Raw genomic sequence first — 57,671 nt, forward strand, 5'->3', positions numbered from 1 at the left:
GGTGTGGCCCGCCGTGCCCGGCGCAGGGATCAAGCCTGACCGCCCGGAGCCGGGCACGGCGGGCCACACCCCCACCACGACGCACCGCACCAGCCGACGCACCTCAACCGCTCCACGCCTCAACCGCTCCACGCCTCAACCACCCAACGTCTCAACCACTCAAGGCTTCGATCACCCAAGGCCCCGACCATCCACGGGTCGAACCCTGCTCCCCAACCATCCCCCGAGCGCCATGCAGCACCCGGAAAGAGGACACGAGTGACCGCCGCCACATAAGATACGAACCGGTTCCGTATCGATAACCACCCGCCTACGCTGACACCGCCGAATTACGAGTCTGGCCCGTATCGAAACGGGGTCCGGGGGGAGAACCGAAGATGCCACCGCACGAGCACACGGGACACCCGAGGAGGTGGGCGATCCTCGGGGTGCTGGTGATCAGCCTGCTCGTGGTCGTCCTGGACAACACGATCCTCAACGTCGCGCTGCGGACCCTCGCCGACCCGGTGCACGGCCTCGGGGCGAGCCAGGGTGAGCTGGAGTGGTCGATCAACTCCTACACGCTGGTCTTCGCCGGCCTGCTGTTCACCTTCGGCGTGCTCGGGGACCGCGCCGGGCGTAAGCGCTTCCTGCTGATCGGCCTGGTGCTCTTCGGGTTGGCGTCGCTGCTGTCGGCGTACGCGCAGAGCCCCGCGCAGCTCGTCGCGGCCCGTGCGCTGATGGGCGTGGGTGGCGCGGCCATCATGCCGGTCACGCTCTCGATCATCTCCAACGTCTTCGATCCCCGCGAGCGGGGCCGGGCCATCGGCGTCTGGGCCGGCGCGGTCGGCCTGGCCGTGGCCATCGGCCCGATCCTCGGCGGCGCGTTGCTGGAGCACTACTGGTGGGGCTCGGTCTTCCTGATCAACGTGCCGGTGGTGGTGCTCGGCGTGGTGCTGGTGGCGCTGCTCGTGCCGGAGTCGCGGGACCCGGAGCCGGGCCGCGTCGACGTCGCCGGCGTGCTGCTGTCGGTGGTGGGGCTCGTCGCGTTGACCTACGGCATCATCGACGGCGGCGAGCACGGCTTCGGCCGCCCGCTGGTCTGGGTCGCGATCCTCGGCGGCCTGGCGGTGCTGGCCTGGTTCGTCGCGTACGAGCGGCGCAGCGACCACCCGTCGCTGGACGTGCGGCTGTTCCGGGTGCCGCGCTTCGCCGCGCCGGTGGCCATCGTCGGGCTGATCTTCTTCGCCGCGATGGGCGTCATGTTCTTCACCTCGTTCTACCTGCAACTGGTGCGCGGCTACAGCCCGCTGGAGACCGGCCTGCTCTTCCTGCCCTTCGCGGCGGCCCAGCTCGTCTTCGCCCCGGCCAGCGCGGCGATGGTCCGCCGGTACGGCGGCAGGGCCGTCGCGGCGGTCGGGCTGACGCTGACCGTGGTCGCACTCGGCGCGTTCGCGTTCGTCGACGCGACCACCCCGATCTGGGTGGTGCTGGTCGTCTTCTTCCTCCAGGGCACCGGGATGGCCAACATCATGCCGCCGGCCACGGAGTCCATCATGTCCGCGCTGCCCCGGGAGAAGGCCGGCGTCGGCTCGGCGGTCAGCAACACGGTCCGGCAGGTGGCCGGCGCGCTCGGCGTGGCGGTGCTCGGGTCGGTGCTCTCCGCGGTCTACCGTGCCGACGTCGACCCCGCCCTGCGGGACCTGCCCGCCGGGGCGCGCGAGGCGGCCGGCGAGTCCATCTCCGGTGCGTACGCCGCGGCGGGTCAGCTCGGGCCGGCGGCGCCGCAGCTGATCGCGGTCGCCGACGACGCCTTCCTGGCCGCGATGCACTGGGCGGCGGGCCTCGCGGCCGCGATCGCCGCGCTCGGCATCCTCGTGGTGCTGCGCTGGATGCCCGGCCGCTCCGCCGACGCGGCGGAGAGGCCGGTGCCGGTGGGGGAACCCGAGTTGGCCGGGACCGCCTAGCTTCGGGAACAATGTCCGACATGACTTCCACCGCCGACGCTCCCCGGCCGCCCGGGCGGCCGAGGAGCGTCCGCGCGGACGAGGCGATCGTCGAGGCCGCCCTCGACCTGCTCGCCGACGGCAGCACGATCGAGGCGATCTCGATCGAGGCGATCGCCGCCCGTGCCGGCGTCGGCAAGGCCACCATCTACCGCCGCTGGCCGGGCAAGGACGCGCTGCTGCGCGACGCCCTGCGTACGCTCAAGGGCAGCCCGCCCGAGCCCGCCGGCCACTCGGTCCGCGACGACCTGATCCTGCTGGTCGGCGCGGTCGGTAACCACATCGACCCGCGGGCGGCGCGGATCATGCCCTGCCTGGTGCCGGAGGTCAACCGCAGCCCCGAGCAGTACCAGCTCTACCAGAACATCATCGAGCCCCGGCGGGAGATGATGCGCGAGGTGCTGCGGCGCGGGATGCGCTCCGGCGAACTGCGCGCGGATCTCGACGTCGAGGTGGTCATGGCGATGCTGGCCGGCCCGATGCTGGTGCAGCGCGTCATGCGCTGGCACCCCGAACTCGACGAGGCCACCCTGCCGCAGCGCATCGTCGACGGCGTCCTGGACGGCATCCGCGCCCGCTGACGGCCCCGCCTCGCCGGGCGGCGGCCCCGGCGGTCGGACGCCTGTCGGTCGCGCTGCGGCCAGGTCCGTCGGCGCCCAGGTGCGCGGGCCGTCAGGCGGCGGGCGTACGCAGGCGGTGCAGGCGCAGGGCCAGCTGCACCTCCAGTGCCCGCTCCGGCTTCTGCCAGTCCGCGCCGAGCAGCTGCCCGACCCGCTCCAGCCGCTGGGTGACCGTGTTGACGTGCACGTGCAGCAGCTCGGCGGCCCGGGCGAGGCTGCCGCCCACCCCGAAGTACGCCTCCAGGGTCCGCACCAGCGCGGTGCCCCGCCGGGCGTCGTAGTCGACGACCGGCCCGACGGTGGCGGTCAGGAACCGGTTGACGTCCTTGTCGCCCCCGTCGCCGACCGCGCCCAGCAGCAGCCCGACGAAGCCCAGCTCGGCCGTGCTCGCCCCCTGCCCCGAGCGGCCCAGCGCGCCCAGCGCGGTCAGGCACCGCTCCGCCTCGGCGAACGTCGCGGCCAGCGACGCCGGCCCCGTCGACGGGCCGCTCGACCCGGCGGTCACCGGCCGGCCGGTCACCCGGGACAGGTCCCGGGCCACCGCCCGGGCGCTGCCGCCCGCGTCCTGCCCGGGCAGCATCAGCACCACCCGCCCGTCGCGGGCCGCGGCCAGCCCGCCCCGGGTCGAGGCGTACGTGGTGGCCCAGGAGAGCACCCGCTGCCGGGCCGAGCCGGTGGCGGCGATGGCGTCGTCGCCGACCGCCACGAGCACGTGCGGGGCGTCCAGGTCCACCCCGAGCCGGCGGGCCCGGCTGCGCAGCGCGTCCGTGTCCCGCAGCGGCCGGGCGATCAGGTCGTCGAGCAGCTCGCCCCGGACCCGCCCCTCCGCCTCGGCGACGGTACGCCGGAACAGCAGCAGCAGCGCCGTCACCAGCGACGCCCGCTCCAGGATCCGCTGGTCGGCGTCGACCAGCTCGTCGTCGGGGCGCAGCACCAGCGCGCCCATGTTCTCCGCCCCGGCCACCACGGCGGCGTACCAGAGCCGGCCCCGGCGCACGCTGCGGCCCTCCGTACGCGAAGCGGCCACCGCCTCCACCATGTCCGCCCGGTCCGGCTCCTCGATCTCGCCGACCCGGGCCAGCAGCCGGCCCTCCGCGTCGAGTGCCAGCAGTGCCCCGCCGAGCACGTCGGTGACCGCCGCGGCGACGTCCTCCACGCCGCCCCCGCGCAGCACCAGCGCGGTCATCCGGTCGTGCGCCGCCGCGGCCCGCTCCACGGAGCTGCTGTGCGCCCGGATGGTGGTGTTGGCCGCCGACAGCTCCTCCAGCGCCGCCTGCGTCTCCGCGAGCAGCCGCGCGGTGTCGATCGCCACCGCCGCGTGCGCGGCGAGGGAGACCAGGAGCGCCACCTCCTCGCGGACGAACGGCCGGGCCGAGCGGTTGGCCGCGTAGAGCACCCCGATCGAGGTCGAGCCGAGCCGCAGCGGCACCCCGAGGATGGCCACCAGGCCCTCCTCGCCCACGCCGGCGTCGATCTCGCCGGTGTGGTGGAATCGGTCGTCCTCCGGGTAGTTCGCGGTGACGTACGGGGCGCCGGACTGGGCCACCAGGCCGCCGAGGCCCGCGCCCATCGGCAGCCGCAGCTGCTGGAAGCGGGCGGAGACCGAACCGTCGGTGACCCGCATGTACGTGTCGCCGCGCTCCTCGTCGTCGAGGGTCATGTAGGCCACGTCCGCGCCGAGCAGGTTGCGCGCCCGGTGCACGATCGCGCGCAGCACGTCGTCCAGGTCGCGCAACCCGGCCAGGTCGCTGACCGTGTCGTACAACCCGGAGAGCTCGACCTCCCGGCGGCGGCGGCGTTCCAGCAGCGCGCGGACCCGCAGCGCGACCGTCTTGGCCTGCTCCAGCTCGGCGAGCCGCGCGGGCGGCAGCCCGGCGGCGCGCGCGGCGACGAGCGGCCCCTCGAACTCCACCGCGGCGGCCTCGCGGGCGAGCAGCTCCAGGAACTCCACCGGTGACGACATGACCGACATTGTGCGGCTTGCCACTAGTTCGCCGTCCAGCCCCCGTCGAGCGCGATGGACGCGCCCGTGATGAACGCCGCCGGCGGCGAGCAGAGGTACGCCACGAGTTCGGACACCTCCTCCGGCTCGATCAGCCGCTTGATCGCCGCCCGCGCCAACATGATCTTCTCGACCACCTCGCTCTCGGGGATGCCGTGGCTGGCGGCCTGGTCGGCGATCTGGCTCTCCACCAGCGCCGTGCGCACGTACGCCGGGTTGATGCAGTTGGCGGTCACGCCGTGCGGGGCGCCCTCCAGCGCGACCACCTTCGACAGCCCTTCCAGCCCGTGCTTGGCGGAGACGTACGCCGACTTGTACGGCGAGGCGCGCAGCCCGTGCACCGAGGAGATGTTCACGATCCGCCCCCAGCCCCTGGCGTACATGTGCGGCAGCGCCCGACGGATGATCAGGAACGGCGCCTCCACCATCACCCGGTGCAGGTGGGCGAAGCGCTCCGCGGAGAACTCCTGCACCGGCGCCACGTGCTGCAGGCCCGCGTTGTTCACCACGATGTCCACGTCGGCGTCGAGGCGGTCCACCGCGTCCGGGTCGGCCAGGTCCACGCCCTCGGCCCGCCCGCCGGCCTCCGCCGCCACCGCCTTGGCCGCCTCGATGTTGCGGTCCACCACCAGGACCTTGGCGCCGGCGGCGCCCAGCCGCAGGGCGCAGGCCCGGCCGATGCCGCTCCCGCCCCCGGTCACCAGGGCGGTACGACCAGCGAGGTCGACGTGTACGACGTGGGGGACCGCCACGGGTTCTGCCGTCATGGCGCATGAAGTTACGAGCTGTGTGTCCGGGCGCACATGGGCCGGCGACACATACTCACTGTCCGGCATGTGTGGCCGCCGCGCGCCCCGCACGGCGTGTCGGCGCGCCCGGCGTGTCCCCGGCGGCGGGGTGTCGCCCGGCTCGGTAGGGTGTCGAACACACGTACTGCTGGCGGCTGGGGTCTCGCCGGCGGCTGGGGGAGGAGGCGGCGTGCGCGTGCTGGGCGTCGACCCGGGGCTGACCCGGTGCGGGGTCGGCGTGGTCGAGGGTGTGCCGGGGCGGCCCTGCACGCTGATCGCCTACTACGTCGTCCACACCGATCCGGACGACGACCTGGCGCTGCGCCTGCTGCACCTGGACCGTTCGCTCACCGACCTGGTCGCCGAGCACCGGCCCGACAGCGTCGCCGTCGAGCGGGTCTTCAGCCAGCACAACGTCCGCACCGTGATGGGCACCGCCCAGGCCAGCGGGATCGCCGTGCTCGCCGGCGCCCGCGCCGGGCTGCCCGTGCAGACCTACACGCCCAGCGAGGTGAAGGCGGCCGTGACCGGTTCCGGCCAGGCCGACAAGGCGCAGATGACCGCCATGGTCACCCGGCTGCTGCGGCTGGCCGAGCCGCCGAGGCCGGCGGACGCCGCCGACGCCCTGGCCCTGGCCATCTGTCACGTGTGGCGCGGCGGAACGCGTTCCAAGCTGGCCGCCGCGGCCGACCGGGTACGACGAGGAGGAGCCAGATGATCGCCAGCGTGCGCGGGGTGGTGACCGCGACCGGTCCGGACCACGCCGTGGTGGAGGTCGGCGGGGTGGGCCTGGCGGTGCAGTGCGCTCCGGGCACCCTCGCCGACCTGCGCATCGGCCAGCCCGCCCGGCTGGCCACCAGCCTGGTCGTCCGGGAGGATTCGCTCACCCTCTACGGCTTCGCCGACGACGACGCCAAGCAGCTGTTCGAGCTGCTCCAGACCGCCAGCGGCGTCGGCCCCCGGCTGGCCCAGGCCGTACTCGCCGTGCACACCCCCGACGCGGTGCGCAAGGCGATCGCCAACGCCGACACCGCCGCGTTGACCCGGGTGCCCGGCATCGGCAAGAAGGGCGCGGAGCGCCTGGTCCTGGAGCTGCGCGACCGTGTCGGCCCGGTGCCGGTCGGCGCCGACGGCGCGGCCGGGGTCACCGGCGGGGCCTGGCCCGAGCAGGTCCGCCAGGCGCTGGTCGGGCTCGGCTGGACGGCCGGGCAGGCCGACCAGGCGGTGGCCGCGGTGGCGGAGACGATCGACGGTGCCGTGCCGCCGGTGCCGGTCCTGCTCAAGCAGGCCATCCGGCTGCTGGGCCGCACCCGGTGACGGGGGCCGACGGAGGGCTCGTCTCCGCCTACGTGCACGACGCCGACCTCGACGCGGAGGCCACGGTCCGGCCGAAGCGGCTGGAGGAGTTCATCGCCCAGCACCGGGTCCGCGACCAGCTCGACCTGCTGCTCCAGGGCGCGATGCGGCGCGGCTCCCCGCCCGACCACATCCTCCTGTCGGGCCCGCCCGGCCTTGGTAAGACGACCCTGGCCAACATCGTCGCCGCCGAGCTGGGCTCGGGCATCCGGGTGACCAGCGGCCCGGCGATCGAGCGCTCGGGCGACCTGGCGGCGATCCTGACCAGCCTCGCCGAGGGCGACGTGCTCTTCATCGACGAGATCCACCGGATCGCCAAGCCGGCGGAGGAGCTGCTCTACAGCGCGATGGAGGACTTCCGGGTCGACGTGATCGTCGGCAAGGGGCCGGGCGCGACGGCGATTCCGCTGGACGTCGAGCCGTTCACCCTGGTCGGCGCGACCACCCGGTCCGGCCTGCTCACCGGGCCGATGCGCGACCGGTTCGGCTTCGTCGCGCACCTCGACTTCTACTCGCCGGCCGACCTTGAGGTGCTGCTGCGCCGCTCGGCCCGGATCCTCGGCGTGCCGATCACGGACGACGGCGCCGCCGAGGTCGCCGGCCGCTCCCGGGGCACGCCCCGCATCGCGAACCGCCTGCTGCGCCGGGTCCGCGACTTCGCCGAGGTCCGGGCCGACGGGGTGGTCACCCTGGAGACCGCCCGGGCCGCCCTGAAGGTGTACGACGTCGACGCACTGGGCCTGGACCGGCTCGACCGGGCGGTGCTGACCGCGCTGGTCGACTCGTTCCGGGGCGGCCCGGTCGGCCTGTCCACGCTGGCCGTGGCGGTGGGTGAGCAACCGGACACGGTGGAGGAGGTCTGCGAGCCTTTCCTGGTCCGGGCCGGTTTGCTGGCCCGTACGCCGCGCGGCCGGGTCGCCACGGAGGCCGCCTGGCGGCATCTGGGCCGTACGCCGCCGAATGGTACATTTGGCGCTAATGCTCCTGCGGTGCCCGATCTGTTCTCGACGGATGCCGATCAGCCGTGATGTGAACGTGATCTGTGCCGCATTCGGCGTTCCCAGGTGCAGGGATTAGACTCGCGCCGGTCTGTACAGGACGTGAGAATCCGCTTCCGCTCCGGCGCGCCCGCGCCGGGCCGGGGGCCAATGGGAAGGTCTTTCACCGTGCTTTACGCAGCAGAGGGCGGCGGGGGTGCCGGCAGCCTGACGCCGATCCTCATGATCGCTCTGCTCTTCGGCGTCATGTACTTCATGATGATCCGCCCCCAGCAGAAGCGCCGCCGTGAGGCGGAGTCGATGCAGTCCGCCCTCGCCCCCGGCGACGAGGTGGTCACCATCGGTGGCCTCTACGGCACGGTCACCGGCGTGGACGACGACACTGTCCTGCTCGAGGTCGCGCCCGGTGTGCAGACCCGCTACGCCCGTCCGGCCATCGCCCGGGTCGTCAGCCAGGCGGAGCGCCCCGCCGACGAGCCGGTCGTCGAGGACGCGGACGTCGTCAAGGAATGACGGTCGCTCCCGCCCCGCGCGGGATGGTGGTCGCCGGACTCCGGTGACGACTTTCCCCGACGGGGCAGCGGAGTCGACGTGAAAACTGGATAGTTGGGCCCGACGCCGGAAGCCGGCTCGTCCCGTTCCGCCCGGCGCCCCCGCGCCGAGCCCCGGAGCCGGATGCCGGCCTCCGACGCCGGCCCGTCGGACCCGCCGGCCGGACCGGCCGACACCCGCCGCACCAGCGGCGCGACCGTACAGGGAGACAGGACAGCCGTGGCACCACCTCAGGGACAGATGCGGCCCGGACGGCAACTGGCCGTGCTCGGGCTCATCTTCGTCGTCCTCTATCTTTTGGTGTTCTTCGCGGGCGGCGCCAGCGGCGGCCTGAAGGACAGGCTCGAGCCCAAGCTCGGCCTGGACCTCGTCGGCGGCACGCGGCTGACGCTGGAGGCGACCAACAGCGTCGACGGCCGGCCCCCCACGGCGGAGAACCTCGAAGAGGCCCGCCAGATCATCGAGAGCCGCGTCAACGCCTTCGGCGTCGCCGAGGCCGAGGTGGTCACCGAGGGCAACCGCAACATCGTGATCTCCCTGCCCGGCGAGAACCGCGACCTGACCGAGGTGGGCGACGCCGCCGAGCTGCGCTTCCGCAAGGTGCTCAAGGCCGCCGACGGCAGCGGCGCGGCCACCGCCCCGCCGCCCGCCGCCACCCCGGCCCCGTCCGGCAGCGCGGCCCCGGCCCCGTCGGGCAGCGCGAAGCCCTCGGGCAGCGCCGCCCCGTCGGGCAGCGCCGCCCCGAAGGCGACCGCGTCGCCGAGCGGCGGTCAGGGCGGTATGGCCCCGGCCCCGAGCGCCAGCGCGTCGGCCGCACCGAGCGCCACCCCCTCGGCCGCCGCCCCGGCGCCGAGCGCCAGCGGCGAGCCGGTGCCGCAGAGCATCGAGGAGCAGCGCAAGGCCGTCGAGCAGAAGGTCGGCGCCGCCGCCTGGGCGGCCGCGAGCGGTCTCCAGGCTCCGGCCGACCTGACCGCCGACCCGTCGCTGGCGGAGAAGCTCAAGCCGTTCGCGGCTCTCGACCCGCGCCAGGTCGCGGTGCTGCCGCCGACGATGCAGTTCAACGTGCCGCAGATCAGCTGCGCCCAGCTCGACAAGCGCCCGCCGGCGTCGATCTCGGCTGCCGACCAGCAGGCGGTGGCCTGCGAGGACGGCGTGGCGAAGTACCTGCTCGACCAGGCGAAGGTGCTGGGCACCGACGTCAAGGGCGCCAGCGCGGTGCTGGACCAGACCAGCCAGTGGGTGGTGAGCCTCGACTTCACGGGCGACGGCCAGACCAAGTGGACCAACCTGACCCGCGAGGCGTTCAACAACGAGGGACAGGCCTGCGACGCCACCGCCCTCGGCCAGGACGGCAAGTGCCGCGTCGCCGTCGTGCTGGACAACGAGATCGTCTCCTCGCCCGAGATCCAGGGCGTGCTGACGGGCAACTCGCAGATCACCGGCAACTTCACCCAGAAGGACGCCAGCGCCCTGGCCGGCCAGCTGCGCTACGGCGCGCTGCCGGTGACCTTCGAGGCGCAGGAGCAGCAGAACGTCACCGCCACCCTGGGTGCCAGCCACCTGCGGGCGGGTCTGCTCGCGGCGGGCATCGGCATGCTGCTGGTCATCGTCTACTCGTTCTTCTACTACCGCCTGCTCGGCTCGGTCATCTTCCTGAGCCTGGTCCTCTCGGCGCTGCTGGTCTTCGGCGCGCTGGTGGTGCTCGGCCGGCAGATCGGCTTCACCCTCACCCTCGCCGGCATCGCCGGCATGATCGTGTCACTAGGTGTGGCGGCGGACTCGTTCGTCATCTACTTTGAACGGCTCAAGGACGAGATCCGCGAGGGGCGCAGCCCGCGCAGCGCGGTGCCGCGCGCCTGGATCCGGGCCCGCCGCACGATCATCTCGGCCAACGCGATCACGCTGATGTCGGCGGTGGTGCTCTACGTGGTCTCGGTCGGCACGGTGAAGGGCTTCGCCTTCGCCCTCGGCCTGGCCACAGTCCTGGACCTCGTCGTGGTCTTCCTCTTCCGGCACCCGATCATGACGATGTTCGCCCGCACCTCCGCGTTCCTGTCCCCGCGGGTCAGCGGTCTCGGCCGGGCGCTCCCGCCCCGGACGGCCGAGCCGGCCAAGCCCCGCAACCCGCGCGTCAAGGAGGCCTGAGATGGCAAAGAGTGGTCTCGCGAGCCGCCTCTACCGCGGCGAGGCCGGCCTCGACGTCATCGGCCGGCGCAAGGTCTGGTTCGGCGTGGCGCTCGCGCTGGTCCTGCTGTCGGCGCTCAGCTTCGGGCTGCGCGGCTTCAGCCTCGGCATCGAGTTCGCCGGTGGCAACTCGTTCCAGATCCCGGCCAGCGTCGGCACGCTGGAGCAGACCGAGGTGAAGGTCAAGGACGCCCTGGCCGTGGCTGGCGACGACGCCAAGGTCGTCACCACCCAGAAGGTCGGCGGCACCGGCGGCGACTTCTACGAGGTGCGCACCACCCAGCTCGACACCGAGCAGTCCAACGCCGTCAAGACCGAGATCGCCGAGGAGTTCGGCATCGACGCCGCCACCATCAGCGGCAACCAGGTCAGCGAGGCGTGGGGCAGCCAGGTCACCTCCCGGGCGCTGCTCGGTCTGGTCATCTTCATCGCGGTGGTGATGATCTACCTGATCCTGCGCTTCGAGTGGCGGATGGCGGTCGCCGCGGTCACCTCGCTGATCATGAACCTGATCCTCACCGCCGGCATCTACTCGCTGGTCGGCTTCGAGGTCACCCCGTCGACGGTCATCGGCTTCCTCACGATCCTGGGCTTCGCGCTCTACGACGTGGTGGTGGTCTTCGACAAGGTGCAGGAGAACACGCGCGGCATCACCGCCAACAACAACCAGACGTACGGCGAGGCGGCCAACCTGGCGATCAACCAGAGCCTCATGCGGTCGCTCAACACCTCGGTGGTCGCGCTGCTGCCGGTCGGTGGTCTGCTCTTCATCGGTGCCGGCCTGCTCGGCGCGGGCACCCTGAAGGACCTCGGCCTGGTGCTCTTCGTCGGTATGGCGGTGGCGTTCCTGACCTCGATCCTGCTGGCCACCCCGCTGCTGGTGGTGCTCAAGAACTACGACCCGCGCATCCAGGCGCACAACAAGCGGGTGATGGCCCGCCGGGGCGCGATCGCCCGGGGCGAGGTCACCGGCAAGGGCACCGCCCCGCGTACCGACGAGTCCGACGACGAGCCGGTCGACCCGGAGTCGGCCGCGCTGGCCGGCGCGGCGCCGCGGGTCGGCGCCCGACCGGCTGGGAAGCGCCCGACCGGCGCGCGGAGCGGCCGGCCCGCCGGCGGCGGCGGCAACCGGCCGGGTGGCGGCAAGCGGCGCTGAGCCGAGCCGGGCAGACCCGGTAGGAACCGATCCGACGGCGTCCTTCATGCTGTGCGAGCAGCATGCAGGACGCCGTCGTCGTGAAGGGGAGCGGAACTGCCGTGACGGAGACCCACAGCACCGGGGTACGGGGAGACAGCGGCCCGGCCACCGCCGCGCTGGTCGCCAGCCGGGTGCTCGACGTGCCCGACTTCCCGAAGCCCGGCGTCATGTTCAAGGACCTGATGCCGCTGTTCGCCGACGGCGACACGTTCCGTCAGGTGATCGACGGGATCGTCGCGTACCACGGGCGGGAGTCGTTCGACGCCGTCGTCGGCATCGAGGCGCGCGGGTTCGTGGTCGCTGCCGCCATCGCGTACGCGACCGGGGTCGGCGTCGTGCCGGTGCGCAAGGCCGGCAAGCTGCCCCGACCGGCCTACTCGGCCTCCTACGCCCTGGAGTACGGCGAGGCCACGCTGGAGGTGCACGAGGACGCCTTCACGGCCGGGCACCGGGTGCTGGTGGTCGACGACGTGCTGGCCACCGGCGGCACCGCCGAGGCGACGCTGGACCTGGTGGAGCGGGCCGGAGGGACCGTGGCCGGCTTCACCGTCCTGCTGGAGCTCGCCTTCCTCGGCGGCCGGGATCGGCTGGCCCCGCGCCCCGTGCATGCCCTGTTGACCGTTTGACCCCACCGGCCGTCGGGCGGACCCGGTGCGGACCGTCCGGCGGAGCGGCGGGGCACCGTGCGTGCGGGTAGCATTGCCCTTTGCTGACCGGGCGGGACCCGTCCGGGCGGCGCGAGACCAGGCCGGCCGGCGCACGGTCGGTGACTTCCCGGCGAGCGGTGAGGAGGCCGGTGTCCCACGATGTCGCCCCTCCGGTGGAGGGCACGGTGTACCCGACAGGCGACGCGGACGGCTCGGCGACCGCACCCAACGGTGACGCGCAGGCTCCGGAGGCGGGCCCCGGCGTGACCGTCCCGGCCGAGCCCGTACGCCCCGACACGCCGACGGCCACGGCCGACGGCGCGGGCGCGGCGACCGAGGGGGTCCTGCTTCCGTTCCCCGCCGACGTCGTCGGCGACCACATGCCGAGCGCCGGTTTCGCGCTCTCCACCGCGCCCACCGGCCGCAGGGTCCGGGCGCGGCTGGCGCGGTTCAACGCGCCGTGGCAGTCCTCGCAGGTCAGCGAGGTGCTGGAGCCGCTGATCTCGACCCACCGGGACGCCCACCCCAAGGCGGACGCGCGGCTGCTCCAGCGCGCCTTCGACACAGCGGCCCGCTGGCACTCCGGGCAGTACCGCAAGTCCGGCGACCCCTACATCACCCACCCGCTCGCGGTCGCCACGATCCTGGCCAACCTGGGCATGGACACCACCACCCTGGTCGCCGCGCTCCTGCATGACACGATCGAGGACACGGAATACACCCTCGACCAGATGCGGGCCGACTTCGGTGGCGAGGTGGCGCTGCTGGTCGACGGGGTGACCAAGCTCGACAAGGTCAAGCTGGGCGACGCGGCCAAGGCCGAGACGATCCGCAAGATGGTCGTCGCGATGGCCAAGGACCCGCGGGTGCTGGTGATCAAGCTGGCCGACCGGCTGCACAACATGCGTACCCTCACCTTCCTGCCCCGCCCGAAGCAGGAGCAGAAGGCGAAGGAGACGCTGGAGATCCTGGCCCCGCTGGCCCACCGGCTGGGTATGAACACGATCAAGTGGGAGCTGGAGGACCTGGCCTTCGGCACGCTCTTCCCGAAGCGCTACGAGGAGATCAACCGCCTCATCGGGGAGCACCAGCCGCAGCGCGAGGCGCTGCTGCGCCAGGTGACGCAGAAGGTGCAGACCGACCTGAAGGCCGCCAAGATCAAGGCGGAGACCACGGGGCGGCCGAAGCACCTCTACTCGATCTACCAGAAGATGATCGTGCGGGGTCGCGACTTCAACGACATCTACGACCTGGTCGGGGTGCGGATCCTGGTCGACACGGTGCGGGACTGCTACGCGGCGCTGGGCGTGATCCACGCCAACTGGCAGCCGGTGCCGGGCCGGTTCAAGGACTACATCGCGATGCCCAAGTTCAACATGTACCAGTCGTTGCACACGACGGTCATCGGGCCCACCGGCAAGCCGGTGGAGATGCAGATCCGCACGTACGCGATGCACCGCACCGCCGAGTTCGGCATCGCCGCGCACTGGAAGTACAAGGAGCACAAGGGCACCCAGATCGTCGGCCCGCCCGCGCACATCGACGAGATGACGTGGCTGCGCCAGCTGCTGGACTGGCAGCGGGAGGCGGCCGACCCGAGCGAGTTCCTCGACGCGCTGCGCTTCGACCTGTCCAGCCAGGAGGTGTACGTCTTCACCCCGAAGGGTGACGTCATCCCGCTGCCGACCGGCTCCACGCCGGTGGACTTCGCGTACGCGGTGCACACCGAGGTCGGGCACAAGTGCATCGGGGCGCGGGTCAACGGCAAGCTGGTGCCGCTGGAGTCGACGCTGTCCAACGGCGACGTGATCGAGATCTTCACGTCGAAGTCCGACACGGCCGGCCCGACGCAGGACTGGCTGGGCTTCGTCAAGAGCCCGCGGGCGCGGACGAAGATCCGGCAGTACTTCAACAAGGAGCGGCGCGAGGAGGCGATCGAGGCCGGCAAGGACGCGATCGTCAAGGCGATGCGCAAGCAGGGCATGCCGTTGCAGCGGATGCTCACCTCCGACGCGCTGATGGCGATCGCCCGGGACCTGCACCTGGCCGACGTGGCCTCCCTCTACGCGGCGGTCGGCGACAGCCAGGTCTCCGCCCAGTCGGTGGTGCAGAAGCTGATGGCCGCGTACGGCGGCGAGGAGGGCGCGGCGGAGGACATCGCCGAGACCGCCGTCGCCACCCGTCCGCCCCGCAGCCGGCAGAGCAGCGCCGACCCCGGCGTGGTCGTACGCGGGGTCAGCGACGTGTGGATCAAGCTGGCGCGCTGCTGCACGCCGGTTCCGCCGGACTCGGTCTTCGGTTTCGTCACCCGCTCCGGCGGCGTCAGCGTGCACCGCGACGACTGCGCCAACGCCGAGGACCTGCGGGCGCAGGCCGAGCGGGTGGTCGAGGTGAGTTGGAAGCTCACCTCGGCGTCGACGTTCCTGGTCGCCATCCAGGTCGAGGCGCTGGACCGGCACAAGCTGCTCGCCGACGTGACCCGGGTGCTCTCCGAGGAGCGGGTGAACATCCTCTCCGCCACGGTCACCACCACCCGCGACCGGGTGGCGGTGAGCCGGTTCAGCTTCGAGATGGCGGACCCGAAGCACCTGGGCCACCTGCTGGCGGCGGTCCGTAAGGTGGACGGCGTCTTCGACGCCTACCGCGTCACCTCGGGCGCCTGACCCCGCCCGACCCTTCGCACGACGGCGCGCCCCGGCCCGGCACCGACAGAGCCGGGGCGCCCCGCTCTGCCGCCCCTGCGGCCCTCCCACCCGTCCCCACCCGCACCCCTGGCCCTCCGGGCACCCCTGCACCTCGGGCTTTCCTGCCCCTTGGTGATCATGAGGTTGGCGGCAGCCAGGGAGATCGAGATCGCCGCCAACCTCATGATCACCGAGAGCGGGCCGGGTGGTGGGCGGGGAGGGTGGGTCGGGTGGGAGAACGTGGGACAGGGAAGCGCCCGCCGGCATCGCCGGCGGGCGCTCGTCGTACGGCTGGGTGTGGATCAGCCCTGGGGGGCGCTCATGGTGAGCTTGTTGATGACGACTTCCTTTTTCGGGTGGCCGCCACCGGCCTGCTTCGCGAAGGCCTTGTCGTCGCCCGCCGCCGCGACCTGCTTCACGAGGTCCATGCCGCCGGTGACGGTGCCGAGGACGGTGTAGTTCGGGTCCAGCGGCGAGTCGCCGTAGACGATGAAGAACTGGCTGCCCGTGCTGCCCGGCTGGCCCGAGTTGGCCATCGCGATCACGCCCTCCGGGTACGGGGGCCGCTTGTCGGTGGGCAGGTTCTCCTCGGCGAGCCGGTAGCTCGGGCCGCCGGTGCCGTCGGTCTGGCGCCAGCCCTTGCCCGTCGCGCCGGGGTCACCGCACTGGAGCACCTTGATGCCCTCGGTCACCAGCCGGTGGCACTTGCTGTTGTCGAAGAAGTTCTTCTCCGCCAGGTGGGTGAAGCTGCCCGCGGTGCAGGGCACCGCCGACCGGTCGATCGTGGCGGTGATCGGGCCCAGGTTGGTGTCGATCGTCATCGTCTGGGTGCCCGTGGCCGACTGCTGCACGGGCGGCACCCCGACGTCCTTGATCTGCGGGGACCGCTGGTCGGCGGGGATCTCGGTCCAGGCGCACTGCACGTTGCCGGCACCCGGGCCGGCGGTGTCGGTCTTGTCGTCGTCTCCGCCGAGGGTGGTGACGAGCCAGACCGTGCCGGCGACGACGAGGACCAGGACCGAGGCGGCCCCCACGATCGCCTGGGTCTGCCGGCGCTTGCGGGCCCTGGCCGCGCGCTCGGCCATCTCCTTCTCGAGCCGGGCGCGCGCCGCCGCGCGCTGCCGCTCTCTGGTGGACGTCACGCCTGGATCCTCCTGGGCTGTCGGGTGGCGCGGTCGGTGCCGCTGCGATTGGTGGGGCGGCCGGGTCAGCCGGCGCTCGGGCTGGCCGCCGGAGCGCCCGAAGCGGGCGGCGTCGGTGCCGAGGTCGCCTGCGCCACGGGCTCGCCGACGGTCAGGCTCTGCACGACCACGTCGTCGTCCTTGGGCTTGACCTTCGCCCCCGTCCCATTGTCCACGGTCGGTTTGGCACCGATCTTCGCCACCACGTCGATCCCACCGGTGACCCGGCCGATGATCGGATACTTCGGGTCGGCCGTGGTGAAGTCCTTGAAGAACATCAGGAACTGGCTGCCGTTGGCGCCCGGCGGGTTGGCGATCATCGCGACCGTGCCCTTCGGGTACGTCGCGGGCTGGCCGGCGGCGGGGCTGGCCGACGGTGACGGCGCGGTGGGCACGTTCTCGTCGTAGAACGAGTAGGTGGGGCCGCCGAGCCCGGTGCCGCTCGGGTCGCCGCAGCGCACCGCGCCCTCGGCGGTGATCTCGTGGCACTTGGTGTTGTCGTAGAACGACCGGCTGGACAGGTGGGCGATGCTCGCCGCCGCGCACGGGGCGCCGGCCAGGTCCAGCTCGACGGTGATCGGCGCACCCTGGTTGGTGGTGACCGTCATCGCACGTACGCCGTCGGTGGGCAGCCCCTCGGTGGCCGGGGTGCCGACGTCCTTGAGGTTGGTGTTCGCGGTGGCGTCCTGCGGCGTCCAGAGGCAGACGTCCTCGGCGGCCGTGTTCTCCTTCGGCTCGTCGTCGAAGGCGCCCAGCGCCCACGCCGAGCCGCCCACGATCAGCGCGAGGACGACGGCGACGCCGACTCCGGCCTGGATCTGCCGACGACGCTTGACGGCGGCGGCCCGGCGGGCGAGTTGCCGGTCGAGCTTGGCGCGCGCCAGTTTGCGCTGCCGGTCCCTGCTGGAAGCCACCCGTGCTCCCCTTCCTCTACCCTGGTCGTCACCGGTGGTCGGGCGTCCTGCGCCCGTTCGGCGGCAGGTGCGCCACGCCACACGCCCGCCAGAGTGTACGGCTACCGACTGGGAAAGTGGTGTACGAGGTCCGGGCCGGGTTTATCGGAACGCGTCACTGCGCCCGGCGGAGCCCCCGCGACGCACGCGATCGGCGCCGCACGCGGTGCCCGGGACGGGGCGCGATCGGCGCCACGCGGGGCGCCCCGGACGCACGCGCAGAACCTCCTCGCCCCGCCCGATAGGCTGCTGACAGGCAACCCACTCGACGGAAGGGGAGCGGACGTGCTCGTGGCCGGCTTTCCCGCGGACGCCTTCGGCACCAACTGCTACGTGGTCGCCGCCGCGCCGGGGGAGCAGTGCGTGGTGGTCGACCCCGGCATCGGGGTGCTCGACCGGCTCGACGCCCTGCTGGCCGAGCATCGGCTGCACCCGGCCGCCGTCCTGCTCACCCACGGCCACCTCGACCACACGTTCTCGGTGGCGCCGGTCTGCGGCGCGCGCGGCATCACCGCGTACGTGCACCCCGGCGACCGGGAGATGCTCGCCGACCCGGCCAAGGGGCTGTCGGCGGATCTCAGGGCGCTCTTCGGCGGGCGGCTGCCGTACACCGAGCCGGAGGACGTCGCCGAGCTGACCGACGGCGCCACGCTCGCCCTCGCCGGGTTGGAGATCACCGTCGACCACGCCCCGGGCCATACCGGCGGGTCGGTGCTCTTCCGACTGCCGGCCGCCGGCTCGTCGTGGGATGCGGAGCAGCTCTGCCTCTCGGGCGACGTCCTGTTCGCCGGCTCCATCGGCCGCACCGACCTGCCGGGCGGCAGCATGACGAGGATGGTCACCAGCCTCCGGGACAAGATCCTCCCGCTGGCCGACGACACCGTCGTGCTGCCCGGCCACGGCCCCGCGACCACCATCGGCCGCGAGCGCGCGACCAACCCGTACCTCGTCGAGGTGGCGGGTGGCGGCGCGCGACCGGCGGCCCCCGCCCGCGGCCTCTGACCGGCCGCACCGACTTCTCGCCCCGCGGCCGTGGCCGGCCGCGCCGACTCTTCGCCCGCGCCGACCGCGCGGGACCGCGAACGGAGCATCATGAGCAAGCCCACGCCCATCTCCGGCTTCCCGGAGTGGACGCCCGCGCAGCGGATGATCGAGCAGTACGTCCTCGACAGGATCCGCGACACCTTCGAGCTGTACGGCTTCGCCCCGCTGGAGACCCGCGCGGTGGAGCCGCTGGACCAGCTGTTGCGCAAGGGGGAGACCTCAAAGGAGGTCTACCTGATCCGGCGGCTCCAGGCCGACGCCGACGGCCCGACCGGCGACGACGCGCTCGGCCTGCACTTCGACCTGACCGTGCCGTTCGCCCGCTACGTGCTGGAGAACGCCGGCAAGCTCCAGTTCCCGTTCCGCCGCTACCAGATCCAGAAGGTGTGGCGGGGCGAGCGGCCGCAGGAGGGGCGCTACCGCGAGTTCCTCCAGGCCGACATCGACATCGTCGACCGCGACACCCTCGCCCCGCACCACGAGGCGGAGATGCCGCTGGTGATCGGCGACGCGCTGCGCTCGCTGCCGATCCCGCCGGTGCGGATCCAGGTCAACAACCGCAAGATCTGCGAGGGCTTCTACCGGGGCATCGGGCTGACCGACCCGGAGTCGGCCCTGCGCGCGGTGGACAAGCTCGACAAGATCGGCCCGGCGAGGGTGGCCGAGTTGCTGGCGCAGACGGCCGGGGCGAGCGAGGCGCAGGCCAAGGCGGTCCTGTCGCTGGCGGAGATCTCCGCCCCGGACGCCTCCTTCGCCGACGCCGTCCGCGCGCTGGGCGTCAGCGACCCGATGCTCGACGAGGGGGTCGAGGAGCTGGTCCGGGTGGTGGAGACGGCCGCCGCGCACTCGCCGGGGCTCTGCGTGGCCGACCTGCGCATCGCCCGGGGCCTGGACTACTACACGGGCACGGTCTACGAGACCCAGCTGATCGGCTACGAGCGGTTCGGCTCGATCTGCTCCGGCGGCCGGTACGACAACCTGGCCAGCGCCGGTGCCACCCGCTTCCCGGGGGTGGGCATCTCGATCGGGGTGACCCGGCTGCTGGGACTGCTCTTCGGCGCCGGCGCGCTGTCGGTGTCGCGGGACGTGCCGACCTGTGTCCTGGTCGCGGTGACCACCGAGGATCAGCGCGCCGCCAGCAACCGGGTGGCCGAGGCGCTGCGCTCGCGGGGTGTGCCGACCGAGGTGTCGCCGAGCGCGGCGAAGTTCGGCAAGCAGATCCGCTACGCCGAGCGGCGGGGCATCCCGTACGTCTGGTTCCCCGGCGCGGACGGCGCGGCCGACGAGGTGAAGGACATCCGTTCCGGCGAGCAGACCGCCGCCGCGGCGGGGGAGTGGACGCCGCCCCGGGCGGACCTCAGGCCGCTGGTCAGCTGAGACATTACTGGCGCGTACGCGCGATCGGACCTACGGTGGCGTAAGTTACGCCACCGTAGGGAGATCGTCGTGACCGCACTCAGCCAGACCGCCCTGCTCCTCGAACTGGAACCCGTCGTCGAGAAGAACCTCGACCGTCACCTGGCCATCGCCAAGGAGTGGTTCCCGCACGAGTACGTGCCCTGGAGCGAGGGGCGCACCTTCGACGGGCCGCTGGGCGGCGAGGCGTGGGCGGAGAGCGACTCGACGATCCCTGACGTGGCCCGTACGGCGCTGATCGTCAACCTGCTGACCGAGGACAACCTGCCCTCGTACCACCACGAGATCGCCACCCTCTTCGGCCGCGACGGCGCCTGGGGCACGTGGGTGCACCGGTGGACCGCCGAGGAGGGTCGGCACGGCACCGCCATCCGGGACTACCTCACCGTCACCCGGGCGGTGGACCCGGTGGCGCTGGAGCGGGCCCGCATGACGCACATGTCCGCCGGCTACGCCAACGTCCACGACGACGAGGTGCTGCACTCCCTGGCGTACGTCTCGTTCCAGGAGTTGGCCACCCGGATCTCGCACCGCAACACGGGCCGGGCCACCGGCGACCCGGCCTGCGAGGCGCTGCTGGCCCGGGTCGCGGCCGACGAGAACCTGCACATGGTCTTCTACCGCAACCTGCTGGCCGCCGCCTTCGAGCTGGCGCCGAGCCAGGCGATGCGGGCGGTCGCCGACGTGGTGGCCGACTTCCAGATGCCCGGAAACGGCATCGACGGCTTCGCCCGCAAGTCCGTGGCGATCGCCCTCGCCGGCATCTACGACCTGCGCCAGCACCGCGACGAGGTGGTGGCGCCGGTGCTGCGCCAGTGGGACGTCTTCAACGTGACGGGGCTCGACGCCGACGGCGAGGCCGCCCGCGACCAGATCGCGACGCACCTGGACGACCTGGACCGCGCCGCCTCCCGCTTCGAGGAGAAGCGCGCCGCCCGCGCCGCCCGCCTGGCCTCCCGCTGACCCCCGCCTCGCCCTCGCCTCGTCGATCATGCAGTTGTGGCGGGGGACGGAAGCCGTGAACCGCCAGTATCCCGGCACCGCAACTGCATGATCGACTACTCGGTGGGTGGGGGGTCCAGGGGGAAGAGGAGGCAGGTGGAGGTGGCGTGGGCGATCAGGCGCGACTTCGCGTCGAGCAGCTTCGCCTCGGCCAGGGCGGTGCGGCGGCCGCTCTGCAGGACGGTGCCCTCGCAGCGCAGCGTGCCGCTCGCGACGGTGACCGGTCGGAGGAACTTCACGTTCAGGTCCAGCGAGGTGTAGCCGACCCCGGCCGGCAGGGTGGTGTGCACCGCGCACGCCGCGGCGGTGTCCAGCAGGGTGGAGATGACGCCGCCGTGCACGGTGCCGAGCGGGTTGTAGTGGAACTCCTGGGGGACCAGTTCGACGGCCACCCACCCCTCGTCGGCCTCCATCCTGGACATGTCGACCAGGTGCATGATGGGCGGCGCCGCCAGCTCGCCGGCGATCATCGCGCGGAGCAGTTCCAGGCCGCCGCGCCGGCCGACGTGCGCGGCGTTGATGCCCGGGTCGGCCCACGAGAAGGTACGGCTACGCACCGGATCCTGCGTCTGTGTCATGGACCCAGCCTGGCAGCGCGTTGCTGAGTCTGTCAATCAGACCTAGCCTGGAGCGCATGAGACCCGCGGCACTGGACTGGTCGGTGGAGAACTGCACCATCGCCCGGGCGATGGAGATCCTCGGCGAGCGGTGGACCCTCGTCGTCCTGCGCGAGGTCTTCAACGGCGTCCGCCGCTTCGACGACATGCGGGTGCGCACCGGCGTCCCCCGGCAGGTGCTGACCAACCGGCTGGCGATGCTGGTGGAGCGCGGCGTCCTGCGGCGCGAGCCCTATCGGGAGCCCGGCAGCCGGGAGCGCCACGAGTACCGGCTCACCGGGATGGGGCTCGACCTGTGGCCGGTGCTGGTCGCCGTCCTCGGCTGGGGGGACCGCTACCTGGCCGACCCGGAGGGCTCGCCGCTCACGGTCGCCCACCGCGACTGCGGCGGCGAGGTCCGCGTCGAGCTGCGCTGCGAGCGCGGGCACGAGGTCGACCGGCCGCGCGACGTGGTGCCGCGGCCGGGGCCCGGGGCGCGCCGCCGCACCGGCTGACCCCCGTCGGCGGGCTGGCCGCCGGCCGGCAGGACGAGGGCGGTCAGGGCGGGAGGGGGGCGGACCGCCGGGCCGCGCGTACCGGATGGTGGGACGGTGGAGCGAAGCGTATCGACGTACGCCTGTGTCCACGATGGTTCGCGCCGATGACCTCGGCAGCCGGGGCGAAAAGGACAAAGTCGGGTCTTGCATACGAACTCAAGTATGTGAATACTTCAGTGTGCTCGGCCGGTACCCCCAGATCGGCAGGGCTGCTCCCGGCTCGTGTCGCCCCGGCGCGGGTCTGTCACCCCTTCTGGAGGTTGTTGCATGCGACCCACGAGGTCCTCGCTCCGTCGTGCCGCCGTCGTCGCCGCGGCCGGCGCCATGGTCGCCGGCTCGCTGATCGGCGCGCCCGCCCAGGCCGCACCCTCGTTCGCTTCGCCCGACGCCGCCGCCGGCCTGGCCGAGCGCCTCGGCGACCGGTCCGCCGGCACGTACGCCGACGCCAACGGCAAGATGGTCGTCACCGTGACCGACGCGCTCGCCGCCCGGCAGGTCAGCGCCGCTGGCGCCACCCCGAAGATCGTCAAGCGCGGCGCCAGCGAGCTGGCCCGGGCCACCTCGGAGCTGGACCGCTCCGCCAAGATCCCCGGCACCGCGTGGTGGACCGACCCCGCCACCAACCAGGTTGTCGTCTCCGTCGACAGCACCGTCACCGGCGCCAAGCTGGAGCGCGTCAAGGCCGCCGCCGAGCGGATGAACGGCGCGATCCGGATCGAGGCCGAGGCCGGCGTGCTCGGCACCCGCATCTCCGGCGGCCAGGCCATCTACGCCGGTGGCGGCGGTCGCTGCTCGCTCGGCTTCAACGTCCGCAGCGGCAGCACCTACTACTTCCTGACCGCCGGGCACTGCACCAACATCTCGGCCAGCTGGTACAGCAACTCCGCCCAGACCAACCTGCTGGGCAGCCGCACCGGCACCAGCTTCCCCGGCAACGACTACGGCATCGTGCGGCACAACAACTCCGCCAACGCCGCCGGCAACGTCTCCCTCTACAACGGCAGCTTCCGGGACATCACCGCCGCCGGCAACGCCTACGTCGGCCAGTCGGTGCAGCGCTCCGGCAGCACCACCGGCCTGCGCGGCGGCTCGGTGACCGCGCTCAACGCCACGGTGAACTACGCCGAGGGCTCGGTCTCCGGCCTGATCCGCACCAACGTCTGCGCCGAGCCGGGCGACAGCGGCGGCTCGCTGTTCAGCGGCACCATCGCCCTGGGTCTGACCTCCGGTGGTAGCGGCAACTGCCGCACCGGTGGCACGACCTACTTCCAGCCGGTCGGCGAGGCGCTGAGCCGCTACGGCGTCAGCATCTTCTGATCGATCGCACCGCAACGGGCCGCCGGGTGATCCCGGCGGCCCGTCCGCGTACCCGTGACGGTTCGCCGGACTCGAGCGGGCGGGCCGGGGTACGTTCCGGTCGGTGAGCGACTCCCCGACCCCGCCCGCCGACGCCGTCGCGTCCGCCTGGGCCCCGCTGCGGCTCGCCGCGTTCCGCAGCCTCTGGCTGGCGGTCCTGGCCAGCAACGTGGGCACCTGGATGCAGACCGTCGGCGCCCAGTGGCTGCTCGTCGAGGAGGCCAACGCCTCGACCCTGGTGTCGCTGGTGCAGACCGCCAGCATGCTGCCCGTGCTGCTGCTCGCCCTGCCGGCCGGCGCGCTGGCGGACACCCTCGACCGCCGCCGGCTGCTGATCGGGGTGCAGTTCTTCCTGGCCACCGTCGGCGTGCTGCTGACCGGCCTCACCGCCGCCGACCGGATGCCGCCGGCGCTGCTGCTCACCCTGACGTTCGCCCTCGGCGTCGGGCAGGCGCTGACCCTGCCGGCCTGGCAGGCGGTCATCCCCGAGCTGGTGCCCCGCTCCCAGCTCGTCTCGGCCTCGGCGCTCGGGTCGATCAGCGTGAACCTGGCCCGCGCGGTCGGCCCGGCGGTGGCCGGGGTGCTGGTCGCCCGGGCCGGCGTCGCCACCGTCTTCGCCGTCAACGCGGTGTCGTTCGCCGTCTTCGCGCTGGCGCTGCTGCGTTGGCGGCCGGAACGGGCCGGCGGCGACGACCTGCCGGAGCGGTTCACCGCCGCGTTGCGCGCCGGCGGCCGGTACGTGCGGCACTCGCCGGTGGTCCGCCGGATCCTGCTGCGCGCCGCACTGTTCGTGGTGCCGGGCAGCGCGCTGTGGGCCCTGCTGCCCCTGGTTGCGAGCCGCCGCCTGCACCTGGGCGCGGGCGGGTACGGCGTGCTGCTCGCCGCGCTCGGCGTCGGTGCGGTGGCCGGCGCCCTCGTACTGCCCCGGATCCGGCTGGCGCTCTCCACCAACCGGCTTCTGCTGCTGGCCGGCCTGGTCTATGCCGCCGTCCTGGTGGTGCTCGCCCTGGCGCCGGGCCCGGTGCCGGTCGCCCTGGCCCTGGTGCCTGCCGGCATGGCCTGGATGACAGTGCTGTCCAGCGTCAACGCCGCCATGCAGCTCTTCCTGCCCGGCTGGGTACGCGCCCGCGGCCTCTCCGTCTACCAGATGGTCTTCGCCGGCGGGCAGGCGCTCGGCGCGGTCGCCTGGGGTGCCCTCGGCGAGCTGACCAGCCTCGTGGTGGCGCTCGCCGCGGCGGCCGGGACGATGGCGGTCGGCGCGGTGACCGTACCGCTCTGGCCGCTGCGCGAGACCCGGGGCCTCGACCGGGACCCGGCCGTATGGTGGCCGGAGCCGCACCTGACGCTGCCCGCGGACCCACGCGGCGGGCCGGTGCTGGTGACCGTCTCCTACACGGTGCCGCCGGAGCGGCAGGCGGAGTTCGTCGCGGCGATGCGCCTGGTGGGCAGGTCCCGACGGCGTACGGGGGCGATGCGCTGGGGCCTGTTCCGCCCGGGCGAACGGGAGGACGGCTTCGTCGAGGTCTACCAGGTGCCGTCGTGGGAGGAGCACCTGCGCCAGCACGGCGGCAGGCTCACCGGCGCCGACCGGGGCGTCGAGGAGCGGGCCCGGGCGCTGACCGTCGGGGAGATCGTGGTGAACCACCTCCTGCCGGCCGACGCGGGCGACTGACCGGGCGTCAGCCGGCGGTGACGCTCGCGCCGGTGAACACGACCGCGCCGTCCGGGAACTCACACTGGATCCGTAGGACGAGTTCGTCGGCCCCCTCCACATCCGCGACGAGGTCACGGGGGGTGCTCATCCGCGCGTCGAACTGCTGCCCCCGTACGACCCGAGTGACGGTGGCGTCCTTCTCGTGGATCGCCACCTGCGCGTAGACGAGGACCGCGCCCTCTCGGTCGTCCGGTGACGGGAAATACGGCCGGACGGTAGCGGTCAGGTCGAGAAAACGTCGCTGCAACCGGAACGCGACCTCCCGCTGCTTGTCCGATCCGGTGTTTCTCGGGCAATTGATGACGATCGACCTGTCGTATTCCGGGCGGCCGGTCAGTTGCCGTGGAAGTTTCGCGAGATTGGCCGCACCGGCCTCGACCGGCAGCGTGTCCAGTCGGACCGCGCTCGGCGATCCGGCCGGCGCAACCGTGGCCTCCCCGGAGGCGGGTGGGTTGACCGGGCCACCCTCCGGCGCACGTGTCGGTGTGGCGGAGGGGTCTGCCTTTCTCCACCCGAGGTCCCACCCGGAGACGTCCCGCGCGAGGGTGAGTGCGGTGAACAGCACACCCAGCACGGTGAATATCAACGTCACCCGCACGAAGGGGTTCGCCGCCCGGCTCTGGCCCGATTCTCCCATGTCTCGCAGCATCCCTTCGCCATGGCCGTGGCCGTTCGGTCCCACGCAGAGGTCTGTCAAAGTATTGTCACCTTCGCGCTGTCGAAGGTTACTCCGCCCGGGTTGTCGCGCATTCCTGATAGCGTGCGGGCTCAGCCGGTGAGCACTGGCGGCCCGGCGATGACGAATCGACCTCTGCCATTGCAGGAGGTGGTAGGAGTGAAGCAGCCCGACCCCTCGCGGGAGCCGTCCGCGAATCCTCCGGCGACGTCGCATCAGCCCGGCACGACGCCTCCCTCGCCGCCACTCGGCGGCACCGGGGTCCCGCCGCCGTGGCCGCCGAGCGCAACGCGCGCCCCGTCCGCGCCGCCACCGGGCGGTACTCGGGGCAACCGATTCGGCGCGGTGGTGCTCGGCATCGCGGTGCTGGCCCTGCTGGCGTCGTTCGGTTCCGCCGTCGTCTCCTGGCGGGCGCTCGACCAGGCGCGCACGGCGCGCGACATCGCGTCGGCCCGCTCGCCGCTCGTCGCGACCACCGCCACGCCCACCAGCTCCGAGTCGTCCTCCCGCCCGTCGTCGAGTGAGCCGCCGGAAACACCTGACGGCGGAGGCGGGCCGGGGGAGGCGCCGCGCCCGCCGGGGCAGCCTCCGGTGCTCAACGAGCGGACCGTCTACCAGGAGAAGTACGAGGCGCAGAGTCTGACGCTCAACCCGGCGAAGTGCTTCGCCGAGATGTACGTCGATCTCGATGAGCCGCGGGCGAACGTCGGCCTCGGCAGCTCCGATCTGACGTTCAGTCCGGACTGCCAGGCGGGAGCGCCGTACGTGCAGTTGGGCGCGGGCGTGGACGGCAGTGAGGCAGCGCGCGCCGGTATGCGGCCGCAGGAGTGCGCGGACGCGATCCGCGCCGCGCCGATCGCCGAGAATGCGGAGGTGCCGCTGCGCAAGGGCACCTGGCTCTGCGTCAGCACCAGCTACGCCAAGGCCCGAGAGCGGCGCGACGACTGGCGGATGGTGCTGGTCGAGGTCGTCTCGATCAGCAATGAGCGCTCGGTCGTCCTCCGGGCCACCGCCTGGAACATCCCGGAGGACTGAGGCTGGGGTATGCCGCCGTCGTCGGCGGAGTCGACGGACCACCCGACGCGGAGCACGGACCCTCACGGGTGGCGCGGACTCACGTCCGGCAGGGCTGACAGAATGCCAGGGGTAACGGTGTACCGCAGATGAGGAGACGCGAGTCGTGATCCGTACCCATGACGCCGGCAGCCTGCGCGCGACGGACGCCGGCACCACGGTGACGCTCGCCGGGTGGGTGGCCCGCCGGCGCGACCACGGCGGCGTGATCTTCGTCGACCTGCGCGAGGCGTCCGGCGTGGTCCAGGTGGTGTTCCGCGAGGAGGACGCGCACGCGCTGCGCAACGAGTTCTGCGTCCGCGTGACCGGCGAGGTGACCCGCCGCCCCGAGGGCAACGAGAACCCGGAGCTGCCGACCGGCGAGATCGAGGTGACCGCCGCCGAGCTGGAGGTGCTCTCCGAGGCGGCGCCGCTGCCCCTGCCGGTGGACGACCAGGTCGAGGCCGGTGACGACATCCGGCTGCGCTACCGCTACCTCGACCTGCGCCGCAGCGGCCCGGCGAAGGCGATGCGGCTGCGCTCGCGCGCCAACCAGCTCGCCCGCACGGTGCTGCACGAGCGGGACTTCCTGGAGATCGAGACGCCGACGCTGACCCGGTCCACGCCGGAAGGCGCCCGCGACTTCCTGGTGCCGGTGCGCCTTCAGCCCGGCAGTTGGTACGCGCTGCCGCAGTCGCCGCAGCTGTTCAAGCAGCTGCTGATGGTCGGCGGCATGGAGCGGTACTACCAGATCGCCCGCTGCTACCGCGACGAGGACTTCCGCGCCGACCGGCAGCCGGAGTTCACCCAGCTCGACATCGAGATGTCCTTCGTCACCGAGGACGACGTCATCGACCTCGGCGAGGCGATCGTCTCGGCGCTCTGGAAGGACCTGGCCGGCCACGAGATCTCCCGGCCGATCCCGCGCATCACCTGGCACGACGCGATGGCCCGCTACGGCTCCGACAAGCCCGACCTGCGCTACGGCGTCGAGCTGACCGAGCTGACCGACTACCTGCGCGGCACCGAGTTCCGGGTCTTCGCGGGCGCGATCGACGCGGGCGGCTACGTCGGCGCGGTCGTCATGCCCGGTGGCGCGGCGCAGAGCCGCAAGGAACTCGACGGCTGGCAGGACTGGGCCAAGGCGCGCGGCGCGCGCGGCCTCGCGTACGTGGTGCTCGACGCCGAGACCGGCGAGGCGCGCGGGCCGGTGGCGAAGAACCTCTCCGCCGAGCACCTGGGCGGGCTCGCCGACGCGGTCGGCGCGAAGCCGGGCGACGCGGTCTTCTTCGCCGCCAGCACGAACATCCGCGAGGCGCAGGAGCTGCTCGGCGCGGCCCGGATCGAGATCGCCAAGCGGGCGGGCCTGGTCGACGAGAGCGCCTGGGCGTTCTGCTGGGTGGTCGACGCGCCGATGTTCGAGAAGACGGACGAGGGCGGCTGGACGGCCGTGCACCACCCGTTCACCTCGCCGAACGCCGAGTGGGTCGACCGGTTCGAGGAGGCGCCGGACCGGGCGCTGGCGTACGCGTACGACATCGTCTGCAACGGCAACGAGATCGGCGGCGGCTCGATCCGTATCCACCGGGGCGACGTGCAGAAGCGGGTCTTCGAGCTGCTCGGCATCACCCCCGAGGAGGCGCAGGACAAGTTCGGCTTCCTGCTGGAGGCGTTCAAGTACGGCGCCCCGCCGCACGGCGGCATCGCGTTCGGCTGGGACCGGGTCTGCATGCTACTCGCCGGGGCGGACTCGATCCGCGAGGTCATCGCCTTCCCGAAGACCCGGGGCGGCTTCGACCCGCTGACCGGCGCGCCCACGCCGATCACCGGCCAGCAGCGCACCGAGGCCGGCATCGACGCCAAGCCGAAGCCGCAGGCCGCCCCGCACACCGGCACGGCCGGCCCGGCCGCCCCGGTCTCCGACCCCACCTGATCCCACCCGCCTTCCCCCTTCGAGCCCGAGCCCGAGATCGAGCCGGGGCCCTCGCCCCGGCTCGTCCTCGTGTGTCGATCAAGAGGTTTGCGTCATGATCTGCGCGACGACATGACGCAAACCTCTTGATCGTCTGTGGGAGGGAAGAGCGGAGGGGGCGGGACATGAGGCTGCTCGTGGTGGGAGCCAGCGGGTTTCTGGGCGCCCAGGTGTGCCGGCAGGCGGTGGGTGCCGGCTGGTCGGTGGTGGGGACGTACCACTCGGGCCCGGTCGAGGTGCCGGGCGTCGAGACGCGCCGGCTCGACGTGACGGACCGGACCGCCGTGCGCGAGCTGGTCGCCCGGGTCCGCCCCGAAGCCGTGGTCGGCACCCCCTACCGGTACGGCGATTGGGCAGTCACCGCCGACGGGGCCGCCCACGTCGCGTACGCCGCCGCCGAGGCGGGGGCGCGGCTCGTGCACGTGTCCAGCGACGCCGTGCACGCCGGCCGCCCGGAGCCGTACGCCGACGACGAGCCGCCCAGCCCGATCTTCCCGTACGGGGCGGCCAAAGCGGCGGCCGAGACCGCCGTCCGTGTCCTCGACCCGGGCGCGGTGCTGGTGCGTACCTCGCTGATCGTCGGGGAGGGGAGCAAGCAGATCCAGCTCTGCCGCGAGGCGCTCGCCGGCCGGGCGAGCCTGTTCACCGACGAACTGCGCTGTCCGATCGACGTCACCGACCTGGCCGCCGCCGTGCTGGAGCTTCTCGGCACCGACTACGCCGGCCCGCTCAACGTGGCCGGTCCGGACGCGGTCAGCCGCGCGGAACTGGGCCTGTTGGTCGCCGCGCACGCCGGCATCGACCCGGCCGGCATGAAGACCACCTCCGGCGCCGCTGCCGGCGTGCTCCGCCCCGCGGAGGTGCGCCTCGACTCCACCCGCGCCGCCGGGCTGCTCGGCACCCGCCTGCGCGGGGTGCGCGAACTGCTCACCCGCTGACCCGCCCGGGACGACCCGCCCGGGACGACCCGCCCGGGACGACCGGCCCGGGACGACCGGCCCGGGACGACCGGCCCGGGACGACCGGCCCGGGACGACCGGCCCGGGACGACCCGCCCGGGACGACCCGCCCGGGACGACCCGTGCCGGGTGCGCACGCCGTCGTCGATGCACACTTTCTGTGCAGAACTCTTGTGCACAGAAAGTGTGCACAGGTATTGTGCGTTCATGGAGAACGCACCGCGCGCCGTCCACCTCGACAATCGGCAGGTCCGCGTCCTGGCCCATCCGCTGCGGATGCGGCTGCTCGGCACGCTGCGGGCGGACGGGCCCGCGACCGCCACCACGCTGGCCGAGAAGCTGGACACCAACACGGGAGCGACCAGCTACCACCTGCGGCAGCTCGCCGAGGTGGGGCTGGTGACGGAGGACCTCGACCGGGGCACCGGGCGGCAGCGGTGGTGGCGGGCTGCCCACGACATCAGCAACTTCGAGCCGACCGACTTCGACGACGACCCGGACGCCCGGGCGGCGGTGCAGTGGATCCAGGCCGACCAAGTGCGGCTGCTGGCCGAGCAGGCCGAGCGCTGGATGGCCGCCGAGCACGGCTACTCCCGGCAGTGGCGCGACGCCGCCGGCATGAGCGACGTGCTGCTGACGCTCGGTCCGGCGCGGCTGCGGGCCCTCAACGACGAGATGTGGCAGCTGCTCGAGCGCTACCGTGACGAACCGGTGCCCGACGAGCCGGAGGCGGAGTCGGTGCTCGTCTTCCTGGCCGCGTTCCCCCGGGTGGAGGGGAAGCGGTGAGCACCCTCTCCGTACGCCAGATCCGGCGCCGCTACCTGGTGCTGCACGGGCTGCGCTGGCTGCCCACCGGCCTGCTGGTCCCGGTGATGATCCTGCTCATGCAGGAGCGCGGCCTGACGCTGTCTGAGATCGGGCTGGTCACCGTCGCCCAGGGTCTGGTCGTGCTGGCCCTGGAGCTGCCCACCGGCGGCCTCGCCGACGCCCTCGGGCGCCGCCCGGTCCTGGTGGTCGCCTGGCTGATCAACCTCGCCTCGCTGGCGATCTTCGCCGTGGCCGACTCGTTCGCGCTCTTCCTCCTGGTCTGGGCGTTGCAGGGCGTCTTCCGGGCGCTCGACAGCGGCCCGATGGAAGCCTGGTACGTCGACGCCACCCTCGCTGCCGACCCCGACGCCCGCTACGAGCCGGGCCTGGGCCACGCCGGCACGGTCGTCGGCGTCGCCATGGGCGCGGGCGCCCTGCTGGGCGGCGGCCTGGTCGCGCTGGGGCCGGTCGGGCCGGTCAGCGCGCTGACCGTGCCGGTGCTGGTCGCGATAGCGCTCCAGGCGGTGGCCCTGGTCGCCCTGCTGGTGCTGCTGGCCGAGGTCGCTCCGGGCAGGGGCGTCGGCGCGCTGCGGGCGTCGGTCGGCGAGGCGCCGCGGATGGTCGGTCAGGCGTTCGGGCTGCTGCGTCGCTCCCGTGTGCTGCTGGCGTTGGTCTGCGTGGAGCTGTTCTGGGGCTTCGGGATGGTCACCTTCGAGTCGCTGCTGCCGGTCCGGCTGGCCGAGGTGGTCGGTGACCCGGACCGGGCGGCGGCGCTGCTGGGGCCGGCCAGTTCGGCGGCCTGGCTCGCCGGCGCGGCCGGTGCGGCGCTCACCCCCCTGCTGCTGCGGTGGCTGGGCGCCGCGCCGAGCGCCGCCCTGCTGCGGATCGTGCAGGGCGCGACCATCGTCGGGATGGGGCTGCTGGCCGGCCCGGTCGGGGTGCTGGTCGCCTACCTCGCCTGCTACACGGTGCACGGCGCGTCCAACCCCCTGCACATGGGATTGCTGCACCGGCAGGTCGACGGCCCGTACCGGACCAGCGTGATCTCGCTGAACTCGATGATGGCCCAGCCCGGCTTCGCCCTCGGCGCTGTCGGGCTCACCGCGCTCGCCGACGCCGTCAGCGTCAGTGCCGCGATGCTGGTCGGCGCCGTCGTACTGGCGCTCGCCGCCCCGCTCTACCTGCCCGCCTGGCGGGCCGAGCGACGGAGGCCGTCGGGCCCGGTCAGGCACGACGCCGCCGATCCGGAGCGGCCCGCGGATCGCGCCGCTGACATGGCCCTGACGAGCGGGAACGCCGACGGCGGTCGGGAAGCGTCCGCCTGACGTCCGCCGGGGGCGGCGGGTGGTCGCCCCCGGCGGTGCGGAACGGGACGATGCAGGGGCGGCAACGATGCACGAGCGACGGTCCCCGCGCCGACCCGGGCCGTGCCGCGCGTCTCAGGCCAGGTGCACCGAGCTGCGGGCCAGCGCGCCGCTGAAGCCGAGCCGCCGGTAGAGCCGGATCGCCCCGACGTTGACGCTGTAGACGCCGAGCGCCACCGTGTCGTGTCGGGCGAGCAGGGCCCGGGTCATGGCGGCGGTCAGCGCCGCGCCCAGCCCCCGTCCCCGCCGGTCGGGGGCGACGGTCAGCCCGGCGAGGAAGCCGACGTCGCCCCGGCTGCGGTCGGCGCCGCAGGCGACGATCCGGTCGCCGTCGCGGATGCCGTACCAGTCGACGATCCTCGGGTCGCCCGGTCGCGAGGTGGTGCTCGGGAACGCCTCGTCGATCAGGGCGGTCAGCGCCGGGTGGTCGACCCCGGTGAGCCGGACCACCCGCTCCTCGTCGGGCTGGCGCGGCGGCGCGGCGGCGCTCCACAGGAAGTCCCACTCGTCGTGCCGGGCCACCGCCAGCCGGCCGGGCAGCGCCGCCGGGTCGAGCCGCGGCAGGTGCAGCCACTGGCCCGGCCGCAGCGCGCCCCGCGCGACCAGGTCGGCGAAGACCTCGACCGCCGGCCCGGGGGCGCCGATCGCGCCGCCGCGCGGGCCGTGCTCCGCCGGTAGCAGCCAGCCGACCGCGTCGTCGCGCCGCCAGCCGCGCGGGACCTCGTCGCGGGCGAGCGCGTGCCGGACGTACGGGTGGTGACCGGCGGCCGCCAGGATGGCGTGCCGCCCCTCCAGGACCTGGTCGGCGATGATCACGTCAGCAAGCCTAGGACGGTCTCCGGCCTCCTGCCGGCGGACCCCGGTCTCCGGTCGCCGCCGAAGCCGGCCGGAGACCGGGCTGCTCCACCGTGGAGATTGGCGGGCGGACCGATTGGGTACATCCCGCGCCGACCCACTGGGAACCCCCACCGGAGGAACGTCATGCTCGCCATTCTCGCGGCGGTCGTTTTCGGCTTCGCCCTGCTCATCGACCTGCTGGACACCAATTTCGGTGCCCCGGACCTGTTCAACTGGAACACCCTCGTACTGATCGGCCTGCTGCTGCTCTCGCTGTACCTGGCCGGGGTCGGCCGCGGCCCGCGCGGCGGTGGCGGCGGCGGTGGCGGCCGCTGGTACCGGGGCCGGCGTCCCGGCCGCGGCTGACCGTAACCGATCATCACGGGCCCGGCCCGACGGCGCGCTTCCGGCGCCGTCGGCCGGGCCTTGTACTGTTCCCCTGATGGAGTCCGACGCCCTCTTCTCCCTCGGTGAACCCGCCGGAGCGCCCCCCACGCCCGCGGGTTCCGTCGGTGTGGACGGGTTCACCGCGGTGGGGGAGGACTCGCCGCTGCCCGTCCGGATGCGCCCGCGCAGCATCGACGAGCTGGTCGGTCAGGATCACCTGCTCGCGCCCGGTGCCCCGCTGCGCCAGCTCGTCTCGGCCACGGCGCCGATGTCGGTCATCCTCTGGGGTCCGCCCGGCAGCGGCAAGACGACCATCGCGCACCTGGTGGCGCGGGCCACGGACCGCCGGTTCGTCGCCATGTCGGCCCTCACCGCCGGAGTCAAGGACGTGCGCGCGGTGATCGAGACCGCCCGCCGCCAGCGCCGCTCCGGCGGCCCGCAGACGGTGCTCTTCATCGACGAGGTGCACCGGTTCAGCAAGACCCAGCAGGATTCGCTGCTCGCCGCCGTCGAGGACCGCACGGTCACGCTGCTCGCGGCGACGACCGAGAACCCGTACTTCTCGGTCATCTCGCCCCTGCTGTCGCGGTGCGTGCTGCTCACCCTCCAGCCGCTGGACGACGCGGCGGTGCGCGACCTGCTGCGCCGCGCGGTCGCCGACGAGCGCGGCCTCGGCGGCGCGCTCACCCTCGAGACCGAGGCCGAGGACCATCTCGTACGCCTCGCGTCCGGCGACGTACGCAAGGCGCTGACGGCGCTGGAGGCGGCGGCGGGCTCCGCCACGGCCCTCGGCGCCGGGCGGATCGACCTCGCCACCGCCGAGCAGGCGGTCGACGTGGCCGCCGTGCGCTACGACCGGGCCGGCGACGCCCACTACGACGTGACCAGCGCCTTCATCAAGAGCATGCGCGGCTCCGACGTGGACGCCGCGCTGCACTGGCTGGCCCGGATGCTGGTCGCCGGCGAGGACGCGCGGTTCATCGCCCGTCGCCTGGTCATCTTCGCCAGCGAGGACGTCGGCATGGCCGACCCGTCCGCGCTGAGCGTGGCCACCGCCACCGCCCACGCCGTGGAGTACGTCGGGCTGCCCGAGGTGCAGCTCAACCTCGCCCAGGCGGTGATCCACCTGGCCACCGCCCCGAAGTCCAACTCGGCGACCACCGCGATCGGCGCGGCCATCGCCGACGTGCGGGCCGGCCGGGGCGGGCCGGTGCCGCGCGGGCTGCGCGACGCGCACTACTCGGGCGCAAAGGGGCTGGGGCACGGGACCGGCTACCGCTACCCGCACGACGACCAGCGCGGCGTGGTCACCCAGCAGTACGCCCCCGACGACCTCGCCGGCACCGACTACTACCGGCCCAGCCAGCACGGCGTCGAGCGCTCGGTCGCCACCCGGCTGCCGCTGCTGCGCCGTATCGTCCGGGGGCTGCCCGCGCCGGCCGCGCCCTCGGCGGCGGGGGCCGGGAGCGGTTCGGCGGACAACGGCCGGCGGCAGACGGACACGGGCGGCGCCGACGCGGCGCGAGAGGGCGGCAGTGACACCGCCGGGGAGGGTCAGTAGTGAAATCGCGTGGTTCGGAGCGACCGGAGGACGGCCCCGAAGAGCGGCGCGACTCCCGCGCCAAGGGGCGCCGCTGGGGACGGGGTAAGGCCGAGGCCGAGCCCGAGGAGCCGATCAGCGGCGAGGAGTTCGGCTGGATCGACGACCTGCGCTCGGCCAAGCAGCAGCGCACCGAGCTGGGGCCGGGCGGGCTGGAGCCCGCCTCGCCTGCCGGCGCCCGTCCGGGTGACCCGACGGCCCCCCGCCCTGCCGGGCTGCCGCCCCACCGTGGCCCCGGTCCGGCCGCCGCACCCCCGGTGCGCCGGGGCGAGGCGGAGCCGCCGCGCTCCCGTCCGGTGGACGGACCCTGGCCCGGTTCGCCGGAACCATCCCGGCCGGCCGGTCCCGCCGCCCCCGAGGCCGTCCCCCCGCACCAGCCCGTCCGCCGCCCCCCGGCGGCCGTTCGTCCGCAACCGGGCCCGGACGGCCCGGACCGGCGGCCACGCCCCGTTCCGGGCACCCCGCCGGGTCCGCAGGCGGGCGCACCGGCCGGTCCCGCGACGGGCCCGCAGGCGACCCCGCCGGCCGGCCCGCAGCGGGCTTCCGCACCGCATCCGCACGCCGGTTTCCCTGCGCATCCGCAGGCCGGCTTCCCGGCGGCTCCGCAGGCCGAGCCGCGGACCGGGCCGCAGCCCGGTCCGGCCACCGGCCCCCAGGTCGGGCCGCCTCCCGGCGCGCACGCCGGCACGCCGACCGGACCGCGTCCCGGTGCGCCGGTGCCCCCGGACGTGCCGCACCCGGCGGGCCGGCGCCCCGACGGCCGCGCGGCGGTGCCGGGCGGTACGCCGCCACCGGCGGCCGCCGGGCGGCCGGGCGGTGCCGTGGGCGCCGCCCGGGTCGGCGTCCCGGCCCCCGGCACCCCTCAGCCACCCGCCGGTCCGCCGACCGGCGAGCTGCGCGGCGCCCCCGCCGACGGACGCGATCCCCGGTCCGGCCGGATGCGGCGGGGCCCGGTCGACGCCGGTGTGCCCGTCCCGACGGACGGCACCGGATCCGTGCCGGCGGCCGCCCCGCCGATGCCCGACGGCGACGGCACCGACCGGGGCCGACGCCCCGCTGCGCCGGCCGGCCGACGCCGCGCCGCCGAGGAGGACGCGCCGCCGGCACCCCGCCCGGGCAGCGCCCCGCCGGTGCTGCGCTCCGGCAATGCCCCGCCGGTACCGCGTTCCGGCAACGCCCCGCCCGTGCCCGGCGCGCCCGCCGCGCCTCCCGGCGTCGGGGTGCAGCCGCCGCACGGTTCCGCGCCGCGCGGCCGACGCGCCGCACCCGACGACGTCGAGGTCGCGGGTCGGGGCCGGCGTGCGGCCGGCGACGAGGAGACCTCCGGCCGGGCCGGACGCGCCACGGGCGGCGGTCAGCCCCCCGCGCGCCGTGCCGACGCCGTCCCGCCTCCGGGCGGCCCCGTGGCCCCGGACGAGGCGGAGAACCCGCCGCGCCCGGCCGACGGGGAAGCGGGGCGCCGCCGACCCGGTGACTCCCGGCCCGGCCGACCGGAGCGCCCCGCCGACTGGCTGCGGCAGGCCGGCCGGGCACACCACACCGACCCCGCCCTGCCGACGGTCAAGCGGTCGGTGCCGCCCGCTGCGGGCGGTCCGTCGCCGGTGCCGCCCGGGCCGCAGCCGCGCGGCGCCGAGACCGGCGACGTCCCGCCCGGCCGGGCGCGGCCCGGCGCGCAGCCGCCGCGACCCGCCGACGCCACCGAGCCCGGACGGCCGGCGGGCCGGGCCCGGCCCGCCGGCGAGTCGCCCCGGGCCGCCGACCCCGGGCCGCCGGCCCGAGGCGCCGCCCGCCCCACGCCGGCCGGTGCACCGCCGCCGCCCGGCGCCCCGACTCCGGCCGGCCGGACCCACCCCGACCCGCCCCCGGCCGGACCCGCGCGGGGCGCCGCGCGTCCCGACGCCGGCCCGGCGGGTCCTGCCCTGGGCGCCGCGCGTCCCGATCCCGGTCTGGCGGGTCCGGCGCGGGGTGCCGCGCGCCCTGATCCTGGTCTGGCGGGTCCTGCGCGTCCCGATCCCGGTCTGGCGGGTCCGGCGCGGGGTGCCGCGCGTCCCGACCCTGGCCTGGCGGGTCCCGTCCGGGGTGCCGCGCGCCCCGACTCCGGACCGGCGGGTGCCGCGCGGCCCGTCGCACCGCCACCCGGGGCCGCCGGCGCGGCGTCCGTCGCCGGGCCCTCCCCGGCCGCCGCGAACCCGAGCGCGCCGCCCGGCCCGCGCCGCCCCGGGCCCGGCCCGGCGGGCCCCGCCGGTCCGGGGACGCACCCGCCCGCACCGCGGGGAGCCGAACAGACCTCGTCCGGCCCGACCGCCACTGCGCCGGGCCCGGCCCGGCCCGAGCCGACGTCCGGCGCGGGCCCCCGACCCGGCCCCGGCGCTCCGTCCGGCGTCGCCCGGGCGGCCGCCCCGGCGCCCCGCCCCGGGCCCGAGGACCGCGCCGCCGGACGGGCGATGCCGCCGCACCGCGAGCCGGGGCGGCCCGAGCCGTCTGGCGTCGCGCCGGTGCCACCGCCCGGGGCCGCGGGCGAGCCGGTGGTGGCGCGGGCCGCCGCGGCTGTCGTACCACCCGTCGAGCCGGCGGACGGACCGGCGCTGCGCCGGCCCGCGGAGCCGGAGTCGCCGGACGACGACTCGGCCGGCCCCGGCGGGCTGCGCGGCGCGCGGTCCGAGCTGCGCCGCCGGATGCGTGAGCGGCGGCGGCTGCGGATGGGCATCCTCGCCCTGGTCAGCGTGGTGCTGCTCGGCGCGGTCCCGCTCTACTTCGGCATCCGTACGCTCAGCCGCGATCCGGTCTTCGACACCCTCGACGAGTTGGACGTGCCGGGCTGGGCGGCGGTGCAGACCGTCGACGACGTCAGCGGCAGCCGGTGGTGCCTGCTCGACTGCCGGCTCCGCGAACGCACGGCCACCTCCGAGCGGCCGCCGGCGGAGACGGCACAGGTCTACGAGCGGGCGCTGGCCGACGACGGCTGGCAGCCGTGGAAGGTGACCCGCTGCCCCGAGCAACCCGCGAAGGGGAGCTACACGTGCTGGCGCCGGGACGAGCTGACCCTCGACCTGTGGGTACGCGAGCCCGCCTGCGTGCCGCCGCCGGTGGACGGGGAACCGGCGGTCGTGCCGTCGCCCGAACCGGCGACCGCTGCGGAGCAGTGCTCCGGCTCGTTGGTGTCGGTGAAGGTCCGCAACGCGATCGACGACGAGCGGACCCGGCCCCAGCCCACCACCGACCCGTCACTCACCGGGGAGGATCCCTTCCCGACGGTCAGCGAGGATCCGCTCGCGACGCCGACACCCTCACCGTCCTGAGCCGGTTTCCATCACGGACGGTAGGGTCTGGGGCTGGCGGACCGCCAGCCCCCGCCGGCCCCTCGCGGGTGCCGGGCGGTGGTGTGGGCAGGACGGTCGCGCGTTGCGGGGGCGTCGGGTTCCCGGAACTCTGCTTGAGGAGGACAGGCGTGGGCTTTTTCGAGGTCGCGGCGCTGATCGCGGCGATCGCGTTCGCGATGCTGGTGTTGATCCTGACGCTGCCCATCCTGCGGCTGCGGCACACCGTGGACGCCACCACCCGGATGATCAACGACCTGAACGACCGGACCGGGCCGCTGCTGGGCGACGTGAACACCACGGTGAAGAACGTCAACACCGCCCTGGAGCAGGTGCAGACCTCCCTGGACGGGGTCAACCTCCAGCTCGCCAAGGTCGACACCATGACCAGTCACGCGCAGAACGTCACCGCCAACGTCGCGAACCTGGCGACCGTCGTCTCCGCCGCCGCCGCCAACCCGTTGGTCAAGGTGGCCGCCTTCGGCTACGGCGTACGCAAGGCCGCCTCCGCCCGGCGGCACGCCGAGACCGAGCGCGAGGTGCGCGACACCATCAAGCAGCAGCGGCGGGCCGCCAAGCGCGGCAACCGCTGATCCGGCACGACCAGGAGGAGCTTCGGAGATGAGGCGGTTGTTCTGGCTCGGCATCGGGCTGGCCGTCGGCGTGGTGGTGGTCCGCAAGGCCACCCGCACCGCACAGGCGTACACCCCGGCCGGCATCGCCAGCACGGTGACCGAATCCGCTGGCGGGCTGGCGGAGTCGCTGCGTAGCTTCGTGGAGGACGTCCGGATCGCGATGGCCGAGCGCGAGCAGGAGATCCACGAGGCGTTCGCCCAGGGCGAGGCGTTCGACGACCAGTTCGCCGAGCTGCGGGAGGACCCGCGCATCGGCGACCGAGAGATCTTTCCGGAGGAACACCAGCGATGAAGACGGCGGAGATCAAGCGGCGGTACCTCGCCCACTTCGAGGCGAACGGTCACACCGTGGTGCCGTCCGCTCCGCTGCCCGCCATCAGCGACCCGAACCTGCTGTTCGTCAACGCCGGCATGGTGCAGTTCGTGCCCTACTTCCTGGGGCAGCAGACCCCGCCGTACCGGCGGGCGGTCAGCGTGCAGAAGTGCATCCGTACGCCCGACATCGACGAGGTCGGCAAGACCAGCCGGCACGGCACGTTCTTCCAGATGAACGGCAACTTCTCCTTCGGTGACTACTTCAAGGACGGGGCGATCCCGCTCGCCTGGGACCTGGTCACCAAGTCCCAGGAGCAGGGCGGGTTCGGCCTGGACCCGGAGCGGATCTGGCCGACGGTCTACCTCGACGACGACGAGGCGTTCGAGATCTGGCGCTCGGTCGGGGTGCCGACCGAGCGGATCGTGCGCCGGGGCAAGGCGGACAACTTCTGGTCGATGGGCATCCCCGGCCCGTGCGGCCCGTGCTCGGAGCTGTTCTACGACCGTGGCCCGGAGTACGGCCGAGAGGGCGGCCCGGCGGTCGACGAGGACCGCTACATGGAGTTCTGGAACCTCGTCTTCATGCAGTTCGAGCGCGGCCCGGGCACCGGCAAGGAGGACTACCCGATCCTCGGTGACCTGCCGGCGAAGAACATCGACACCGGCATGGGCCTGGAGCGGATGGCCTCCATCCTCCAGGGCGTCGACAACCTCTACGAGATCGACGAGGTCCGGCCGATCCTCGACCGGGCCGCCGAGCTGACGGGCAAGCGCTACGGTGCCCGGTCCGGCCAGGTCGCCAGCGAGTCGCACCCGGACGACGTGCGGCTGCGGGTGATCGCCGACCACGTGCGTACGGCGCTGATGCTGATCGGCGACGGGGTCACCCCGAGCAACGAGGGGCGCGGCTACGTGCTGCGCCGCATCATGCGTCGGGCGATCCGGTCGGTGCGGCTGCTGGGCTGGCAGGAGCGGGCGCTGCCCGAGCTGCTGCCGGTGGCCCGGGACTGCATGGCCCCGTCGTACCCGGAGCTGGCCGCCGACTTCGACCGGATCGCCGACTACGCGTACGCGGAGGAGGACGCCTTCCTGTCCACCCTGCGGGCCGGCACCACGATCCTGGACACGGCCATCGCGGAGACCCGCACGGCCGGCAAGCCGGCGCTGTCGGGTGAGAAGGCGTTCCAGCTGCACGACACGTACGGCTTCCCGATCGACCTGACGCTGGAGATCGCGGCCGAGCAGGGCCTGGCGGTCGACGCGGAGGGCTTCCGCCGGCTGATGGCCGACCAGCGGGCGCGCGCCAAGGCCGACGCCCAGGCGCGCAAGACCGGGCACACCGACCTGTCGGCGTACCGGTCGGTGCTCGACTCGGGCGGCCCGGTGCGGTTCACCGGCTACGGCGAGGTGTCCCGGGAGTCGACGGTGCGGGCGGTGCTCGGCGTCGACGGCCCCCGCCAGGCGGCGGTCGAGGGCGACACGATCGAGCTGGTGCTCGACGCGACCCCGTTCTACGCCGAGGGCGGCGGGCAGCAGCCCGACCTCGGCATGATCACCGTCGGTGGCGGCCAGGTCGAGGTGCTCGACGTGCAGCAGCCGGTGCCCGGCCTGATCGTGCACCGCGCCCGGGTGCTGCGGGGCGAGGTGCGGGCGGGGGAGACCGGCTACGCCGAGATCGACACCACCCGCCGGCGGGCGATCTCCCGGTCGCACACGGCGACGCACCTGGTGCACCAGACGATGCGCAACTTCCTCGGCGAGTCCGCCACCCAGGCCGGTTCGCTGAACGCCCCGGGGCGGCTGCGCTTCGACTTCAACACCCCGACGGGTGTGGCGCCGAGCGTGCTGCGCGACGTCGAGCAGCAGGTCAACGAGGTGCTCCTGGCCGACCTGGAGGTGCACGCCTTCATCACCTCGCTGGAGGAGGCGCGGCGCATCGGCGCGATGGCGCTCTTCGGCGAGAAGTACGGCGAGGAGGTGCGGGTCGTCGAGGTCGGCGACTACGCCCGCGAGCTGTGCGGCGGCACCCACGTCTCCCGCTCCGGCCAGCTCGGCCTGGTGAAGATCCTCAACGAGTCGTCGATCGGCTCCGGGGTGCGCCGCGTCGAGGCCCTGGTCGGCATGGACGCCTTCAACTTCCTGGCCCGGGAGCACCTGCTGGTCTCCCGCCTCGCCGAGCTGTACCGGGTGCCCAGCGACCAGGTCGCCGACCGGGTCGAGCAGACCGTGACGCAGCTGCGCGACGCCGAGAAGGAGCTGGAGAAGCTGCGGGCCCAGCTGGTTCTCGGTGGCGCGGCGGCGCTCGCGGCGCAGGCCAAGGACGTGGGTGGGGTCGCGTACGTGGGCACCGAGGCGCCGGAGGGCGCGGCCGGCAACGACGTGCGTACCCTCGCCCAGGAGGTCCGGGGCAAGATCGACCCGGCGCGGCCGGCGGTCGTCGCGGTGGCGGCCCGGGCCAACGGCAAGGCCTCGCTGGTCGTCGCGGTGAACCCGGCGGCCCGCAGCCGGGGTCTGGCCGCGTCGGACCTGGTCAAGGCGGCCTTCTCCGGGCGCGGCGGCGGCAGCCCCGACCTGGCCCAGGGTGGCGGCCTGCCGGCCGCCGAGGCGCCGAACCTGCTCCGTACGGTCGAGAAGGCGATCGCCGACGCGTGATACGTGCTCGCAGCGGCCAGGGCGGACCCGCGTGGTCCGCCCTGGTTCGCCGTTTCAGGGGGAGTCACCGACCGTGAGTGAGTTGTCCCGGGGTGTCCGGCTCGGGGTGGACGTCGGGCAGGTCCGGGTGGGGGTCTCCCGCTCGGACCCGCACGGCGTGTTGGCCACCCCGCTGGTGACCCTCGCCCGCGACCTCACCGCCGCCCCGGACGCGGTGCCGGCCGACATCGTCGCGCTCGCCGCGCTGGTGGCCGAGCACGAGGCGGTGGAGGTCGTCGTCGGCCTTCCAGTCAATCTCGCCGGCAAGCACGGTCCCGCCGCCGTACACGTGAAGGCGTACGCTGGCCGACTGGCTGATGTAATAGCGCCCGTTCCGGTGGCGCTCACCGACGAGAGGATGTCCACGGTCGTGGCGTCTCGTAGGCTTGCCGAGCGTGGGGTCCGAGGAAAACGGCAACGAGCGGTGGTCGACCAGGCTGCCGCGGTGGAGATTCTGCAGAGCTGGCTGGACGCGCAGCGGAGGCGGACGCGATGATGGACGATCTTGACCTCGGGTTCGACGAGCAGGACCGGGGGGAGAAGGGCAAGCACCGGCGCGGCGCGGTGCGCAAGCGCAAGGACGGCTCCGGCGGCGGTGGCGGGCGGGGCAAGACGGTCCTGGCCCTGCTGCTCGCCATCGTCCTGCTCGGCGGGATCGGCGGCGGTGCCTTCTACGGCTTCGACCGCGTCCAGGGCTACTTCATGACCCCCGACTACGACGGTGCGGGCACCGGCGAGGTGACGGTCGAGATCAAGCAGGGCGCGCTGCTCGCCGACATGGCCAACGCGCTGGTCGCCGCCGACGTGGTGAAGAGCGCCAAGGCGTTCATCGAGGCCGCCGAGGGCAACGCCCGCAGCAAGAACATCCAGCCGGGCACCTACAAGCTGCGTAAGCAGATGAGCGGCGAGAGCGCCGTCACCGCGATGCTCGACCTGAAGAACCGGGTCGTCAACGGGGTCACCATCCCGGAGGGCCGGACGGCGAAGAACGTCTACAAGCTGCTCTCGGAGAAGACCAAGATCCCGGTGAAGGACTTCGAGGCGGCGGCGAAGGACCCGATCGCGCGGGGCGTGCCGGACTGGTGGTTCAAGCGCACCGACAACAAGAAGGTCAAGCCGTCGATCGAGGGCTTCCTCTACCCGGACACCTACGAGATCCCGCCGAAGGCGACCGCCGAGACCATCATCGAGCTGATGGTCGAGAATTTCCTCAGCGTGACCAGCGAGATGCAGTTCGCCGACCGGGTGCAGAAGGAGCGCGGCGGCATCAGCCCGTACGAGGCGCTGATCGTCGCGTCGCTGGCGCAGGCCGAGGCGGGCAACAAGGACGACCTGGGCAAGGTCGCCCGGGTGGCGTACAACCGGGTGTTCGGCGAGTTTCCGTGCAACTGCCTGGAGATGGACGTCACGGTCAACTACTACCTGGAGCTGACCGGGCAGAAGACCAAGACCTCCGCCCAGATGACCGAGGATGAGTTGCTCGACACCAAGAACCCGTACAGCCGCAAGCTGCGCGGTCTGGTGCCGACGCCGATCAACAACCCGGGCAAGCAGGCCATGGAGGGCGCGATGGACCCGCCGCCCGGCAAGTGGCTCTTCTTCGTGGCGATCGACAAGGAGGGGCACTCGGCCTTCGCCGACACGATCGAGCAGCACGAGCGGAACAAGGTCAAGGCCAAGGAGGCCGGGGTCATCTGATGACGGCCGCACGCCGGGCGGGGGTGCTCGGCACGCCGATCGCGCACTCCCTCTCCCCGGTGATCCACAACGCCGGCTACGCGGCGGCGGGGTTGACCGGGTGGTCGTACACCCGGATCGAGTGCGCGGCGGCGGAGCTGCCGGACGTGGTCGCCGGCCTCGGCCCGGAGTGGGCCGGGCTGTCGGTGACCATGCCGGGCAAGGAGGCGGCGCTCGCGGTGGCCGACGAGGTCTCGCCGGTCGCCGCCGCCGTCGGTGCCGCCAACACGCTGGTACGCCGCCCGGACGGCTCCTGGTACGCCGACAACACGGACGTGGTCGGCATGGTCGAGGTGCTCACCGACGCCGGGGTGCGCCCGGGCGCGACGGTGACGGTGCTGGGCGCGGGCGGCACCGCCCGCGCGGCGGTGGCCGCGGCGGGGCGGCTCGGCGCCCGCGCGGTGACCGTGGTGGCCCGCCGCCCGGCGGCCGTCGAGGAACTTCGCCCGGTGGCCCGCGCCGTCGACGTGCCGATGCACGCGGCGGCCTGGGACGAGGACGCGGCGACCCACCTCGGCGCCGAAGTCGTGATCTCGACCGTGCCGAAGGGAGTCGCCGACCCGCTGGCCGTCGCAGCGGACTGGCGGCCCGGCACGGTGCTCTTCGACGCGCTCTACGACCCGTGGCCGACGCCGCTGGCCGCGTCGGCCGAGGCGGCCGGCTGCCGGATCGTCTCCGGCCTCGACCTGCTCCTGGCCCAGGCGGTGGGCCAGTTCGAGCACTTCACGGGCGTCGCGGCGCCCCGGGCGGCGATGGCCGCCGCGCTCGCCGCCGCCCGCGCGATCTGAGCGCTCAGACGGGACGGATGTGTCCCCTGTGGCCATCCGGTGCATCCTTAGGCGACGGTTAAGACGCGCTTAGGTCCGGCTGTCGTCCCCACGTCACGCCGTGGCCGTGGTTACGCTGCTGACCGTCACCGCCCGACACACAGGGAGTTCACCTTGGCTCGGCACGGACTGCACCGCCTCACCCGGCAAGCCGGCCCTCGGCGCAAGGCCGTCGTCCTCGGCGTGGCCGGCGCCACGGTGGTGGCCGGCATCGTGGCCACCACGATGCCGCTGCTGGCCGCCGACGATCTGTCGATCCCGGCGACCGCCGACACCACGGCGACGATGGTGTCGCAGGACGGCGACAACGGGGCGAAGACGACGCTGGCGACCTGCGCGGTCCGCTGCGACGACAACCCCCGGGGCGGCCGGGAGGCCGTCGTCCAGTTCGCCGTGACCACCCTGCCGGCGACGGCGGTCAACGTGCGGGCCACCCTGCGGGTGCACGCGTGGCAGGAGTTCCCGGCGACCGTGACCGCGCACGCCTCCACGGTGGACGCCCGCGCGGCCCGGCCGACGCCGGCGCTGCCGGGGGCGGTCCTCGACACCGTCTCGGGTGTGGAAAAGGGCTTCAACGAGTGGGACGTCTCGGCCCTGGTCAAGGGCAACGGCACCTTTACGGTCTCGCTCGCACAGACGGGACTGGAGACCCGGATCTACTGGGCGTCGACGGAGAACCGCAATCCCGACCTGCGCCCGCGTCTGGAGATCCGCTACGACGTCGGCGCCCGGCCCACGCCGGTGGTGACCAGCGCCGCGCCGTCACCGAGCCGGACGGTCGCGCCGAGCCCCGCGCCGAAGCCGTCGCCCAGCGCCAGCCCCACCCGCGCCACCCCGAGCCCGTCGGCGAGCCCGTCGGCCGGTACGGACCGCTGCGGCGCGGTGTCGAGCAGGCTGGTGCCCTCCTGCGGCGCCTGGTGGGGGATGTACTCGCCGTCGAACGCCGGTGACGGCTGGGACCACGGCGCCGCGGTCGCGGACGTCGAGGCGCAGGTCGGGCGCAAGTTCGACATCGTGCACCGCTACCACGACTTCTCCAACGCCGGCAGCAACGGCGCCTTCCCCGACGCCTACCAGCGGCAGCAGATGCGCGAGGGGCGGCTGATGTTCTTCGCCTGGGAGTCGCGGATCTTCTCCTCCGGCACGGTGCTGACCTGGCAGGACGTCTACAGTGGCCGGTACGACGCCACCATCGACGCGGTCGCCGGCCGGATCCGCGACACCGGCGTGCCGGTGTTCATGGGCTTCGACCACGAGCCGGAGGACGAGCCGGCCAAGGGCAGCGACGCCGACTTCGTCCGTGCCTGGCGGCACGTGCACGACCGGTTCGCCAAGGCGGGCGCCGACAACGCGGTGTGGGTGTGGACGATGATGGGCTGGTCGGGCCACTACGACCGCTACGCCGGCCTCTATCCCGGCGACCGGTACGTCGACTGGGTGGGCTACGACCCGTACAACTTCCACGTCTGCAACGGCAGCAAGGTCTGGAAGAGCCCGGCCACCACCATCGGCGGCTTCTACCGCTGGCTGGACGAGAACCGCCTCGGGGCCGGCAAGCCACGGATGCTCGCCGAGTTCGGCACCAACTTCGACGCGGCCGACCCGGACGCGAAGCGGCGCTGGTTCGAGGAGTTCCCGGCGGCGCTGAAGGCGCACCCGAAGATCAAGGCGGCGATCTACTTCAACTCCCCGGGGATGACCCGCCGGTCGGACACCTGCGACATGACCATGAACCACGACGCCGCGTCGGTGGCGGGGTTCGCCCGCGCCGGGCGCGACAGCTATCTGCGGCAGCCCACCGGGGGCGCCCGCTGACACCGCGCGTTCACACTTCGGCCCACGGTGATACGGGCGAGTCGGACATCCGACTTGCTGTGTGCGGTGTCATGTTGCTGATGCAGTGACCGCCCAATCGGCGGATATCGCCGGCCTGGGTCGACCAGGCACGCTACGCGGGTTCTCTCCCGACATGGAGGCGTAGCGTGCCCGACATCCCGCTCTCTCGGCGAACCGCCGGACTCCGCACCCGGGCGGGGGTGGTCGCACTCGTGACCGCCGCCGCCGTGCTGGCCGTCCCCACCGGGACCTCCGCCGCCCTGGTGCCGGCGCCCGAACCGGCGACCCTGGTCTCGGCCAATCCGGCCGACGCCACACCGCACGCCAGGGACGGCGAGACCCGCGCCTTCGCGCAGGTCGGCTCCACGGTGTTCGTCGGCGGCAGCTTCACCCAGATCCGGCAGACCGCCAGCGCGGCGTGGACCACCCAGCGTTACCTCTTCGCGTACGACCGGGCCACCGGCACGATCTCGACCAGCTTCCTGCCGGTGCTGGACGGTGCGGTCAACACGCTGGTCGCCGGGCCCGGCGGCACGCTGATCGTCGGCGGCACCTTCAAGAACGTCAACGGCGTCTCCCGCAAGAACCTGGTGGCGCTCAACCCCGCCACGGGCGCGATCATCGACAGCTGGGTCGGCCGCTCCGACGGCGGCACCGTGCGCGACCTGGCGCTGCACGGCAACTGGCTCTACGTGGCCGGGGCGTTCAACTGGCTCAACGGCACCGCGCACGCCGGGCTCGGCCGGCTCAACGCCACGACCGGGGCGATCGACCCGACCTTCAACGTCGACGCGACCGTCGGGCGCCACGGGACCGCCTCGTACGTGTGGACGATCGACGTCGCCCCGGACGGCGGCACCCTGGCTGTCGGCGGCAACTTCACGCTCGTCAACGACCTGCCGCGCAACCAGATGGCGCTGGTCGACCTCACCGGCACCCCGGCGTTGCTGGACTGGAGCACGGAGAAGTTCGTGCCGCCGTGCGCGGCGCCGGCGACCTTCGTGCACTACGTGCAGGACGTCAAGTTCGGCGGTGACGGCAGCTGGTTCGTCGTCGGCACCAACGGCGGCTCGGGCTGGCCGGCCGCGTACTGCGACGCGCTGGTGCGCTTCGAGACCGCCGCCCGGGGCACCGGGCAGCTCGGCACCTGGGTCGACTACACGGGCAACGACACCATCACCTCCGTCGAGGTCGCCGACAACGTCATCTACCTCGGCGGGCACTTCCGCTGGCTGAACAACCCGAACGCCAGCGACACCGCCGGCAAGGGCGCGATCGACCGGCTCGGCATCGCCGCGGTCACCCCGGCCACCGGCATGCCGGTCAACTGGAACCCCCGCCGCAGCGGCAGCGCGTCGATGCCGGCCGGCACCAGCAACTGGGGCTCCTCCGTGCCGGTGCTCTGGCGCGGCAGCGACGGCCTCTACTTCGGCCACAACTCCGACGGCATGGGCAACGAGTACCACGGCCGGCTCGGGATGTTCCCGCTGACCGGCGGGCGCACCATCACCCCGAAGAACGCGCCGACCGCGACCACCGGCAACCTCTACGTCGGCACCGGCGCGGGCGAGCTGGCCAAGGTGCCGTTCGACGGGGCCAGCCTGGGCACCCCGACCACGGTCAGCCAGCCCAACTACACGGCGGCCGGCGCGACCTGGCGGGTGGACGACCGGATCTACTGGTCGCACACCGTCGCCGGCACCCCCACGGGCAGCCGGATCGACATCTCGCTGTTCAACGGCGGCGCCATCGGCGCGCCGTGGGAGGCGTCCGGCTACAACGACTGGTTCAATCCGGCGCTGATGACCGGCGCGTTCTACCTCGACGGGCGCCTCTACTACACCCGCTCGGGCGCCAGCGGCCTCTACTACCGCTACTTCGAGATCGACGGCAACTACCTCGGCGCCACCGAGTTCACGCTGCCCACCACCGGAGTCACCTGGTCGGCCGTGCGGGGCATGGCCTGGGTCGCCGGCCGGATCGTGTACGGTGCCACCGACGGAACGCTGCGCAGCGTGCCGTTCGACCCGACGGCCGCCCCGGCGGTCGACGGAACGACGGCGACGGTGGTCCCGGCGACCGCCGGCGTGACGTGGTCAACGCCGTCGACCTTCTTCTCCGTGCAGTGACGGTCGACTGTTCGTAACGGAACATCGGTAGATTGTTCACGTTGGGCCGGCGACGGATCAGCCGTCGCCGGCCCGCACGACGTGGGGAGGGTCGTTGGTCGGCTCGGGTGGCAACCGCAGAGGGCTCGCGGTGCGGGTCGTCTTCGCGGTCAAGCGCCGCTGGTACACGCTGCGCTATCCCGGGCTGACGCTGGGTCGGGGCGTGGAGATCCGTGGCCGGATCCGGCTGCGCCGGGGCGTACGGGTGAGCATCGGTGACCGCACCCGGATCAACAAGCTGGTCCGCTTCGCCGGTCCCGGCGAGGTGCGGGTCGGCGCCGACTGCCTGTTGAACGCCACCTGGATCGGCACCTGGACGTCGGTCACCATCGGCGACCGGTGCCTGCTCTCGGACTGCGAGCTGCTGGACAACGACTTCCACAACCTGCCCCCCGAGCAGCGGCACGACCCGCCCGTCCCGGCCACCCGCGCCCCGATCACGGTTGAGGACAACGTGTGGATCGGGGCGCACGCCCTGGTGATGAAGGGCGTGCGGATCGGCCGGGACAGTGTCGTGGGCGCCGCCACGGTGGTCCGTACGGACGTGCCGCCGCGGGTCGTGGTCGCTGGAAATCCACAACAGACGGTGAAGAAGTTCAATGAATGACGCTTCCTCCGGTACCTGGGCCACGGACGTCCCCGCCAGCGGTGGCGGCACACCGGGCCGCACCGTCACGCTGACCGACCTGCTGCGTGTCCCGCTGCACCGGATCCGGCTCGTCGGGGCCGTCGCCGCGATCGGCCTGCTCGCCGCGCTCGGCTACGTGGTGCTCGTACCGGCCGCCGTGTCCGCCAGCGCGGTCGTGGCGGTGCGTCCCGTCGTCACCGACGCGTTCACGCCCAGCGGCGCCGCCGCCGACCGGGCGGTGAACATGAACGTGGAGAGCGGCATCGCCACGGGCACCGACGTGGTGCAGCGGCTGGCCGACTCGGGGGACCTGGACCCGCGCGAGGTGCGCGACGCGCTGGAAGTCGAGGTGCCCACCGGCGGGCAGATCCTGCGCTTCGTCTACCAGGCCCCCACCGCCGAGCAGGCGGTCGAGGGCGTCAACCTCGCCGCCCAGGCCTACCTCGACGTGCGCCGCACGATGTACGAGAAGCAGCGCGAGGAGATGCTGCGCTCGTACGACGAGAGCATCGCCAAGGTCGCCGCCCAGCAGGCCGCCCTGCAGAAGCGGGTCAACAACGCCCGGGAGGGCACCGTCGACGCCGCGGTGACCGAGCTGACCGGGATCAACAACCAGCTCACCCAGCTCAACGCCGCGCGGACCGAGATCGCCGCCGTCGACGTCAACCCCGGCTGGGTCACCCAGACCGCCGAGCGGGCCCTGGCCTCCTCCGCCGGCAACCGCCCGCTCTACCTGCTCGCCGGCCTGCTCGGCGGGACGCTGCTCGGCGTGGTCCTGGCGTACGCCTGGGAGTCGATGGACCGGCGGATCCGGTCGGTCGACGACGGCCGGGACGCCACCGGGCTGCCGCTGCTCGGCACGGTCCGCAGCCGCCGGTGGCGCGGCGGCAAGGAGGCGGTCGACGCCGACATCCGGTACGTGGCGATGGCCATCGCCGAGCGGGTGCGCCAGCCCGCCCGGGTGTCCCTGCTGACCGCCCGCGAGGAGGACCCCACGGCCATCACCGCCGGGCTGGCGGTGGCGCTGGCGGCCGTCGGCCGGGAGGTCTTCGTCGCCGACGACAGCGGGCGCGCCGACCGGCTGCGCAGCACCGTGCTCGCCGACCGGGAGCGGCTGCCCGCCGCGGCGGACCCGTCCCGCCCGCTCGTCCCGAAGCCCCGGCCGGCCGGCTCGACGACGGACGGCAAGAGTGGCGGCACGGCGGAGCCGGCCGCGGCCCGGCGCCCGTCGCCGCACCCGATCGGCGCCCGCCCGTCCACCGACCCGGACGCCACGCTGACGCTGCCCCGGGTCACCTCGACGCCGGCCGGCGGCAACGGCAAGGCGTCGAGCACCGACCCGGTGACCGTGGGCGCGGGCAGCGTCCGGTTCGGCATCTGGCGGCAGGGCGCCGACCACAGCCTGGTGCTGTTCAACGCCCCGCCGGCGGAGTCCGACGAGCGCGGGGTGGCCGTCGCCCGGCAGGGCACGGCGGTCGTGGTGGTCGAACAGGACCGGACCCGCCAAGGCGACCTGCGCCGCCTCGTGGAGCGGCTGCGCGCCGCCGGGGTCACCCCGCTCGGCTTCGTGTTGACGCGCTGCGGCCGGGGCTGATCCTGTGCCGGTCACCCGCGCGCCGGCGACGACCGAGCCGGGCGGCGGCCCGGGCGCCGCCGCGTCGCTGCCGCAGCCGCCGCCCCCGCCACGGTTGCCGATCTGGCCGCTGGCGTTGATGTTCGGCCTGGTGCCCGTGTGGTGGCTGGCCGGCGCGTTCTACCTCGGGTGGCCCCTGCTCGGGGCGCTGCTGTTCGCGCTGCTGTTCATCCGGGGCCGGGTGCCGCTGCCTCCGGCCGCCGGGATCTGGCTGCTGTTCCTGGCCATCGTGGTGGTCAGCGCCACCCAGTTGCAGACGCCGGCCTCGGTGCTGACGTTCGCCCTGCGCCTCGCCTTCTACCTCACCGCGCTCGTGGTGGGCGTCTACGTCTACGCGGTCGCCCGGGAACGCCCCGACCAGGTCGCCGTCCTCGTTCCGCTCTGCGCCTTCTGGTTCGGGCTGGTCGCGCTGGGCTGGCTGGGCGTGCTGGCGCCCCGCTTCGCGCTGACCACCCCGGTGGAGGTGCTGCTTCCGGGCGGGGTGGCCAACACCCCGTTCATCCAGGACATGGTCCACCTCACCACCGCGGAGTACAGCGCCCGCTCGTTGAACCCGATCTACCGGCCGGCCGCGCCGTTCGCGTACACCAACAACTACGGCAGCGCGTACGCGATGACGCTGCCCTGCGTGGTGGCCTTCACCATGCTGCGCCGGCGCGGCGTGCTGCGCTGGGCGCTGCTGGCGTCGCTGCCACTGTCGTTGGCGCCGGCCTTCCTCACGCTCAACCGGGCGATGTTCCTCAGCCTCGGCGCCGGGCTGGCGGTGCTCGGCGTCCGGGCGGCCCTGCGCGGCAACGTCCGGGTGGCCGCGTCGATCGTCGGGGTGGTGGTCACCGGTGGCCTCGTCACCCTGTTCATCCCGGTCACCCAGCTGATCGGCAACCGGGTCGAGTCCAGCGACACCAACACCGACCGGCTCTCCCTCTACGTGGAGGTGATCCGGCGGGTACGGGAGTCGCCCTGGCTCGGCTACGGCGCGCCGGTGAACGTCGACACCGTCAGCGCGGAGGCGCCGATCGGCACCCAGGGGCAGTTGTGGATGGTGCTGTTCAGCCATGGCGTCCCCGCGCTGCTGTGCTTCCTCGCGTGGTTCGTGGTCGCCGCGCTGATCTGCGCCCGGGCCACGTCCGCCGCCGGGCAGTGGCTGGCCGTGGTGCCGGTGGTCTGCCTGGTGCAGATCCCCTTCTACGGCATGGCCAACCAGAACCTCGCCGTCGCCTTCTTCGCGGTCGCCTTCGCGATGGCGCTCACCGAGCGGGAGACGGCGGCCCGACTGCACCGCCCCCGCCTCCCGCGCCCGGAAGCGGTGCCCGCATGACCGCCGCCACCCGCCCGCCGTCCGGCCCCCACCCGGCCGCCGCACCCGCCGCGTCGGGCCCGGGCGGAGCGCCGACCGGCGACGACACGGAGACCCGCCGCAGCGTCCGTAGCGGCGTGGCCGGGCTGGTCGGCGCGGCCACCAGCGGCCTCTTCGGCTTCCTGCTCGCGGTGGTCATCACCCGCGGCTACGGCACGGTCGGCTCCGGGGCGTTCTTCGCCGCGATCGGTGTGGTCACCGTCGCCACCGCCGTGTGCACCCTCGGCGCGGAGACCGGGCTGATGTGGGCGCTGCCCCGCCGGCGCCTCGGCGCGCGGGGCGACGCCGCCCGGGTGCTCCCGGTGGCGCTGGTCCCGCCGCTGCTGGTCGCGGTCGCCGTCGCCGTGGGCGGGGTGCTCGCCGCCGACGCGCTCGCCCCGCGCCTGCTCGGCGGCTCCGGCGTCGACGGCGCGGCCCTGCTGACGGCCAGCTTCGCCGCGGTGCCGGTGGTGGTGGCGATGACGCTGCTGCTCGCGGCGCTGCGCTGCGTGCGCCCGATCCGGGCGTACGTCGGGGTGCAGTTCTTCCTGCTGCCGGTGGCCCGGCCCGTGCTGGTCGGCGCGGCGGCCCTGGCCGGCGGTGGCCTGCTGGCCGGCATGACCGGCTGGCTGGTGCCGGCGGCGCTCGCCCTGCTGGCCTGCCTGACGCTGGTGGCCGGCCCGCTCGGCGTCGGCCGGGGCGCGGCGCTGCGGCCCGCGCGGGACGACTGGTCGGCGTTCTGGCGCTTCGCGCTGCCCAGGGCCGCGTCGGCCGCCATCGACGCCGGCAACATGTGGGTGGGCGTGCTGCTCACGTCGGTGCTCGCCGGGCCGGCCGACGCCGGCGTGTTCGGCGCCGTCGGGCGCTACATCCTCGCCGGCCAACTGGCCATGCAGGGGCTGCGGGTGGCGGTGTCGCCGCAGCTGTCCCGACTGCTCGGGCGCGGGGACCGGGCCGCGGCGGCGGCCGTGCACCGGCAGTTGACCACGTGGGGGCTGGTGCTGTCCTGGCCGGTCTACCTGCTGCTCGCCGTCTTCGGGCTGGCCTTCCTCCAGCTCTTCGGGCCCGAGTTCACCGCCGGCGCCCCCGCGATGACCGTGCTCGCGCTGGCCATGCTGGTCAACACCGGGGTCGGCAACGTGCAGAGCCTGCTGCTGATGGGCGGGCGCAGCGGGCTGCACCTGGCCGCCACGCTGGCCGGGCTGCTGGTCACGGTCTCGCTCGGGCTGTGGCTGATCCCGGCGCACGGCGCGACGGGGGCGGCGCTGGCCTGGGCCCTCGGCATCGCCACCGAGAACCTCACGGCGGTCGGCTGCGCCCGGGCCGTGGTCGGCCAGCCGCTGGTCGACGCGGCGATGCTGCGGGCCGGGGCGGCCACCGTCGCGGGGGTCGGGGCCGCGGCGGCGGTCGGGGTGCTGGCCGGCGGCCGGGGGATCGGCGGCCTGGCCGTGGCCCTGGGCGTGCTGGCCGCCGGCTGCGTCGGCTTGTTGACGTTGCCCCGGGTGCGGCACCGCATCCGGGTGACCATGGTGCAGGTTCGTGGGCGGCAGGAGGCGGCCCCGGCCGCCACCGGGCGCGCCCCGGAGGAGTCGAAGGGCAGGTGAGGTCGTCGTGCCGTCCATCCGAGACCGGGTGAAGCAGCTCGTACCGGCCCAGGTGACGGAGCGGGTGCGGGAGTCGCTCGTCGACTACGGGGTACGGACCAGCGACCGGCGACCGCTGCCGGACTTCCTCATCATCGGCACCAAGCGGGGCGGCACCACCTCGCTGTGGAACTACCTGATCCAGCACCCGCTGGTGCCCCGGCTCTTCCCGGCCTGGAACACCAAGTCCTCGCACTACTTCGAGGAGCACTGGCGCCGGGGCGAGGCCTGGTACCGCTCGCACTTCCCCACCGAGCGCCACCGGGAGGCGCTGGAGAAGCGGCACGGCGGGCCGGTACGCGTCGGCGAGGCGGCGCCGCTGTACATGTTCCACCCCCTCGCGGCGCAGCGGGTCGCGGCGCTGATGCCGTCGGTGCGGCTGATCGTGCTGCTGCGTGACCCGGTGGAGCGGGCGTACTCGCACTGGAAGGAGCGGCGCACGCACGGCATCGAGCCGCTCGACTTCGCCGCCGCGCTGGCCGCCGAGCAGGAGCGCACGACGGGGGAGCGGGAGCGGCTGATCGCCGAGCCGGAGTACTTCAGCGAGCCGTACGACTGGTACACCTACCGGGCCCGGGGCCGCTACCTGGAGCACCTGGAGCCGTGGCTGGAGCGCTTCGACCGGGAGCAGATCCTCTTCCTGCCCAGCGAGGACCTCTACCGCGACGCCCGGTCCACCTACCGCCGGACGCTGGACTTCCTCGGCCTGCCCCCGCACGACCTGCCCGACTTCAAGGTCTACAACGACCGCCGCTCGTCGCCGCTGGAGCCGGCGGTGCGCGACGAGCTGACCGGGTACTACCGCCCGTACAACGACGCGTTGCGGCAGCGGTTGGGGCTGGAGCTCGACTGGCCGGACCAGGCCCCGTGACGGCGCGGACCACCGCCGCCGACCCCCGCACGCGCACCGACGGGCTGGGCTGGGTCACCCGGGCGGTGTTCGGCGACGAGCGGATCGCCCTGACCGTGGGCGCCCCGCCGCCGCCCGGGCACCGCGCCGTCGCCCGGTACGCCGTCGTCGCGTCGCTCGCCCGGGCCCGCTTCCTGCTGCCGCTCGGCGCGCCCCGGGCCACGGCCGCCTCGCTGCTGGCGTACAACGCGCTGCGCCCGCCGAAGGTGCGGGCCGTGCGGGCCGGTCTCGGCACGCTGGCGCGGGTCGGCGCGGTCGACCTGGCCCCGTTCCCCCGGCTGACGGTGTCGCTGCCCGAGGGCGTCGCGGCCGACGAGGCGCTGCTGGCCGGGCGGCTGGGCGCCGCGCTCGGGAGACCGGCGGTGTACGCGGCCTGCGGGGTCCGCCCGCCGGACCCGAACCACAAGCCCACCCTGCAACTGTTCGCCCCGGACGGCCGGGCCCTCGGCTACGCGAAGATCGGCTGGAACGGGGCCACCCGGGCGCTGGTGACCACCGAGGCGGCGGCCCTGCGGGAGTTGCCGGCGGTGACCGGCGTACCCGACCATCCGGCGGCGCCCCGGCTGCTGGCCGAGACGACGGCCGCCGGGCAGGTCGTCGCGCTGGTCGAGCCGCTGCCACCGGCCGTGCGGGGCGTGTCGGCCGGCGAACCGCCGCGGATCGCGGCCCTGCTGGCCGTGGCCCGCCGGGGCCGCCCGCCGGCGCCACCGCGCCCCCTGGCCGGGTCGACGTTCCTGGCCCGGCTCGCCGCCGACGCCGGACGCGCCGCCGCCGGCACGCCGGACGGGGCCCGGGCGGTCGCCGCCGTCGCCGCCCTGACCGGCCGGCACGGCGACACGGCCGTCGAGTTCGGGCACTGGCACGGCGACTGGGTGCCCTGGAACCTCGGCGTGCACGCCGGCCGCCTCGTCGCCTGGGACTGGGAGCACAGCGGGCCGGACGTGCCGCTCGGCTTCGACCTGGCGCACGACGCGTTCCAGCGGGCCCTGGTGCTGCGGGGCGAGCCGGCCGCGGCGGCGGCGCGGGCCGTCGACGCTGACCTCGACCGGTACGGCACCGACCTCGGGCTCGGGCCGGCGGCCCGGCGGCTGGTGGCCGACGCCTACCTGCTGGAGATGTGGCTGCGCACCTGGCGCCTCGCCGACGCGGGCGCGGGCTGGAACGCGGCGCTGCATCCCGACCTGCTGGACGTCGTCGAGAAACGACATAGCGGCTGATCCACCGAAATCGCCGGAGCCTGCGGGTCACCGTCGACTCCGGATAGTGACGAAGAAACTCCAGGTCGTGACGATCGTCGATACCGATGGTCGCCGCGGCGCACCCGATCCGCCACCCGCGGAGATCGATCTGTCGCCCGGTCGCCCTATTTCACCAGCCGGGGGACGTGTGATCTGCTGTCGCGTGGCGACCACCGAACATCCAAGCGAACTTGTGGGGAGTCGCGTGGAAACGACGACCGAGGATGCCGGCGAGCCCGGAGTCCTGCTCCTGGTGGGCTCCAGCGGCGGCCACCTGGCCCAACTGCTCGCCCTGCGCCCGTGGTACGAACGCTGGCGGCGGTGCTGGGTCACCTTCGACACACCCGAGGCGCTCTCGCTGCTGGCCGGCGAGGAACTCGTCCCGGCGCACCATCCGACCACCCGCAACGTGCCGAACCTGCTGCGCAACGCCGTCCTCGCCTGGCGGGTGCTGCGGTCGCGCAGGGTCGCCGCGGTGGTGACCACCGGCGCCGGGGTGGCCGTCCCGTTCGTGGTGCTGGCCCGGCTGCGGCGCGTGCCGACCGTCTACATCGAGGTGTACGACCGCATCGACACCCCGACCCTGACCGCCCGGCTCTGCCGGCCGTTCCTCTCCGCGATGCTCGTGCAGTGGGACGAGCAGCGCCGCCAGTACCCGGAGGCCACCGTCGTGGGGACCCTGCTGTGAGCGCCGAGAGCACCGGAACCACCCCCGTCCACCGCGTCGCCCCCGGCCGTCCCCGGCCCGCGCCCGCCGCCCGGGTGCCCCGGCCGCGCGACTCCGGCGGCCTCGCGCAGGCCCGACTGCTGGTCGCCGTCGGCACCGACAAGCATCCGTTCGACCGCCTGGTCGGCTGGCTGGAGGAGTGGCATCCCGCCGTCGCCGAGGACGTCGGGCTGACCGTCCAGCACGGCCACACCCGGGCCCCCGGCGTGCCCGGGGCGATGCCCTTCCTCGGTCACGACGAGTTGCAGACGGCGATGGCCGAGGCCGACCTCGTGGTCTGCCACGGCGGCCCGGCCACCATCCTGGAGGCCCGCCGGCACGGTCACCTGCCGATCGTCGTCCCACGGGACCCGACCCGGGGTGAACACGTCGACGACCACCAGCAGTTGTTCGCCCGCCGCCTGGGCGCGGCCGGCATGGTGGCGCTGGCCGAGACCCGGGAGGCGCTGTTCGGGGCGCTCACCGCCGGCCTCGCCGACCCGTCGCGGTTCGCCGTCGCGGCCGACCCGGACGCGTCCCGGGCGCGCCGCGCGGCGGTCGAGCAGGTGGGACGGATCGTGGAGGACCTGGTGGCCGCGTCGACCGGACGGCGGCAGCGGACGAGGTGGCGGCCGTGGGCACGGCCGGGCCGGAACGGAGAGCGGCGATGACCGAACACCCGAGCGTGAGCGCGGTGGTGCCCACCCGGGACCGCCCGGAGCTGCTCCGGGCCGCCGTGCGCGCCATCCTCGACCAGGACCACCCCGGCCCGATCGAGGTGGTGGTGGTCTACGACCAGTCCGAGCCGGACGCCTCGCTGGCCGAGCTGTCCCGCCCCGACCGGGTGGTCCGGGTCATCCGCAACGAGCGCGCCCCCGGCCTGGCCGGCGCCCGCAACTCGGGCGTCCTGGCGGCCACCGGCGAGCTCGTCGCGTTCTGCGACGACGACGACGAGTGGCTGCCCGGCAAGCTGCGGGCCCAGGTCGAGGCGCTCGCCGCCCACCCCGACGCGGAGTTCGTCAGCTGCGGCATCCGGGTCAGCTACGACGGGCACACCGTCGACCGGGCGCTGCCGAAGGACTCGGTCACCCTGGCCGACCTGCTGCGGGACCGGATGACGGAGCTGCACCCGTCGACCTTCCTGATCCGCGCCGCCGCGCTGCGCGACGGGTTCGGGCTGGTCGACGAGGAGATCCCGGGCAGCTACGCGGAGGACTACGAGTTCCTGCTGCGGGCCGCCCGCAGCGCTCCGCTGGTCAACCTGCGCACGCCGTACGTCTTGGTGCGCTGGCACAAGCGGTCCTACTTCGCGCAGCGCTGGGACACCATCTCCGAGGCGTTGCAGTGGCTGCTGGAGCGCTACCCCGAGTTCGGCACCCAGCCGGCCGGCGAGGCGCGGGTCACCGGGCAGATCGCCTTCGCCCGAGCCGCGTCCGGCGACCGGCGGGGCGCGATGCGCTGGGCCCGGCACACCATCCGACGCAACCCGCGCGAGCCGAGGGCGTACCTGGCCCTCGCCGTGGCCGGGCGGATGGTCCGTGCCGACGCGGTGCTGCGTACCCT

The 57,671-nt window shown here is 73.9% G+C and carries 47 protein-coding genes and 1 pseudogene (1 of these 48 running past the window's edge); 41 read left to right on the forward strand and 7 right to left on the reverse strand.

Annotation, left to right across the window (positions count from 1 at the left end):
• Positions 1–377: 377 nt before the first annotated feature.
• Positions 378–1,946 carry an MFS transporter gene (locus tag EV374_RS27770; protein WP_132240115.1) on the forward strand — a complete coding sequence of 523 codons (1,569 nt, stop codon included), beginning with the start codon at positions 378–380 and terminating at the stop codon, positions 1,944–1,946.
• 11 nt (positions 1,947–1,957) lie between these two features.
• Positions 1,958–2,566, forward strand: coding sequence for a TetR/AcrR family transcriptional regulator (locus EV374_RS27775; protein ID WP_132240116.1), 609 nt, complete (start codon positions 1,958–1,960; stop codon positions 2,564–2,566).
• A gap of 91 nt (positions 2,567–2,657) precedes the next feature.
• On the opposite strand, the gene EV374_RS27780 is transcribed toward EV374_RS27775, so the two are convergent.
• Together EV374_RS27780 and EV374_RS27785 are read right to left on the reverse strand one after the other, a co-directional pair.
• Complete coding sequence (locus EV374_RS27780; RefSeq protein WP_132240117.1) at positions 2,658–4,577, reverse strand: helix-turn-helix domain-containing protein; 1,920 nt, start codon at positions 4,575–4,577, stop codon at positions 2,658–2,660.
• A gap of 14 nt (positions 4,578–4,591) precedes the next feature.
• Positions 4,592–5,374 carry a 3-hydroxybutyrate dehydrogenase gene (locus EV374_RS27785; protein WP_132240118.1) on the reverse strand — a complete coding sequence of 261 codons (783 nt, stop codon included), beginning with the start codon at positions 5,372–5,374 and terminating at the stop codon, positions 4,592–4,594.
• Between the two features lie 211 nt (positions 5,375–5,585).
• Between EV374_RS27785 and ruvC the strand changes: the two genes are divergently transcribed.
• The 8 genes and pseudogenes from ruvC to EV374_RS27825 form a co-directional block, all read left to right on the forward strand.
• Positions 5,586–6,113 carry a crossover junction endodeoxyribonuclease RuvC gene (gene ruvC, locus EV374_RS27790; RefSeq protein WP_132240119.1) on the forward strand — a complete coding sequence of 176 codons (528 nt, stop codon included), beginning with the start codon at positions 5,586–5,588 and terminating at the stop codon, positions 6,111–6,113.
• Entirely contained in the window at positions 6,110–6,712 is a 603-nt protein-coding gene (gene ruvA, locus EV374_RS27795) for a Holliday junction branch migration protein RuvA (protein ID WP_132240120.1), read from the forward strand. Before ruvC ends, ruvA begins: the two co-directional genes overlap by 4 nt.
• A complete protein-coding gene (gene ruvB / locus EV374_RS27800) occupies positions 6,709–7,779 on the forward strand; it encodes a Holliday junction branch migration DNA helicase RuvB (RefSeq protein WP_132240121.1) in 1,071 nt (356 codons plus the stop codon). Before ruvA ends, ruvB begins: the two co-directional genes overlap by 4 nt.
• A 138-nt stretch (positions 7,780–7,917) precedes the next feature.
• Positions 7,918–8,262, forward strand: a complete 345-nt coding sequence (gene yajC / locus EV374_RS27805) for a preprotein translocase subunit YajC (RefSeq protein WP_199184446.1) — start codon at positions 7,918–7,920, stop codon at positions 8,260–8,262.
• A 258-nt stretch (positions 8,263–8,520) separates the two neighbouring features.
• Positions 8,521–10,446, forward strand: coding sequence for a protein translocase subunit SecD (gene secD, locus EV374_RS27810; RefSeq protein WP_207914616.1), 1,926 nt, complete (start codon positions 8,521–8,523; stop codon positions 10,444–10,446).
• Position 10,447: 1 nt separating this feature from the next.
• Positions 10,448–11,641 (forward strand): protein translocase subunit SecF, encoded by a 1,194-nt coding sequence (gene secF / locus EV374_RS27815; RefSeq protein WP_132240122.1) that lies wholly within the window; start codon positions 10,448–10,450, stop codon positions 11,639–11,641.
• A 101-nt stretch (positions 11,642–11,742) separates the two neighbouring features.
• A complete protein-coding gene (locus tag EV374_RS27820; RefSeq protein ID WP_132240123.1) occupies positions 11,743–12,309 on the forward strand; it encodes an adenine phosphoribosyltransferase in 567 nt (188 codons plus the stop codon).
• Between the two features lie 404 nt (positions 12,310–12,713).
• Positions 12,714–14,993 (forward strand): annotated as a pseudogene (locus EV374_RS27825) (RelA/SpoT family protein); the annotation flags it as partial.
• Positions 14,994–15,316: 323 nt separating this feature from the next.
• Here the strand turns inward: EV374_RS27825 and EV374_RS27830 are convergent.
• Together EV374_RS27830 and EV374_RS27835 are read right to left on the reverse strand one after the other, a co-directional pair.
• The gene (locus EV374_RS27830; protein ID WP_132240125.1) at positions 15,317–16,156 is read right to left on the reverse strand and encodes a peptidylprolyl isomerase; all 840 of its coding nucleotides are present in this window, start codon (positions 16,154–16,156) and stop codon (positions 15,317–15,319) included.
• Positions 16,157–16,221: 65 nt separating this feature from the next.
• A complete protein-coding gene (locus EV374_RS27835) occupies positions 16,222–17,109 on the reverse strand; it encodes a peptidylprolyl isomerase (RefSeq protein WP_132240126.1) in 888 nt (295 codons plus the stop codon).
• Between the two features lie 324 nt (positions 17,110–17,433).
• Here EV374_RS27835 and EV374_RS27840 point away from each other — a divergent pair, with 324 nt between their 5' ends.
• The 3 genes from EV374_RS27840 to EV374_RS27850 all read left to right on the forward strand — a co-directional run bounded on the left by EV374_RS27840 (position 17,434) and on the right by EV374_RS27850 (position 20,571).
• Complete coding sequence (locus tag EV374_RS27840; RefSeq protein ID WP_132240127.1) at positions 17,434–18,150, forward strand: MBL fold metallo-hydrolase; 717 nt, start codon at positions 17,434–17,436, stop codon at positions 18,148–18,150.
• 90 nt (positions 18,151–18,240) lie between these two features.
• A complete protein-coding gene (gene hisS, locus EV374_RS27845; RefSeq protein WP_132240128.1) occupies positions 18,241–19,569 on the forward strand; it encodes a histidine--tRNA ligase in 1,329 nt (442 codons plus the stop codon).
• A 69-nt stretch (positions 19,570–19,638) separates the two neighbouring features.
• Positions 19,639–20,571, forward strand: coding sequence for an acyl-ACP desaturase (locus EV374_RS27850; protein WP_132240129.1), 933 nt, complete (start codon positions 19,639–19,641; stop codon positions 20,569–20,571).
• Between the two features lie 95 nt (positions 20,572–20,666).
• On the opposite strand, the gene EV374_RS27855 is transcribed toward EV374_RS27850, so the two are convergent.
• Positions 20,667–21,188: a PaaI family thioesterase gene (locus tag EV374_RS27855; RefSeq protein WP_132240130.1), complete on the reverse strand. Its 522-nt coding sequence runs from the start codon at positions 21,186–21,188 to the stop codon at positions 20,667–20,669.
• Between the two features lie 56 nt (positions 21,189–21,244).
• Between EV374_RS27855 and EV374_RS27860 the strand changes: the two genes are divergently transcribed.
• The 3 genes from EV374_RS27860 to EV374_RS27870 all read left to right on the forward strand — a co-directional run bounded on the left by EV374_RS27860 (position 21,245) and on the right by EV374_RS27870 (position 24,791).
• The gene (locus EV374_RS27860) at positions 21,245–21,721 is read left to right on the forward strand and encodes a winged helix-turn-helix transcriptional regulator (RefSeq protein ID WP_132240131.1); all 477 of its coding nucleotides are present in this window, start codon (positions 21,245–21,247) and stop codon (positions 21,719–21,721) included.
• A 309-nt stretch (positions 21,722–22,030) separates the two neighbouring features.
• Positions 22,031–23,080 carry an alpha-lytic protease prodomain-containing protein gene (locus EV374_RS27865; protein ID WP_132240132.1) on the forward strand — a complete coding sequence of 350 codons (1,050 nt, stop codon included), beginning with the start codon at positions 22,031–22,033 and terminating at the stop codon, positions 23,078–23,080.
• A 103-nt stretch (positions 23,081–23,183) separates the two neighbouring features.
• Positions 23,184–24,791, forward strand: a complete 1,608-nt coding sequence (locus EV374_RS27870) for an MFS transporter (RefSeq protein WP_132240133.1) — start codon at positions 23,184–23,186, stop codon at positions 24,789–24,791.
• A gap of 7 nt (positions 24,792–24,798) precedes the next feature.
• Here the strand turns inward: EV374_RS27870 and EV374_RS27875 are convergent, their stop codons facing one another.
• Positions 24,799–25,530 (reverse strand): hypothetical protein, encoded by a 732-nt coding sequence (locus tag EV374_RS27875; RefSeq protein ID WP_132240134.1) that lies wholly within the window; start codon positions 25,528–25,530, stop codon positions 24,799–24,801.
• 324 nt (positions 25,531–25,854) lie between these two features.
• On the opposite strand from EV374_RS27875, the gene EV374_RS27880 reads away from it, so the two are divergent.
• The 5 genes from EV374_RS27880 to EV374_RS27900 all read left to right on the forward strand — a co-directional run bounded on the left by EV374_RS27880 (position 25,855) and on the right by EV374_RS27900 (position 31,625).
• A complete protein-coding gene (locus EV374_RS27880) occupies positions 25,855–26,544 on the forward strand; it encodes a hypothetical protein (RefSeq protein ID WP_132240135.1) in 690 nt (229 codons plus the stop codon).
• 145 nt (positions 26,545–26,689) lie between these two features.
• On the forward strand, positions 26,690–28,495 hold the full coding sequence (aspS, locus tag EV374_RS27885) for an aspartate--tRNA ligase (protein WP_132240136.1): 1,806 nt from the start codon (positions 26,690–26,692) through the stop codon (positions 28,493–28,495).
• A gap of 164 nt (positions 28,496–28,659) precedes the next feature.
• A complete protein-coding gene (locus tag EV374_RS27890) occupies positions 28,660–29,472 on the forward strand; it encodes a sugar nucleotide-binding protein (protein WP_132240137.1) in 813 nt (270 codons plus the stop codon).
• 228 nt (positions 29,473–29,700) lie between these two features.
• Complete coding sequence (locus EV374_RS27895) at positions 29,701–30,279, forward strand: helix-turn-helix domain-containing protein (protein WP_132240138.1); 579 nt, start codon at positions 29,701–29,703, stop codon at positions 30,277–30,279.
• A complete protein-coding gene (locus EV374_RS27900; RefSeq protein WP_132240139.1) occupies positions 30,276–31,625 on the forward strand; it encodes an MFS transporter in 1,350 nt (449 codons plus the stop codon). Before EV374_RS27895 ends, EV374_RS27900 begins: the two co-directional genes overlap by 4 nt.
• A 114-nt stretch (positions 31,626–31,739) precedes the next feature.
• Here EV374_RS27900 and EV374_RS27905 read toward each other — a convergent pair whose 3' ends face one another.
• Entirely contained in the window at positions 31,740–32,480 is a 741-nt protein-coding gene (locus tag EV374_RS27905; RefSeq protein ID WP_132240140.1) for a GNAT family N-acetyltransferase, read from the reverse strand.
• Positions 32,481–32,645: 165 nt separating this feature from the next.
• On the opposite strand from EV374_RS27905, the gene EV374_RS27910 reads away from it, so the two are divergent.
• The 20 genes from EV374_RS27910 to EV374_RS28005 all read left to right on the forward strand — a co-directional run.
• The gene (locus EV374_RS27910; RefSeq protein WP_089000992.1) at positions 32,646–32,867 is read left to right on the forward strand and encodes a hypothetical protein; all 222 of its coding nucleotides are present in this window, start codon (positions 32,646–32,648) and stop codon (positions 32,865–32,867) included.
• 76 nt (positions 32,868–32,943) lie between these two features.
• On the forward strand, positions 32,944–34,449 hold the full coding sequence (locus EV374_RS27915) for a replication-associated recombination protein A (protein ID WP_132240141.1): 1,506 nt from the start codon (positions 32,944–32,946) through the stop codon (positions 34,447–34,449).
• 2,714 nt (positions 34,450–37,163) lie between these two features.
• Positions 37,164–37,787 (forward strand): hypothetical protein, encoded by a 624-nt coding sequence (locus tag EV374_RS27920; RefSeq protein ID WP_132240211.1) that lies wholly within the window; start codon positions 37,164–37,166, stop codon positions 37,785–37,787.
• A 149-nt stretch (positions 37,788–37,936) separates the two neighbouring features.
• Positions 37,937–38,398 carry a DUF948 domain-containing protein gene (locus EV374_RS27925; RefSeq protein ID WP_132240142.1) on the forward strand — a complete coding sequence of 154 codons (462 nt, stop codon included), beginning with the start codon at positions 37,937–37,939 and terminating at the stop codon, positions 38,396–38,398.
• 28 nt (positions 38,399–38,426) lie between these two features.
• Positions 38,427–38,732, forward strand: a complete 306-nt coding sequence (locus tag EV374_RS27930) for a hypothetical protein (RefSeq protein ID WP_132240143.1) — start codon at positions 38,427–38,429, stop codon at positions 38,730–38,732.
• Positions 38,729–41,407: an alanine--tRNA ligase gene (gene alaS / locus EV374_RS27935; protein WP_132240144.1), complete on the forward strand. Its 2,679-nt coding sequence runs from the start codon at positions 38,729–38,731 to the stop codon at positions 41,405–41,407. The genes EV374_RS27930 and alaS overlap by 4 nt, the downstream gene beginning before the upstream one ends.
• A gap of 73 nt (positions 41,408–41,480) precedes the next feature.
• The gene (ruvX, locus tag EV374_RS27940; protein WP_132240145.1) at positions 41,481–41,942 is read left to right on the forward strand and encodes a Holliday junction resolvase RuvX; all 462 of its coding nucleotides are present in this window, start codon (positions 41,481–41,483) and stop codon (positions 41,940–41,942) included.
• Positions 41,939–43,144 (forward strand): endolytic transglycosylase MltG, encoded by a 1,206-nt coding sequence (mltG, locus tag EV374_RS27945; protein WP_132240146.1) that lies wholly within the window; start codon positions 41,939–41,941, stop codon positions 43,142–43,144. Before ruvX ends, mltG begins: the two co-directional genes overlap by 4 nt.
• Entirely contained in the window at positions 43,144–43,971 is an 828-nt protein-coding gene (locus EV374_RS27950) for a shikimate dehydrogenase (RefSeq protein WP_132240147.1), read from the forward strand. The genes mltG and EV374_RS27950 overlap by 1 nt, the downstream gene beginning before the upstream one ends.
• A gap of 153 nt (positions 43,972–44,124) precedes the next feature.
• On the forward strand, positions 44,125–45,825 hold the full coding sequence (locus tag EV374_RS27955) for a CBM96 family carbohydrate-binding protein (RefSeq protein WP_132240148.1): 1,701 nt from the start codon (positions 44,125–44,127) through the stop codon (positions 45,823–45,825).
• Between the two features lie 221 nt (positions 45,826–46,046).
• Complete coding sequence (locus tag EV374_RS27960; protein WP_132240149.1) at positions 46,047–47,975, forward strand: hypothetical protein; 1,929 nt, start codon at positions 46,047–46,049, stop codon at positions 47,973–47,975.
• A gap of 94 nt (positions 47,976–48,069) precedes the next feature.
• Complete coding sequence (locus EV374_RS27965; RefSeq protein WP_132240150.1) at positions 48,070–48,621, forward strand: acyltransferase; 552 nt, start codon at positions 48,070–48,072, stop codon at positions 48,619–48,621.
• On the forward strand, positions 48,614–50,236 hold the full coding sequence (locus tag EV374_RS27970; protein WP_132240151.1) for a P-loop NTPase family protein: 1,623 nt from the start codon (positions 48,614–48,616) through the stop codon (positions 50,234–50,236). Before EV374_RS27965 ends, EV374_RS27970 begins: the two co-directional genes overlap by 8 nt.
• 118 nt (positions 50,237–50,354) lie before the next feature.
• Positions 50,355–51,593: an O-antigen ligase family protein gene (locus tag EV374_RS27975; RefSeq protein WP_486486011.1), complete on the forward strand. Its 1,239-nt coding sequence runs from the start codon at positions 50,355–50,357 to the stop codon at positions 51,591–51,593.
• The gene (locus EV374_RS27980) at positions 51,590–53,215 is read left to right on the forward strand and encodes a lipopolysaccharide biosynthesis protein (RefSeq protein WP_132240153.1); all 1,626 of its coding nucleotides are present in this window, start codon (positions 51,590–51,592) and stop codon (positions 53,213–53,215) included. Before EV374_RS27975 ends, EV374_RS27980 begins: the two co-directional genes overlap by 4 nt.
• A 7-nt stretch (positions 53,216–53,222) precedes the next feature.
• The gene (locus EV374_RS27985) at positions 53,223–54,125 is read left to right on the forward strand and encodes a sulfotransferase domain-containing protein (RefSeq protein WP_132240154.1); all 903 of its coding nucleotides are present in this window, start codon (positions 53,223–53,225) and stop codon (positions 54,123–54,125) included.
• A complete protein-coding gene (locus EV374_RS27990; RefSeq protein WP_132240155.1) occupies positions 54,122–55,381 on the forward strand; it encodes a hypothetical protein in 1,260 nt (419 codons plus the stop codon). The genes EV374_RS27985 and EV374_RS27990 overlap by 4 nt, the downstream gene beginning before the upstream one ends.
• 226 nt (positions 55,382–55,607) lie before the next feature.
• A complete protein-coding gene (locus EV374_RS27995; protein ID WP_121395268.1) occupies positions 55,608–56,090 on the forward strand; it encodes a glycosyltransferase family 28 protein in 483 nt (160 codons plus the stop codon).
• Between the two features lie 74 nt (positions 56,091–56,164).
• Entirely contained in the window at positions 56,165–56,779 is a 615-nt protein-coding gene (locus EV374_RS28000) for a glycosyltransferase (protein ID WP_486486012.1), read from the forward strand.
• On the forward strand, positions 56,776–57,671 hold the 5' portion of the coding sequence (locus EV374_RS28005; protein ID WP_132240157.1) for a glycosyltransferase family 2 protein. Its footprint extends 25 nt past the window's final position; 896 of the gene's 921 nt are visible here — the first part of the coding sequence; its start codon is at positions 56,776–56,778; its stop codon lies off the right edge, out of view. Before EV374_RS28000 ends, EV374_RS28005 begins: the two co-directional genes overlap by 4 nt.

The sequence above is a fragment of the Micromonospora sp. CNZ303 genome (genome assembly GCF_004345505.1).

What these genes read in the sequence shown, in the direction of transcription:
- EV374_RS27770 (WP_132240115.1), top strand. Translation starts at nt 378, where the DNA reads ATGCCACCGCACGAGCACACGGGACACCCGAGGAGGTGGGCGATCCTC.
- EV374_RS27775 (WP_132240116.1), top strand. Translation starts at nt 1,958, where the DNA reads ATGTCCGACATGACTTCCACCGCCGACGCTCCCCGGCCGCCCGGGCGG.
- EV374_RS27780 (WP_132240117.1), bottom strand. Translation starts at nt 4,577, where the DNA reads ATGTCGGTCATGTCGTCACCGGTGGAGTTCCTGGAGCTGCTCGCCCGC.
- EV374_RS27785 (WP_132240118.1), bottom strand. Translation starts at nt 5,374, where the DNA reads ATGACGGCAGAACCCGTGGCGGTCCCCCACGTCGTACACGTCGACCTC.
- ruvA (WP_132240120.1), top strand. Translation starts at nt 6,110, where the DNA reads ATGATCGCCAGCGTGCGCGGGGTGGTGACCGCGACCGGTCCGGACCAC.
- secF (WP_132240122.1), top strand. Translation starts at nt 10,448, where the DNA reads ATGGCAAAGAGTGGTCTCGCGAGCCGCCTCTACCGCGGCGAGGCCGGC.
- hisS (WP_132240128.1), top strand. Translation starts at nt 18,241, where the DNA reads ATGAGCAAGCCCACGCCCATCTCCGGCTTCCCGGAGTGGACGCCCGCG.
- EV374_RS27855 (WP_132240130.1), bottom strand. Translation starts at nt 21,188, where the DNA reads ATGACACAGACGCAGGATCCGGTGCGTAGCCGTACCTTCTCGTGGGCC.
- EV374_RS27860 (WP_132240131.1), top strand. Translation starts at nt 21,245, where the DNA reads ATGAGACCCGCGGCACTGGACTGGTCGGTGGAGAACTGCACCATCGCC.
- EV374_RS27865 (WP_132240132.1), top strand. Translation starts at nt 22,031, where the DNA reads ATGCGACCCACGAGGTCCTCGCTCCGTCGTGCCGCCGTCGTCGCCGCG.
- EV374_RS27890 (WP_132240137.1), top strand. Translation starts at nt 28,660, where the DNA reads ATGAGGCTGCTCGTGGTGGGAGCCAGCGGGTTTCTGGGCGCCCAGGTG.
- EV374_RS27895 (WP_132240138.1), top strand. Translation starts at nt 29,701, where the DNA reads ATGGAGAACGCACCGCGCGCCGTCCACCTCGACAATCGGCAGGTCCGC.
- EV374_RS27910 (WP_089000992.1), top strand. Translation starts at nt 32,646, where the DNA reads ATGCTCGCCATTCTCGCGGCGGTCGTTTTCGGCTTCGCCCTGCTCATC.
- EV374_RS27915 (WP_132240141.1), top strand. Translation starts at nt 32,944, where the DNA reads ATGGAGTCCGACGCCCTCTTCTCCCTCGGTGAACCCGCCGGAGCGCCC.
- EV374_RS27920 (WP_132240211.1), top strand. Translation starts at nt 37,164, where the DNA reads ATGCGTGAGCGGCGGCGGCTGCGGATGGGCATCCTCGCCCTGGTCAGC.
- EV374_RS27930 (WP_132240143.1), top strand. Translation starts at nt 38,427, where the DNA reads ATGAGGCGGTTGTTCTGGCTCGGCATCGGGCTGGCCGTCGGCGTGGTG.
- alaS (WP_132240144.1), top strand. Translation starts at nt 38,729, where the DNA reads ATGAAGACGGCGGAGATCAAGCGGCGGTACCTCGCCCACTTCGAGGCG.
- mltG (WP_132240146.1), top strand. Translation starts at nt 41,939, where the DNA reads ATGATGGACGATCTTGACCTCGGGTTCGACGAGCAGGACCGGGGGGAG.
- EV374_RS27950 (WP_132240147.1), top strand. Translation starts at nt 43,144, where the DNA reads ATGACGGCCGCACGCCGGGCGGGGGTGCTCGGCACGCCGATCGCGCAC.
- EV374_RS27970 (WP_132240151.1), top strand. Translation starts at nt 48,614, where the DNA reads ATGAATGACGCTTCCTCCGGTACCTGGGCCACGGACGTCCCCGCCAGC.
- EV374_RS27975 (WP_486486011.1), top strand. Translation starts at nt 50,355, where the DNA reads ATGTTCGGCCTGGTGCCCGTGTGGTGGCTGGCCGGCGCGTTCTACCTC.
- EV374_RS27980 (WP_132240153.1), top strand. Translation starts at nt 51,590, where the DNA reads ATGACCGCCGCCACCCGCCCGCCGTCCGGCCCCCACCCGGCCGCCGCA.